Origin of the sequence: Sulfurimonas sp. (assembly GCF_028714975.1) — a bacterium.
Classification (GTDB): domain Bacteria; phylum Campylobacterota; class Campylobacteria; order Campylobacterales; family Sulfurimonadaceae; genus Sulfurimonas.
Window position 1 is genome coordinate 1 of the sequence record NZ_JAQTLH010000010.1, and the last position, 57,671, is coordinate 57,671.

The 57,671-nt window shown below is 36.3% G+C and carries 54 protein-coding genes (1 of these 54 running past the window's edge); 24 read left to right on the forward strand and 30 right to left on the reverse strand.

Annotated features, from left to right (window positions below; translation table 11 throughout):
• Window positions 1-1,649: RNA polymerase sigma factor RpoD (gene rpoD / locus PHQ93_RS08960; RefSeq protein ID WP_299943306.1), on the forward strand; the 1,649-nt coding region annotated here is incomplete at its 5' end.
• Window positions 1,650-1,659: 10 nt separating this feature from the next.
• Window positions 1,660-2,343, forward strand: coding sequence for a hypothetical protein (locus tag PHQ93_RS08965; RefSeq protein WP_299943309.1), 684 nt, complete (start codon window positions 1,660-1,662; stop codon window positions 2,341-2,343).
• A gap of 31 nt (window positions 2,344-2,374) precedes the next feature.
• Here PHQ93_RS08965 and PHQ93_RS08970 read toward each other — a convergent pair whose 3' ends face one another.
• From PHQ93_RS08970 to hemL, 3 genes are read right to left on the reverse strand one after another with little or no spacing between them, the layout of a single operon-like run.
• Window positions 2,375-2,938 carry a hypothetical protein gene (locus PHQ93_RS08970; protein WP_299943312.1) on the reverse strand — a complete coding sequence of 188 codons (564 nt, stop codon included), beginning with the start codon at window positions 2,936-2,938 and terminating at the stop codon, window positions 2,375-2,377.
• On the reverse strand, window positions 2,874-3,203 hold the full coding sequence (locus tag PHQ93_RS08975) for an AtpZ/AtpI family protein (RefSeq protein ID WP_299943315.1): 330 nt from the start codon (window positions 3,201-3,203) through the stop codon (window positions 2,874-2,876). The genes PHQ93_RS08970 and PHQ93_RS08975 overlap by 65 nt, the downstream gene beginning before the upstream one ends.
• Window positions 3,193-4,488 (reverse strand): glutamate-1-semialdehyde 2,1-aminomutase, encoded by a 1,296-nt coding sequence (gene hemL, locus PHQ93_RS08980; RefSeq protein WP_299943318.1) that lies wholly within the window; start codon window positions 4,486-4,488, stop codon window positions 3,193-3,195. The genes PHQ93_RS08975 and hemL overlap by 11 nt, the downstream gene beginning before the upstream one ends.
• 94 nt (window positions 4,489-4,582) lie before the next feature.
• Between hemL and PHQ93_RS08985 the strand changes: the two genes are divergently transcribed.
• Complete coding sequence (locus PHQ93_RS08985) at window positions 4,583-5,467, forward strand: energy transducer TonB (protein WP_299943321.1); 885 nt, start codon at window positions 4,583-4,585, stop codon at window positions 5,465-5,467.
• Here the strand turns inward: PHQ93_RS08985 and PHQ93_RS08990 are convergent.
• Both PHQ93_RS08990 and PHQ93_RS08995 read right to left on the reverse strand, forming a co-directional pair.
• Window positions 5,457-6,392 carry an aldolase/citrate lyase family protein gene (locus tag PHQ93_RS08990; RefSeq protein ID WP_299943324.1) on the reverse strand — a complete coding sequence of 312 codons (936 nt, stop codon included), beginning with the start codon at window positions 6,390-6,392 and terminating at the stop codon, window positions 5,457-5,459. The genes PHQ93_RS08985 and PHQ93_RS08990 overlap by 11 nt on opposite strands.
• Window positions 6,382-6,732 (reverse strand): c-type cytochrome, encoded by a 351-nt coding sequence (locus tag PHQ93_RS08995; RefSeq protein ID WP_299943328.1) that lies wholly within the window; start codon window positions 6,730-6,732, stop codon window positions 6,382-6,384. Before PHQ93_RS08995 ends, PHQ93_RS08990 begins: the two co-directional genes overlap by 11 nt.
• 59 nt (window positions 6,733-6,791) lie before the next feature.
• On the opposite strand from PHQ93_RS08995, the gene folD reads away from it, so the two are divergent.
• From folD to PHQ93_RS09065, 14 genes are all read left to right on the forward strand, one after another.
• Window positions 6,792-7,649 (forward strand): bifunctional methylenetetrahydrofolate dehydrogenase/methenyltetrahydrofolate cyclohydrolase FolD, encoded by an 858-nt coding sequence (gene folD, locus PHQ93_RS09000; protein ID WP_299943331.1) that lies wholly within the window; start codon window positions 6,792-6,794, stop codon window positions 7,647-7,649.
• Window positions 7,650-8,459: a signal peptidase I gene (gene lepB / locus PHQ93_RS09005; RefSeq protein ID WP_299943334.1), complete on the forward strand. Its 810-nt coding sequence runs from the start codon at window positions 7,650-7,652 to the stop codon at window positions 8,457-8,459. It abuts the gene before it with no gap.
• Window positions 8,446-9,123: a site-2 protease family protein gene (locus PHQ93_RS09010; RefSeq protein WP_299943337.1), complete on the forward strand. Its 678-nt coding sequence runs from the start codon at window positions 8,446-8,448 to the stop codon at window positions 9,121-9,123. The genes lepB and PHQ93_RS09010 overlap by 14 nt, the downstream gene beginning before the upstream one ends.
• A 13-nt stretch (window positions 9,124-9,136) precedes the next feature.
• Window positions 9,137-9,574, forward strand: a complete 438-nt coding sequence (gene rpiB / locus PHQ93_RS09015) for a ribose 5-phosphate isomerase B (RefSeq protein ID WP_299943340.1) — start codon at window positions 9,137-9,139, stop codon at window positions 9,572-9,574.
• A gap of 19 nt (window positions 9,575-9,593) precedes the next feature.
• A complete protein-coding gene (locus PHQ93_RS09020) occupies window positions 9,594-9,926 on the forward strand; it encodes a hypothetical protein (protein WP_299943343.1) in 333 nt (110 codons plus the stop codon).
• Window positions 9,927-9,936: 10 nt separating this feature from the next.
• A complete protein-coding gene (locus PHQ93_RS09025) occupies window positions 9,937-10,485 on the forward strand; it encodes an adenine phosphoribosyltransferase (RefSeq protein WP_299943346.1) in 549 nt (182 codons plus the stop codon).
• Window positions 10,485-11,684 (forward strand): tryptophan synthase subunit beta, encoded by a 1,200-nt coding sequence (gene trpB, locus PHQ93_RS09030; RefSeq protein WP_299943349.1) that lies wholly within the window; start codon window positions 10,485-10,487, stop codon window positions 11,682-11,684. Before PHQ93_RS09025 ends, trpB begins: the two co-directional genes overlap by 1 nt.
• Before the next feature lie 184 nt (window positions 11,685-11,868).
• On the forward strand, window positions 11,869-12,156 hold the full coding sequence (locus PHQ93_RS09035) for a hypothetical protein (protein WP_299943352.1): 288 nt from the start codon (window positions 11,869-11,871) through the stop codon (window positions 12,154-12,156).
• A complete protein-coding gene (locus PHQ93_RS09040; RefSeq protein WP_299943354.1) occupies window positions 12,149-12,571 on the forward strand; it encodes a PIN domain-containing protein in 423 nt (140 codons plus the stop codon). Before PHQ93_RS09035 ends, PHQ93_RS09040 begins: the two co-directional genes overlap by 8 nt.
• A 71-nt stretch (window positions 12,572-12,642) precedes the next feature.
• On the forward strand, window positions 12,643-14,055 hold the full coding sequence (locus PHQ93_RS09045; RefSeq protein WP_299943357.1) for a leucyl aminopeptidase: 1,413 nt from the start codon (window positions 12,643-12,645) through the stop codon (window positions 14,053-14,055).
• A 197-nt stretch (window positions 14,056-14,252) separates the two neighbouring features.
• Complete coding sequence (locus PHQ93_RS09050) at window positions 14,253-14,822, forward strand: GNAT family N-acyltransferase (RefSeq protein WP_299943360.1); 570 nt, start codon at window positions 14,253-14,255, stop codon at window positions 14,820-14,822.
• Between the two features lie 13 nt (window positions 14,823-14,835).
• Window positions 14,836-16,902, forward strand: a complete 2,067-nt coding sequence (locus PHQ93_RS09055) for a TonB-dependent siderophore receptor (RefSeq protein ID WP_299943366.1) — start codon at window positions 14,836-14,838, stop codon at window positions 16,900-16,902.
• Window positions 16,903-17,466, forward strand: a complete 564-nt coding sequence (locus PHQ93_RS09060) for a hypothetical protein (RefSeq protein ID WP_299943369.1) — start codon at window positions 16,903-16,905, stop codon at window positions 17,464-17,466.
• Between the two features lie 44 nt (window positions 17,467-17,510).
• The gene (locus tag PHQ93_RS09065) at window positions 17,511-19,451 is read left to right on the forward strand and encodes a GGDEF domain-containing phosphodiesterase (protein WP_299943372.1); all 1,941 of its coding nucleotides are present in this window, start codon (window positions 17,511-17,513) and stop codon (window positions 19,449-19,451) included.
• A gap of 17 nt (window positions 19,452-19,468) precedes the next feature.
• Here PHQ93_RS09065 and PHQ93_RS09070 read toward each other — a convergent pair whose 3' ends face one another.
• The 18 genes from PHQ93_RS09070 to gap form a co-directional block, all read right to left on the reverse strand.
• The gene (locus PHQ93_RS09070; RefSeq protein WP_299943375.1) at window positions 19,469-19,711 is read right to left on the reverse strand and encodes a CopG family antitoxin; all 243 of its coding nucleotides are present in this window, start codon (window positions 19,709-19,711) and stop codon (window positions 19,469-19,471) included.
• 148 nt (window positions 19,712-19,859) lie between these two features.
• Entirely contained in the window at window positions 19,860-20,222 is a 363-nt protein-coding gene (locus PHQ93_RS09075; protein ID WP_299943378.1) for an EamA family transporter, read from the reverse strand.
• A gap of 2 nt (window positions 20,223-20,224) precedes the next feature.
• Window positions 20,225-21,358: a dTDP-4-amino-4,6-dideoxygalactose transaminase gene (gene rffA, locus PHQ93_RS09080; protein WP_299943380.1), complete on the reverse strand. Its 1,134-nt coding sequence runs from the start codon at window positions 21,356-21,358 to the stop codon at window positions 20,225-20,227.
• A complete protein-coding gene (locus PHQ93_RS09085; RefSeq protein WP_299943382.1) occupies window positions 21,355-22,056 on the reverse strand; it encodes a WbqC family protein in 702 nt (233 codons plus the stop codon). The genes rffA and PHQ93_RS09085 overlap by 4 nt, the downstream gene beginning before the upstream one ends.
• Window positions 22,057-22,099: 43 nt before the next feature.
• On the reverse strand, window positions 22,100-23,017 hold the full coding sequence (locus PHQ93_RS09090) for a glycosyltransferase (RefSeq protein ID WP_299943384.1): 918 nt from the start codon (window positions 23,015-23,017) through the stop codon (window positions 22,100-22,102).
• Window positions 23,018-23,034: 17 nt separating this feature from the next.
• A complete protein-coding gene (locus PHQ93_RS09095; RefSeq protein ID WP_299943386.1) occupies window positions 23,035-24,594 on the reverse strand; it encodes a hypothetical protein in 1,560 nt (519 codons plus the stop codon).
• Window positions 24,595-24,710: 116 nt separating this feature from the next.
• Window positions 24,711-26,621: a 1,4-alpha-glucan branching protein GlgB gene (glgB, locus tag PHQ93_RS09100; protein ID WP_299943389.1), complete on the reverse strand. Its 1,911-nt coding sequence runs from the start codon at window positions 26,619-26,621 to the stop codon at window positions 24,711-24,713.
• Window positions 26,622-26,738: 117 nt separating this feature from the next.
• Window positions 26,739-28,223 (reverse strand): glycogen synthase, encoded by a 1,485-nt coding sequence (locus tag PHQ93_RS09105; RefSeq protein ID WP_299943392.1) that lies wholly within the window; start codon window positions 28,221-28,223, stop codon window positions 26,739-26,741.
• A complete protein-coding gene (locus PHQ93_RS09110; protein WP_299943395.1) occupies window positions 28,216-29,049 on the reverse strand; it encodes an ROK family protein in 834 nt (277 codons plus the stop codon). The genes PHQ93_RS09105 and PHQ93_RS09110 overlap by 8 nt, the downstream gene beginning before the upstream one ends.
• The gene (locus PHQ93_RS09115) at window positions 29,046-30,443 is read right to left on the reverse strand and encodes a glycogen synthase (protein ID WP_299943398.1); all 1,398 of its coding nucleotides are present in this window, start codon (window positions 30,441-30,443) and stop codon (window positions 29,046-29,048) included. Before PHQ93_RS09115 ends, PHQ93_RS09110 begins: the two co-directional genes overlap by 4 nt.
• A 72-nt stretch (window positions 30,444-30,515) precedes the next feature.
• Complete coding sequence (locus PHQ93_RS09120; protein WP_299943403.1) at window positions 30,516-31,763, reverse strand: ATP-binding protein; 1,248 nt, start codon at window positions 31,761-31,763, stop codon at window positions 30,516-30,518.
• 63 nt (window positions 31,764-31,826) lie between these two features.
• On the reverse strand, window positions 31,827-32,849 hold the full coding sequence (locus PHQ93_RS09125) for a UTP--glucose-1-phosphate uridylyltransferase (protein WP_299943406.1): 1,023 nt from the start codon (window positions 32,847-32,849) through the stop codon (window positions 31,827-31,829).
• On the reverse strand, window positions 32,842-34,875 hold the full coding sequence (locus tag PHQ93_RS09130) for an alpha-amylase/4-alpha-glucanotransferase domain-containing protein (RefSeq protein ID WP_299943409.1): 2,034 nt from the start codon (window positions 34,873-34,875) through the stop codon (window positions 32,842-32,844). Before PHQ93_RS09130 ends, PHQ93_RS09125 begins: the two co-directional genes overlap by 8 nt.
• A gap of 1 nt (window position 34,876) precedes the next feature.
• On the reverse strand, window positions 34,877-36,907 hold the full coding sequence (locus tag PHQ93_RS09135; protein WP_299943412.1) for a glycoside hydrolase family 57 protein: 2,031 nt from the start codon (window positions 36,905-36,907) through the stop codon (window positions 34,877-34,879).
• On the reverse strand, window positions 36,904-39,411 hold the full coding sequence (locus PHQ93_RS09140; RefSeq protein WP_299943415.1) for a sugar phosphate nucleotidyltransferase: 2,508 nt from the start codon (window positions 39,409-39,411) through the stop codon (window positions 36,904-36,906). The genes PHQ93_RS09135 and PHQ93_RS09140 overlap by 4 nt, the downstream gene beginning before the upstream one ends.
• Before the next feature lie 77 nt (window positions 39,412-39,488).
• Window positions 39,489-40,448, reverse strand: coding sequence for a 6-phosphofructokinase (locus PHQ93_RS09145; RefSeq protein WP_299943418.1), 960 nt, complete (start codon window positions 40,446-40,448; stop codon window positions 39,489-39,491).
• 50 nt (window positions 40,449-40,498) lie between these two features.
• Window positions 40,499-42,142 (reverse strand): alpha-glucan family phosphorylase, encoded by a 1,644-nt coding sequence (glgP, locus tag PHQ93_RS09150; protein WP_299943421.1) that lies wholly within the window; start codon window positions 42,140-42,142, stop codon window positions 40,499-40,501.
• A gap of 148 nt (window positions 42,143-42,290) precedes the next feature.
• Window positions 42,291-43,286: a type I glyceraldehyde-3-phosphate dehydrogenase gene (gene gap, locus PHQ93_RS09155; protein ID WP_299943424.1), complete on the reverse strand. Its 996-nt coding sequence runs from the start codon at window positions 43,284-43,286 to the stop codon at window positions 42,291-42,293.
• 184 nt (window positions 43,287-43,470) lie between these two features.
• Between gap and PHQ93_RS09160 the strand changes: the two genes are divergently transcribed.
• From PHQ93_RS09160 to PHQ93_RS09180, 5 genes are all read left to right on the forward strand, one after another.
• On the forward strand, window positions 43,471-43,965 hold the full coding sequence (locus tag PHQ93_RS09160; protein WP_299943427.1) for a ribonuclease HI: 495 nt from the start codon (window positions 43,471-43,473) through the stop codon (window positions 43,963-43,965).
• Between the two features lie 144 nt (window positions 43,966-44,109).
• Window positions 44,110-44,883 carry a flagellar motor stator protein MotA gene (gene motA / locus PHQ93_RS09165; RefSeq protein WP_299943430.1) on the forward strand — a complete coding sequence of 258 codons (774 nt, stop codon included), beginning with the start codon at window positions 44,110-44,112 and terminating at the stop codon, window positions 44,881-44,883.
• Between the two features lie 10 nt (window positions 44,884-44,893).
• Window positions 44,894-45,745 (forward strand): flagellar motor protein MotB, encoded by an 852-nt coding sequence (motB, locus tag PHQ93_RS09170; protein ID WP_299943433.1) that lies wholly within the window; start codon window positions 44,894-44,896, stop codon window positions 45,743-45,745.
• 65 nt (window positions 45,746-45,810) lie between these two features.
• Window positions 45,811-46,911: a redox-regulated ATPase YchF gene (ychF, locus tag PHQ93_RS09175; RefSeq protein ID WP_299943436.1), complete on the forward strand. Its 1,101-nt coding sequence runs from the start codon at window positions 45,811-45,813 to the stop codon at window positions 46,909-46,911.
• A 34-nt stretch (window positions 46,912-46,945) separates the two neighbouring features.
• Entirely contained in the window at window positions 46,946-47,545 is a 600-nt protein-coding gene (locus PHQ93_RS09180; RefSeq protein WP_299943439.1) for a hypothetical protein, read from the forward strand.
• Between the two features lie 25 nt (window positions 47,546-47,570).
• Here the strand turns inward: PHQ93_RS09180 and PHQ93_RS09185 are convergent, their stop codons facing one another.
• The 7 genes from PHQ93_RS09185 to PHQ93_RS09215 all read right to left on the reverse strand — a co-directional run bounded on the left by PHQ93_RS09185 (window position 47,571) and on the right by PHQ93_RS09215 (window position 55,342).
• Entirely contained in the window at window positions 47,571-48,854 is a 1,284-nt protein-coding gene (locus PHQ93_RS09185; protein ID WP_299943442.1) for a diguanylate cyclase, read from the reverse strand.
• Entirely contained in the window at window positions 48,851-49,465 is a 615-nt protein-coding gene (locus tag PHQ93_RS09190) for a chemotaxis protein CheC (RefSeq protein ID WP_299943445.1), read from the reverse strand. The genes PHQ93_RS09185 and PHQ93_RS09190 overlap by 4 nt, the downstream gene beginning before the upstream one ends.
• Window positions 49,466-49,477: 12 nt before the next feature.
• A complete protein-coding gene (locus tag PHQ93_RS09195; protein ID WP_299943448.1) occupies window positions 49,478-49,840 on the reverse strand; it encodes a response regulator in 363 nt (120 codons plus the stop codon).
• A gap of 72 nt (window positions 49,841-49,912) precedes the next feature.
• Entirely contained in the window at window positions 49,913-52,570 is a 2,658-nt protein-coding gene (locus tag PHQ93_RS09200) for a cation-transporting P-type ATPase (RefSeq protein ID WP_299943451.1), read from the reverse strand.
• 50 nt (window positions 52,571-52,620) lie between these two features.
• Window positions 52,621-53,439 carry a phosphatidylserine decarboxylase gene (locus PHQ93_RS09205; RefSeq protein ID WP_299943454.1) on the reverse strand — a complete coding sequence of 273 codons (819 nt, stop codon included), beginning with the start codon at window positions 53,437-53,439 and terminating at the stop codon, window positions 52,621-52,623.
• Complete coding sequence (truD, locus tag PHQ93_RS09210) at window positions 53,432-54,508, reverse strand: tRNA pseudouridine(13) synthase TruD (protein WP_299943457.1); 1,077 nt, start codon at window positions 54,506-54,508, stop codon at window positions 53,432-53,434. The genes PHQ93_RS09205 and truD overlap by 8 nt, the downstream gene beginning before the upstream one ends.
• A 15-nt stretch (window positions 54,509-54,523) precedes the next feature.
• Window positions 54,524-55,342: a thiamine-phosphate kinase gene (locus tag PHQ93_RS09215; protein ID WP_299943460.1), complete on the reverse strand. Its 819-nt coding sequence runs from the start codon at window positions 55,340-55,342 to the stop codon at window positions 54,524-54,526.
• Between the two features lie 88 nt (window positions 55,343-55,430).
• Between PHQ93_RS09215 and PHQ93_RS09220 the strand changes: the two genes are divergently transcribed.
• Window positions 55,431-56,636, forward strand: coding sequence for a GGDEF domain-containing protein (locus PHQ93_RS09220; RefSeq protein WP_299943463.1), 1,206 nt, complete (start codon window positions 55,431-55,433; stop codon window positions 56,634-56,636).
• A 154-nt stretch (window positions 56,637-56,790) separates the two neighbouring features.
• Window positions 56,791-57,671 carry the 5' portion of a succinate dehydrogenase flavoprotein subunit gene (gene sdhA / locus PHQ93_RS09225; RefSeq protein WP_299943466.1) on the forward strand. It continues 832 nt past the right edge of the window, so only the first 881 of its 1,713 coding nucleotides appear in the window; its start codon is at window positions 56,791-56,793; the stop codon falls past the right edge of the window.

The following is a 57,671-nucleotide window of genomic DNA, read 5'->3' on the forward strand; positions in this document are numbered from 1 at the left end:
GCGCTCAAAGAAAGATGATAGAAAATAACGAAACTGATAATTTTGATATATTAAAAGAGCATGAACTCCTAGAGTGGTCTAGATCTGATTCTCCTGTTCGTATGTATCTTCGTGAAATGGGACAAATCCCGCTTCTAACAAAAGAAGAGGAGATAGAGATCTCTAAAAAGATTGAAAACGGAGAGAGCATAATTATAGATGCTATATGTTCCGTTCCATATTTGATCGATTTTATTTTAGACTATAAAGAACCTCTTATTAACCGTGAGAGAAGAGTTAAAGAGTTATTTAAAAGTTTTGAAGATGAAAAAGAGGATAGCGACGATCTAGATGTAAATGAAGACGAAGAGAATGAAGATGAAGAAGGTGTTGAAGTTGAAAAAACATTAACCGCAAAAGATAAAACAAGAGTTGAAAAAGTAACGGTTAGTTTTAAAGCACTGGAAAAAGCAAAAAAAGAGTGGGTAAAGCTTGTTGAAAAAGTACCAGAAGATGTAAACGAGGAACCCAATCTTGATACTGTTTTATATTTTCTAACATTAACATATAAAAAGAAAATCCTAAAAGAGAGTTTATTGGATCTGGGACCAACCTCAAAACTAATCAACGAACTTGTAAAAGCGATGGAAACCGCACTTAAAAGTGATGAAGGGTATGATAAAGAGTTAAAAAGATTGGAGTATAAACTTCCGCTCTTTAATGCAACGCTAAAAGCAAATCACAAAGTTTTAGTCGATAAAATTTGTGTTTTAACTAAAGAAGATATTGCGAGTATGGTTCCTGAAGCTACTATGGTTAGTACATATATGGAAATTAAAAAACTTGTTCAAACAAAAGAGGCTTCAAAAAATAGTTTTAGCATGGAACCCGAAAAGCTAGCAGATATTTTAGAACAAATTAAACGCGGAAAAAATATATCTGAAGTTTCAAAAACAAGAATGGCAAAATCAAATCTAAGACTTGTCGTCTCAATCGCAAAAAGATATACAAACAGAGGACTTCCTTTCCTTGATCTTATTCAAGAGGGCAACATCGGTCTTATGAAAGCGGTTGATAAGTTTGAATACCAAAAAGGTTATAAATTTTCAACATATGCTACATGGTGGATTCGCCAAGCTATATCTCGTGCCATAGCCGACCAAGCAAGAACGATTCGTATACCGATTCACATGATAGAAACTATTAATCGTATAAATAAAATTATGCGTAAACATTTACAAGAACACGGTAAAGAGCCTGATGTTGAAGTTATCGCACTAGAGGTCGGTTTATCGGTTGAAAAAGTTAAAAATGTTATCAAAATCACTAAAGAGCCTATAAGCCTTGAAGCTCCGATAGGTAGTGAAGATGATGGAAGATTCGGTGATTTTATCGAAGATAAAACGTCGCTTTCACCGTCTGACGCTATATTAAAAGATGATTTAAGAGTTCAAATAGAAAGCGTTTTAGAACAGTTAAACGAGAGAGAAAAAGCGGTTATTAAACTTCGTTTTGGAATTATGGACGATGAGAGCGATAGAACGCTTGAAGAGATAGGAAAAGAGCTTAATGTTACGCGTGAGAGAGTTCGTCAAATAGAATCTAGCGCTATTAAAAAGCTAAAACACCCTAAAGTTGGAAGAAAACTTAAAAATTACATAGAAGAGTAAGCAGCAAAAAATGACTTTTGAGCAACAGTGGATAGAATATGATTATAACCCTTTTGTGTTATTTAGTTCAAGTGGAAAAATTATATCACTCAACTCAGAAGCACAATTTTTGCTCGGCTCAGTTACCATGGAAGAGCTTTTTAATCTTGCGACTACCTATGCAAATGTATCATTTGGTTTTAAAACAACATTTTTGGAATTAAATTTCGGACGATACAGATTTTTTGCGATTACGGTAGGCTACGAAAATGATGAAGCTATCGGAATCAAGCTCTACCAAGCCCCCTCTTTTAAACTTACCAAGCCAAAACTAATCGGCGAATTAACAAATATTTATACGCTGGTTGATTTATGTATTTCAACTTATTCAATAAACTCAAAAATTATCTTTGAAAAAGATTTTGACCCGACAATTCCTGAAATTATGATAGATTCAAATAATTTCATAAAAGCACTAAATAAAATGTACGCATGTTATGAAAATAATGAAAAAATAGTGACTAAAATATTTTATAGAGTCGGTGAACATATAAAATTTGAGGAGAAAAAATATAGTATCTTTTCTATTGAAGTTAGTTCGCAAAATGTCAATGAAGAAAAAGTTAATGAGTTGAAAGTATTTGCTGCCGATAAGAATTTCTATATAGATTTTCAAAAAAAGATAACCATGAATATTCCTATGATTACCTCTTGAGTTTATTATTTAAGCCAAATACTCTCTATGTTTAATCAGAATCTTCAACTAAATCTTTTGAAATTATATAACCTATTATTATGCCGATAAGAAGAGACGGAAAATAGATAGGTATATCCAGAAGTTCATTGTTTTTAAGTGCAATAAAACCCAAAATCAAAAATAGATACGGGATGAGCCTAAATAGTGAAACACCTGCCTTGGCGCTTTTTTTAACATCCCCAAAATTAAAAATTTTTATCTTTTTCTTCTCTTCATTAACTATTGTCTTTAAATCAAGCTCCTCTGCAGGAGTTTCATTTATAGGAGTTTCATCATAAAGTTCATGCGGGTCTTCTAGCTCATCGTAAAAATCTCTTTTTTCATCTATATTTTGTGTATTAATCTCACTTTTAACCATTCTTTGATAAGCGTACATCGAACCTAGTATTATAATAAAACTACTTAAAAATGCTATTTGTAGATTTATAAAAAATTTAAAAGAGATGAGATATGTGAGCAGAATAAAAATTTCTGCTACAACTATAAGTTTAATAGTTTTTTTTGTTATCGTCATCATCATCTTCATCATCTTGAAGTTGTTTTTTAATCGCATAACGAGGCTCTTTTGCCAACTCTTCATAATCTTTATACTGTTTTGCATAAGCTTTGTAAACATTGAGTATGGCTGCTGCAACACCTATAAAAACTCCTATCCATAGTGTCCAAGGAGTTTCTGTAATATTTTTTATCAATAAACCGATTCCCACACCCATAAGAACTGCTACGACTATAGAAATTCCTAACGATAGGCTGTCCGCCGCTTCAATGATAGGCTTTATTCTTGGAGCTTTTTGCTCCTGCTGTTCTTTATTTTGCATCTGTTATAGCTTTAAAAACTCTGGCACTTGCAGTTATTGTATCTTCAATCATCTCATCCGTAACGGCAGTTGAAATAAAGCCAGTTTCATAAAGTGAACAGGCAAAGTAAAAGCCCTCTTTTAACATCATAGAGTGAAATTTTGCAAACAGCTCCGCGTCCGAGTTGCAGGCATCGGCAAAGTTTTTAACCGGTTTGTCGTTAAAGAAAAAGCCAAACATACTTCCTCTTGTATCTATCTGCATAGTTATCCCGCAAGCAGATGCCTCTTTTTGCATCCCCTCGACCAATCTTTTAGCGCGCCCGTTTAAAACCGATATAACTTGTGCATTTTTCTTTAGTTTAGATATTGCCGCGAGTCCTGCTGCCATAGCGACTGGGTTACCGCTTAGCGTGCCCGCTTGATATACCGGACCTTCAGGCGAGAGTTTTGCCATAATGTCCGCTCTTGCACCAAAAGCACCAACAGGCATTCCGCCGCCGATAACTTTTCCAAGCGTTACGATGTCCGGTTTGACTCCCGTAATTGATTCTGCACCGTGAACGGTTGCACGAAAACCGCTCATAACTTCATCAAAGATGAGCAGTGCACCGTTTGCATCGCATAGCTCTCTTAACTCATGCAAAAACTCTTTATCAGCCGGAACAAGCCCCATATTGCCTGCAATAGGCTCTATAATGACACATGCAATGTTTTTAGAGTCTGCAAAACACTTCTTTACGCTCTCGATGTTATTATACTCTGCCAAAAGAGTGTGTTTTGTAAAGTCGGCAGGAACACCTGGCGAGCTTGGATTTCCAAAAGTTGCGGCTCCGCTTCCTGCTTGAACCAAAAGCGAATCGCTATGCCCGTGATAACACCCCGTAAATTTTACGATGTCATCACGGTTTGTATATCCGCGAGCAAGACGGATTGCGCTCATTACAGCTTCCGTTCCGCTGCTTACAAATCTTATTTTATCAATTGAGTCAAACATAGAGATAACAAGTTCGGCTAAATCACTCTCGGCTTGCGTCGGTGCACCGAAACTTAGACCGTGTTTTACGGCTTCTATTACTGCACTCTCAATCGATTCGTCTCTGTGTCCAAAAAGCAGCGGACCCCAACTTTGTACATAGTCTACATATTTGTTGCCGTCGATGTCCGTTAAATATGCTCCGTTGCCCTCTGCAATGAATATAGGCGTTCCGCCTACGCTTTTAAATGCTCTAACCGGAGAGTTTACTCCTCCCGGGATTAAATTTTGCGCTTGCTTAAAAGCTTTTAATGAATTATCTATGCTCATAAAATGACCTTAATTTTTTTATGTGATTATAGCAAAGTAGTATTAATCTACATTGGTTATAATTCCCCAAAATTTTATAAGTAAACGGAATCGCTTGAATCGCTCATATTTTGCTCTATTTGTTGCACTTTTAATCCATCTTTTATTTTTACTCCTATTTTGGTTTCTCGGAACCGTTATGCCGGAGTTTAAAAAACCTGAAAAACCTAAAGAGAATAAAATCAAAGTTTCACTTAAAGAGATGCCTAAAAAAGTTAAAGATATTAATGAAAAAGAGGAACTTATAGAAAAACCTCAAGAGATGGCACCTCTTATGCCAAAAGGAAATCAACTTACAAAGATTGTAGAACCTATAAAAAGAGCACCGGTAAAATATGAGCCTAAAAAAATCCAAGAGGAAAAAAGTGTTAAAAAAGAGCAAGATAAGCTTGAAAAATCTCAAATAATACCTCAGGAGACGACATCTAAACCTAAGATTGAGTCTATCCCGCCGAGTGAGCCGTATGTAAAGTTACCGCCCAAAGAGAAAAAGAGCAAAAGCGATACTCTTGACTGGATGTATGAAGATAAATCGGAACAAGAAGCTAAAAAAGAGAATAGCAAAAAAATCAGCGGAAGCAGCGTAAATTCAGATTTAAAAGAGCTTTACGGAGATGAGTTTGGCAAGCTGACACCGGGGCAACAAAAATATTTGATTGACAATCAAGAAATTATGAGAAGAATTACTCAAGAGGTCTTAAACAGGGTTGCAAGCGTAAATCTTACAAGAGATCTTAATGTAAACAGGGTAAATATCGTAGAGTTTTATCTTCATCCAAACGGAGATATGACGGACTTCAAATTTCTTAAAAATAGCGGATATTATGTACTTGACGATACAACAAAAGAGACTATAGAGTACGCTTACAGCAGATACCCGCGACCTAGTGAAAAGATACTAGTAAGATATAATGTCTTTTATAATTTGGCTAGACATTAGATTTAGTGAGCATAGTTAGTGCTCCTTTATAAATCGGCTCGTCAATAAAACCAAACTCGTCATCCTCAAAACCTGTAATGCCCTGCTCTTTGTAGAGTTCAAAGAGCTTGATTATATTTTTTGCTCTTTCTATTTCTTTTGCTTCATCGACAAATTTTTTATTTACAAGCACGGCTTGCGCTGGGGAGATGCACCCTTTTGCATCATATCCCATAGCTTTTTCTAAAGATATCCACTTTTCAAACATATCTAAATTCTTAAACTCCTGATATACAAAAGAGACGGGTTTTACACCGATAGTTTTGCATGCAACCAAAAAGTGTGACAAGATATATGTAACGGCCGGATTTTCTATAGCAATCAGGCTTTGCGGGAGTTTCATATCTGCAAAAAGATCTAAAATACCAAGATAAAATGTAGTAACTCTTTTGTTAATTTTAAGTGACGCCAAATTGCTCCAAGCGTCGTTTGTTTCTATCGATAGATGCAGTTCTGTTTTTTCATCTAAGAGCTCATAAACTGATTCTATCTCCTTTGCATTTCTAATTTTTGGAATTCTGATTGCATCGGGCATAAATTGATTTAGGTAGGTAATCTCTTCATATCCGCCCTCATCAAGTGCATTTACGCGAACTACCAGTTTTTTATCGCATTTTTTATGATATGACAAAAATATAGCACATAAAACAAGTCCAAACGGCTTATCTTCTTTGCTTACTCCATCTTCAAGATTTAAAATAATGCAATCAGCCTCTACTTTATCTATTTTTGTCAAATGGTCTAAATTGTTGCATGAAAGCATTAAAGCTGAACGAAAATCTTTTCTAGGATTTACCATTCTGTATGTCGGATTTGCCAATGCATCAAGTGCAGCTAAATCTCTATTTTCATAGGCACTTTTTATTTGTTCTAAATTACTTAGCATTTGGAGTATTCTCCTTCTTTTTTTCTTGTACATAGAAGTATAGCGCTTGAATCTCTTTTTGTGTTAAGAAGTATCTAGGCATACCATTTTTTCTGACATTGAGTGCTGTAAAAAAATCATTAAAGTTCATACTGTTTATCTCGGGACCGCTAAAACTTTTTTTTTCATTTTTATGTTCGTATCTGGCTACGACTCTACCCTCTCCAAAAACGCCGTGACAATTTTGACACCCTATTCCTCTTGGATTTTTATAAAGTGATGAAGCATACTCCATCGGAGTGATAAAACTAGCTTGGGCAAAGAGAGAAATAGGCAACAACAATAGTAATACATCTCTCATAAAGCCATCCTTTAATATATAAGTGTATAATAACAAAAAAATAATATTATGAGGTTTAAATGCAACTTCTTGATGGTAAAGCACTCTCTGCAAAAATAGAAGCGAATGTAGCAAATGAAGTAAAAAATCTAAAAAATAAAACAGGTTTAGTTCCGGGATTGGCAGTAGTTTTGGTCGGTCAAGATCCGGCAAGTGCCGCTTATGTAAATATGAAGAAAAAAGCGTGTGACAGAGTCGGGTTTTACTCCGTAACACATGAAATGCCGGAAGATATCTCTCAAGAAGCGATAGAAAATACTATTAAGATGATGAACAATAACCCAAATATTGACGGTATTTTGATTCAACTGCCGCTTCCTTCTCAAATAGATACGACAAAGATACTCGAACTTGTAGACCCGAGCAAAGATGTAGACGGCTTTCATCCGTACAATGTAGGAAGACTTGCAACCGGACTTGACGGTTTTGTTCCATGTACTCCGCTTGGCGTTATGGAACTTTTAAAAGAGTACGATATTGATGTAAAAGGCAAAAACTGCGTAGTCGTAGGAGCATCAAACATAGTCGGAAAACCGATGGCGGCTCTGCTTTTAAATGCTAATGCTACTGTTGAAATTTGTCATATTTTTACGGATAATCTGAAAAAACACACTTTAGATGCGGATATGATTTTTGTCGGAGCGGGTGTTATAAACCTAATCAAAGAAGATATGGTTAAAGAGGGTGTTATAATCGTTGATATCGGTATAAACCGTGCTGATAACGGCAAATTGGTCGGTGATGTAGACTTTGATAGAGTTAGTAAAAAATGCTCATACATAACCCCTGTTCCCGGCGGTGTCGGTCCTATGACTATTTCTATGCTATTAAGCAATACTTTAAAAGCAACAAAAGCTCATGCGGACGAAAGAGATTAGATGAAAGAGATTTTACACAAAACTTATAAGTTTTCAAACTCATGGACGGGAACTATCATCATAGTTCTTTTTGTTATATTTTTTATTGCTCAGGCTTTTAGAATACCCAGCGGTTCGATGAAAGACTCTCTGCTTATCGGAGATCATCTTTTTGCTAAAAAATTTGCATACGGTATCCCTATGCCGCACCTTCCGTTTTTAGAAACTTCCATTATGCCGTGGAGCGATAAACTTCGCTTGATGGATGGGGACAGACCTAAAAGAGGCGATATTATAATATTTAGATATCCGCAAAACACGAAACAACACTTTGTTAAAAGATGCGTAGCGCTTCCGGGTGATGAACTTTTTCTTCTTAACAAAGATCTTTATCTACACCATAACGAGGGTGACGAATATATAAAAAATAATTTTAAAGAGTATGAAATTATCACATTTGCCGGTAAGCTATGGGTAAAAAATCCTTATGAAAAAGAGCATCACGGTATTCATCATGATGATAAAATTGTAGATAACGGTCAATTTCCTATGCCGATTTTTAATTTTGCTCCGATTAAAGTTGATAAAGACAACTACTTTATGATGGGTGACAATCGCGACCATTCAAACGACAGCCGTTTTTGGGGAGCCGTTCCTTATGAAAATATTGAGGGAACTCCTTGGTTTATCTATTTTAGCATAGATGATAACTGGGAAATCAGATGGGATAGAGTCGGCAAAACACCGACTGATCTAGAAGGCTCTTCTTATTTGAAAAAAGCCATAGCAGAGAGAATAAAAACAGATAAAGATGATCATGGAATCTATTGATTTACTCAAACTCTTAGCTGCCGTTCTTGCTTTGGCGATAGCTATCATCGGGCATGAAATTATGCATGGATGGGTTGCTTATATGTACGGCGATACAACTGCTAAAAATGCAGGCAGACTTACTATAAATCCCATCTCGCATGTAGATTTGGTCGGTACTATTATCGTTCCTGCTGCTACTTATTTTTTGCCGATGCTGCTAGGAGCCGATAGCGGATTTTTATTCGGATGGGCTAAACCTGTGCCGATTAACATGGCGACCGTAGCAAGAAATGCAGGTTATAACGGAGCAATGCAGGTTGACCTAGCTGGAGTAGTTTATAACTTTACTTTAGCCGTGTTTGCTTCAATTGCTATAGTTTACATGAGTCAACCGAATACGACTGATAGTTTGTTCTATGTTTTTACCTATCTTCTTCTGTTTCAAATGCTTATCATAAATGTTGTTTTAGGTGTTTTTAACTTACTTCCGATTCCTCAGTTTGACGGTGCGCATTTTCTTATACACCTATCGCTTAAGTATAAAATCAACTCCATTGCCGAGTTCTTTTATAAAAATGAAAAATATGGAATAATTATAGTTGTAATAATTTTAATGACGCCGTTAAAAAATTATATATTACTTATGCCGGTGCAGATGATTCTAAACCTGCTTATATCATAAAAAAAGGGGAAAAATGAAATTTTATATCGCAACAGATCACGCCGGAATAGATCTTAAAGACTATACGGTTGAATTATTAAAAGAAAAAGGTCATGAAGTTATAGATTTAGGACCGTTTTCAAAAGATAGAGTTGATTATCCCGATTATGCTATAAAGGTTTGCGAGGCAGTTTTAGCAGATAAAAGTTCGCAAGGTATCCTTATATGCGGCTCCGGTATAGGTATGAGTATGGCTGCAAATCGTCACTCAGGGATTCGTGCGGCACTTTGCCATGATGCCTATACTGCAACTGTTGCACGCGGACATAACGATGCAAATGTATTATGTTTTGGTGAGAGAGTTGTAGGAAAAGGCGTAGCAGAATCTATCTTGGATGCTTGGATAGAAGGTAGTTTTGACGGCGGTCGTCACACCGGGCGAGTAGCAAAAATCGAAAAAATCAACTCTTGATTTCGTTAAAGGAAAAGTTATGTTTTGGGAATGGTCACTTTTAACAACACTATCTATCGTATCTATCTATTTATTTGTTAAGATGTTCTACTTTAAAAGCATTACAAACAAAGAACAAAGAAGCAATGACTTGATGAAATTAACTCTTCAAGAAGCAGAGATACTTATCAGAAAGTATCAAATTCAACTTCAAAGAGCGCTTGGAAATGTTGATATCTTAAGCGATGAGTTAACAAAATTAAGAAATGAGCTTAAGGCATTAAAACAGAGAAATACTAAACATAGACAAGAGACGGATCGTCTTAATAATAAAATCAAAGCACTAGAGGGTCGTATAGACGCTCTAATATAAGGATAATAATATGACACTTAGTAATACTGAAAGAAAAATTATAGAGAACTCCATAAGAGATGTAAAAGATTTTCCAAAACCGGGAATCGTATTTAAAGATATCACGACTCTTCTTAACGATGCAGAAGCGTACGGCGTGCTTATGAACCACCTTTATCAAAGATATAAAGGGTATAACTTAAATTATATTGCGGGTATTGATGCCAGAGGGTTTATTTTCGGTGCCGCACTTGCTCAAATGCTGGGAATCGGATTTGTGCCTATTCGCAAAAAAGGGAAGCTACCGTACACGACAATCAGTGAAAAATATTCGCTTGAGTACGGCATAGATGAAGTAGAGATTCATATCGATGCTTTTAGCAAAATTCAAAATGCGAGAGTGCTTCTTATAGATGACTTAATCGCTACGGGCGGAACTGCAAATGCGGCTGCAAGGCTTATAAAACAAGCGGGTGCTTCGTGTGTAGAGGCTTGTTTTGTTGTAGCTCTTAACTTTTTAGACGGACAAAAAAATTTAAAAGAGACGACAAATGTCTACTCTTTGATAGAGGTAAACTAATGTATATCCCTTCTGCTTCAAAATTTGACCCGAATGAAAACGGTCATTTTGGAATTTTTGGCGGCAGATATGTTCCTGAAACATTGATGCCGGCACTTTTAAAACTTGAAGAGGAGTATAAAAGTATCCGCTTTGATAAAGATTTTTGGGCGGAAGTCGACTACTATCTGAAAGATTATGTAGGTCGCCCTTCCCCGCTCTACTATGCTAAAAATATCTCTGATGAACTAGGTGCGAAAATTTACCTAAAAAGAGAAGATTTAAACCATACGGGCGCACACAAAGTAAACAATGTTATAGCCCAAGGGCTTATGGCAAAGCGACTCGGATACAAAAAAATTATCGCTGAAACTGGTGCAGGACAGCATGGTGTTGCAACTGCTACGATTTGTGCGTTGTTAGGTCTTGAATGCGAAATATTTATGGGTGCAAAAGATGTAGCCCGTCAAGAGTTAAATGTTTTTCGTATGAAGCTCCTCGGTGCAAAAGTAAACTCTGTTCAAAGCGGAAGCAAAACACTAAAAGATGCAATGAATGATGCAATTCGCCACTGGGTTACAAATGCAAGAGATACATTTTACATTATCGGAACCGTTGCGGGTCCTCATCCATACCCGATGATGGTAAGAGATTTTCAAGCTATTATCGGTTACGAAGCAAGAGCTCAGATACTTGAAAAAGAGGTTCGTTTGCCGGATCATGTTATAGCGTGTATCGGCGGCGGAAGCAATGCGATAGGAATGTTTCAACACTTTTTAGAAGATAAAGAGGTTGAGTGTATCGGCATAGAGGCAGGCGGAAAAGGCATAAGCTCCGGCGAACACGGCTGTTCTCTAAATCAAGGTCGCCCCGGCGTACTGCACGGTCAGATGAGCTACCTGCTTCAAGACGAAGACGGTCAGATACTAGAAGCTCACTCTATCTCTGCAGGGCTTGACTATCCCGGAATAGGACCTGAACATGCCTTTCATCACGACAACAAATCCGTAAGTTATGACCATGCAACAGACCAAGAAGCGCTGGATGCATTTGTATGGCTGTCACGAAAAGAGGGAATTATTCCAGCATTTGAGAGCGCACATGCGGTAGCGTACCTTAAAAAAATGCCAAATATAAAAGATAAACTAATCATAGTAAACATCTCCGGCAGAGGCGATAAAGATATGATACAGGCAAAAGAGATTTTAAAATTTGACTAACAAAAGTCATAATTAAATTTTCTTTTTATACTATATTATTGCTAAGTGAATAAGTTTTATGCTTATTCACTTAGTGATTTAAACTCTTCTAAACTCATTTTTTTTATAATCATAATTCACTATTTTTTTTGACAACAATTTTATTTTGTAGTATAATGACTTAAAAGACAACAAAGGGTTTATGATGACTATGACTGTTGGTATGAGAGAACTTGCAAGAAATTCCAAGATACTAGATCAGTACGATTATGTAGATGTTGAAGATAAAAAAACACATGAATATAAAGGGCTTTTTATATCGCCTAAGTATGCAGAGGAGTTTAAAAAACTTTTAGAAAAAAAAATAGCAAATGAAAAACAGCAAGAGTTAGATGAACTTATGCAGTTTGTAGGCATGTGCCACGGTGATACAAAAGATATGACATCCAAAGAGATTAAAGCAAGCAAAAGAGCTAAATACTATCATGAATAAAATATTTTTAGATATAAATATCGTGCTAGATATGATAGATAGCAACAGAAAAAATAACTCAAAAATACCTTTACTGCTAAAGAAAATTGTACTAAATGATATAGATATTGTTATAAGTGAGGATATGCTTAGCACTCTGTTTTATATACAAAAAGATAAAAAATTAGTATTGAAATTTTTAAATACAATTCAGAATAAATGGATAATTTCACCTTACGGTAAAGATGTGATTTCAAAAGCTATAGAGATATCACTCCAAAACAATCTAGACCTTGAAGATATACTTCAGTGTCTTTGTGCAAAGAAAAATAGTTGTATGGCACTTGTAACAAGTGATAGCAGGTTTTATGATTGTGGTATTAAGATATACACGATAGATGAAGCTATAGAAGCATTTGAAAATAAAATATTTTAGTTAATTAAAATCTATATAAAAAATTTAGAGTTATTGGATAAACTTACAATAAAAAATCAGAGAGTAAAAAAATGAACATTAAACTAATAAACAAAGAAGTATACGAGGTTTCATCAGATGTAACGGTCGTTTTTCTAAAAAAAGATGAACTTACAGAGTGTGAGTATACGGATATTTTACAAAAAGCCGGATTTAAAGCAGAGCAAGACACTACATGTTTTTTATATGAAAAAGGGTTGCTTTTTTGTGGGGTTGAGAGTAAAAAAAGTGATGATTTAAGAAGTGCGTGCGCATGTGCAATAAAAACTCTAAAGACATCAAATTTCACATCGGCAAAAATGGAAGTAATCTCTAAATCAACGATTGGTGCGTTGGTTGAGGGAATCGTTCTTGGCGGATATGAGTTTAATGAGTATAAATCAGAGCCGAAAAAGAGTGAATTTAAAGAGGTTCTTTTAACATCAAACGATATTGATTTCGGCAATTTAGAGTCTATCTTTAATGAAGCGCTAGTTGTAGCCCATGCTACAAATTTTACTCGCGACATTGTAAACAGAGCACCGCAAGAGATCAATCCGCAAACACTTTCGCATGTAGCTCAAAAGTTGGCATATGAGAACTCTTTAGAGTGCAACATACTTCAAGAAGATGATTTGGCAAAAGAAAATATGGGTGCGATGCTTGCAGTCGGTCGCGCTTCCGTTCACGGAAGTACGCTGATTCATCTAAGCTACAAACCTGCAAATCCTAAAAAAGTGGTTACGCTTGTCGGAAAAGGTCTCACTTACGATAGCGGCGGATTAAGCCTAAAAGCCGCAACTTCGATGGTTACTATGAAGATGGATAAAGCCGGTGCATGTGCAGTGCTTGGAATCATAAAAGCGGTAAGCGAGTTAAAACTTGATATTGAAGTTCACGCATTTATCGGTGCGGTTGAAAATATGGTCGGCGGAAATGCCTATAAACCTGATGATATTTTGGTCTCAAGAAGTAAAACCACTATAGAAATAAGAAACACAGATGCTGAGGGTCGTTTAGTTTTAGCCGATGTTCTTGACTATGCGCAAGACAAAGTTAAAGCGGACTATATCTTTGATTTTGCGACGCTTACGGGCGCATGTATGATTGCTCTTGGGCAGTACACGACAGGTTTGATGGGACACTCTCATAAGCTTAAACATGACATAGGAAGAGCAGGAAGCGACTCTGGAGAGATGATAAGCTCACTGCCGTTTAACAGACACCTTAAAAAACTTCTAAAGAGTGAAATCGCAGATATAAGCAACACGGCTTCAAAACCTTACGGCGGAGCGATTACGGCGGGTCTGTTTTTGGATAAGTTTATAAAAGATGAAAACAAAAACAAGTGGATGCACTTTGATATAGCAGGAACCGCTTACACTGAAACTCCGTGGGATTGTAATGTTTACGGTGCAACGGGTGCAGGTGTGCGTCTGATGAGTAATTATTTAAAAAACCTCTAAAAATAAAAAATCAGCTCTTTAAAGCAAAAAGCTTTATATTTAAGAGTTGATTTTACACTGCATTTGTATGTTAATTTCAGTTTCTATTAATTATTATTTTAATATCATTAACTTATTTTCAAACCTTATATAATACATATATTGAGGTTATGTCTTCTTAGTTATTTCGGTATAAATATTTTTTAAAAAGATGCAGCATGAACTTTACATTTTTAGAAGTTAACGGTAGTGACATGTTGGAAAAGGTGTTTGCATTTCGCTACAAAATACTTTTAGAAATATATCCCGAATATCTTGAAAAATCCGGTTTTTCAGATGAGAAAGAGTATGATAAATATGACCCTTATTCTGTACATTTTGTTGCGTTAGACGCTGATAGTAACATTTGTGCAACGGTGAGGCTTATACATAACTCACCGCTTGGTTATCCGACAGAAAACAGTATGATATTTGATAACAGTATGTTTGATAGAGCTAATCTCGGGGAGATGTCAAGAATATTTGTAGATGCTAAATATAGAAATATTATGACGACAAAGATTATCATACAAGAAGTTAAAAAATTTATGTATGCCAAGATGGTAAAACTCGGTATACTATACACTTACGGTTCCCTAGAAGCAAGCTTTTTGAGATTACTAAGAATCTATAAGATGAACTATCATCCTATAGGCGAGAAGCAAAAACACGAATATTTCGGTTTGCGCTATCCGTCCATTTTATACACGCAACAATTGGGTGATGATAACCCGGAAATTGTTGAATAAACGGAAAGACGATATGAGACATAAAACTTTAAGCAGACAAAAAAGCCTCGCTCTTATTTTACTTCTTTTAACAAGCTTGACAAATTTGGATGCAAAAACAGATGAGTTATTGAAATCCATCTCTAACGAACTGGCATACTTTAATGAAGTTGCGACCGCTACAAAACAAAACGAGCATTATCAGCCATATATTATCTCGGTATTTCAAGGTAAAGAGCTAGAAAAACTCGGTATATCAAATCTTAAAGAAGCATTAGGATTGGTTCCCGGTGTTGATATGGCAACTGATAATTTCAACAATCAAACGCCGATTTTCAGAGGTTCAAATCCTATTGCATACGGACAATCAAAACTTTTTATAGACGGTGTAGCAGTTAACAATCTTTTTTTTGATGCCTACTCCGAATATCTATCTTTTCCGATAGAAATGATTAAGAGAATCGAAGTAGTCAGAGGTCCAGGAAGTACGATAGACGGAATCAATGCATACGCAGGATCCATAAATATTACGACTTATGCAGAAGACTTTGAAGGATTTGAGTCTAGCGATAAGTTGGTATTTAAGCGCGGCTCATACGATTATAACATGGGCGGATTTATTAAAAGTTATAAAACAGATAATTTAAAAGTTTTTATAGATTTTTTCTATCAAGAAGATAATAAAAAATTACCATCAGGTCCTGACGGTCTCTCTCAAGGAATATTTGGTGCCAGCAATATAGCACTATCTAGGTCGGGTGATGCTCCGCTGTGGATAAAGGAGCACTCTCTTGGTCTTAATCTTGAGTATAAAGATTTTACGATTAAAGCACGGACCCTTAGTCACACCGGCGGAAGTGCCTACGGTATCAATCTTGCACTGCCGCAAGAAAGTGACAGAGTAAAACTGCCAAGTCACTATATTGAGTTAGGTTACGACAAAAAAATAGCCGATTATAAAGTTGATATAAAAGCAGGCGTTAAATACGATACATTTGACTCTAAATCTAAATTGGCTCCCGATGATTTAAAGCTTGGCAGTGTTGTTTTTGAAGACGGAATATACGGAGAACATTATGCCGCGCAGCGAAAGCTCTATCAATCCTCTTATCTTAAATATAGCGGAATCAATCAACATACGATTACTACCGGTTATCGCTTTATAAAAGAAGAGACTATAGATATGACATCAAAGCTTTCAAACAGAGCGACAGGTGATGCGGGATTGGTTGACTATACCGAGACTTTGCCATTTTTTGATAAAAATGCCAAACGCGATACTCTTATCTTCTCACTTCAGGATGAGTTTCTGCTTAACAGTGCCATTAGCTTTATTTACGGTTTAAACTACGAACAAACTTCATATGAGAATGCAGGTTTTGAACCTAGAGTATCAATGGTTTATCAACTTAATAGTGAAAATATTTTTAAAACTATGTATAGCCGTGCTCACCGAAATGCCTCATGGCAAGAGATGTTTACGATGAATAATCGCGCCAGAGTAGGAAGTACAAATTTAGAGCCCGAGCAAGTAGATGCTTTTGAAGCTGCATATATCAAAAAATTCTCAAGCGATACACATATTTCAACCAACCTCTTTTATCTGCTTAATAAAAATCAAATACATAACTCATCTACTAGCCCAAGATATAGAAATATTGTAGATACGGATATTTACGGTTTTGAACTTGAATACAAAGGATATATCTCATCTTTTGATCAGTTATATCTAAACTACTCTTATCTAACAGGCAAATCACAGGATGAGAGTAAAAGCGAATCGCTCCCAAATGTTGCGCATCATTTAGCCAAAGGGTACTATATCTACAATTTAAGCAACGCGTTATCGCTCAGCGGTGTTGCTAAATATGTCGGTTCAAAAGATAGAGTGTCAACAGATACGCGTGAAAAAGTAAAAGCCTATTCAACCATGGACACTTCACTGAGTTACAAAGATAAACAATATGACTATACTTTAACTTTTAGTATCAAAAATATATTTAATGCCGATGTCACTTTCCCGTCTCCGCAAAATACCTATATAGAAGATTATGCGCAAGAACGCAGAACCTTTCTAGTGGCATTTAAGAAGGAGTTTTAAATGAAAAAAATAATTCTCCTTTGTTTTATTTTTGTAAATTTTGTTTATGGCTTTAGCTACAACGATATTTTACTAAAAGCACAAGCTTCTATCTTTCCTAAAATTATACTGCTTGATAAAAAAGTAGGCAATAAGCTTATTGACGGTAAGATAATTTATACTATTGTTTATGAAAAAGATGATTACAACACGGCGTTAGAGATAAGTAAATATATAGATACCTCCTATAAAGGACACTTTAACGGGTATGCTTATAAAATAAATTTGGTAGAGTTTTCAGATTTGTCAAATGAGACACAGGCATCTGCAATCTATACATTAAACTCGGATAAATATATTAAAAAAGTAGCAGAAGTTGCTAAACAAAAGGGAGTTATAACATTTGCTTACGATATAAATAATTTAAAAAACGGATTATTATTCTCTTTGATGTTAGAAAAGTCGAGTGTACTTTATCTAAATAAAGAGAACCTGTACAATCAAGCCATAAGTTTTGTCGACTCACTCTATCTGATTGTTAAGTTTATTGACAGAAGCAGCAGTGATGAGCCAAAAACTATATGATATAATGGCAATATAATTTATAGTTTATTTATAAGGTGTTGTATATGAAAAAAGGGGACTACAGATCTCTTTCTACAAAAATAGTATCCGCTATTGCCCTTATATCGCTCTTTATTACTATAATTATTTTTACTGCTTTTGAAAAAATAAACAGAGAGGCTTTTTATCAAATCGAGATAGAAAAAGCCAATATAATCGCAAAAACGATAGAACCGTTAATAGCACTTAATATCTATCTTGATATGCAAGATAGCGTAAACCAAATCGCACTTCAGCTTCTAGAAAATCCAAATATACTATCCGTAAAAATTGAAGTAGAAGATAAAATAGTCAATGAAGTAAAATCCGATAAGTATAAAAATAATATCAATGACTCATTTGTAGTCCAAAACAGTATCTTCCAGCCTAATTCCAAAAAAAAGATAGGTACGCTTACTCTTGTTTACTCAAATAAAGGCTACAAAGAGTTAGTAAACAAACATACCGTCTTAAGCCTTGTTCTACTTTTAGCTCTTTGCGTGTTGTTTGTATTTTTCGGTTTATATGTAAAATATCTCCTATCGCCTCTTCGACAAATTTCCAAGTCATTAAAGGATTACTCTCCCGACAATAAGGTAGAGATTCCGTTTGTATCACATAACAATGAAATCGGATTGATCTCAAATACGCTAAATAATATGCAGCAAAAAATTTTAGAGTACTCAAAAAAACAGAAAAATATCAAAAATTATCTTGAAGAGAAAATAAATGAAAAAACACAAGAGCTTCGAGAACAGCTCTACATAGACTCTTTAACCGGATTGCCGAATAGGCTTAGTCTGCTCAGTACTCTCTCCAATGCCGAGGATGGAGCGCTGCTTATTATAAATATAGATGATTTTAGAGAGATAAACGACTTTTTTGGACATATTGCAGGCGATAAGATACTAAAAGAGTTTTCGAAAAATCTTAAAAGCATGTTTGAAGAGAATGAGTATATCAAACTAAAGCGCCTCTCCGGCGATGAGTTTGCATTGCTCTTTACTCAAAAGCTGCCGATGGAAAATTTTATACAGATTATTCACAAGTTGATTTTAGATATAGAAAGAATGATTTTTTTACATGATAATAATGAAATCAGTATAAGGGTTACCGTAGGGGTGGCGTATCAAATAGACAAAGCGTTGGAAAAAGCAGATATAGCTCTAAAATCGGCAAGAAAACAACAAAAGCCGTTTTTACTCTATGATGAAGAACTGCATATAGAAGAGCAGTATAAAGAGAATATGGAGTGGGTGAAAAAGCTTAAAAAAGCGATTAAACAAGATATGCTCGTTCCATTTTTTCAACCTATATTTGACAATATTTCGGGTGAAGTCATCAGTTATGAGTGCTTGATTCGCTTAATTGATGATAACAGCAATGTTGTCAGCCCATATCAATTTTTGACCGTCGCTAAAAAAAGCAGATTATATAGCACGCTGACTAAAATTATGATTGAAAAGAGCTGCCGTTATTTTGAATATATCAACAGTGATTTTTCAATCAATTTATCCGTTGATGATATATTAAATAAAGATATAGTAGATTATATTAAACAAAAAATCAAAAAATATAATGTTGCAAACAGAGTTGTTTTTGAAATCCTAGAATCTGAAGGGATAGAAAACTATGAAGAAATAGCGATATTTACAAAAGAGATGAAAGAATTTGGCTGTAGAATAGCTATAGATGATTTTGGAAGCGGATATTCAAATTTTGAGCATCTTCTTAAACTAAATATCGACTACATTAAAATAGACGGCACACTGATAAAAAATCTTGATAAAGATGCAAATGCTCAAATGATTGTCGGAACAATCGTGGATTTTGCAAAAAGATTAAATATAATAACCATAGCGGAGTTTGTTCACAGCAGGGAAGTTTTTGAAAAAGTAAAAGAGCTTCATGTAGACCGCACGCAAGGATTTTTCCTTGCCGAGCCGCAACAGCATATAGCTCTTTAAGTTAGATAGAGTTGTTGTTAACTTGCATTTAAGTGGTTACCCTCCGCTTTTAGTCTTTCAGCTATCCAAACTTTGATAATTGACTGTCTTGTGACGCCGATTTTTTTTGCTTCTTGATCAAGTGAATTTATAATCCACTCCGGAAAATCAACATTTACTTTTTTTGTTTGTGTCTGATTTTTTACCAATGTAGACATATCTAAATGCTCAGTAATATCTTCACCGCTATCAAACAGTTTATCTAACTCTTTAGCTTTCATCATAAATCCTTTGTTCGTTTTCTCTGGCTCTTCTTACAGATATTAACCTAATTAAACTCTCTGAATAACTATGTTTTTAGATTGCCGCGCTTCTAAAGAAGCTCGCAATGACCGTCATGTGCCAAGGAGCTTGCGACGAAGCAATTTACTATCCTCTTGATGTTAAAATAATTCCTAAAATAATAAAACAAAGACCCAGCAGTTTGTAGAGATTAAAGCTCTCTCCCATAAAAAATATGGAAAAGAGAAATACCAAGACAAATGTAAGTCCCATAAACGGATAAGCATAGCTAAGTTCAAATTTTGTCATTGCCGCCATCCAGCACATAGATGCCAAAAATGCGCTGATAAATCCGCTAAAGATAAGCGGGTCTAAAAAAAGTTTCATTATAAAAATAAGCTTTTCAAGAGATTCACTCGGCAGAGAACCGTAATTACCGATTCTCATTTTTATGATAAGTTGTCCATAAACAGTGAAAAAGATAGTTCCGAAAATATATACATATCCCATAATTATTTACCGTAGAATTTTTTTATAACATTGCAAACTGTATCTATCTCATCGTTACTCAAACCGTAATACATCGGAAGTCGTACAAGTCTCTCGCTCTCTTTTGTAGTAAACTCATCAACTCCGCTAAATCTGCCGTATTTTACTCCTGCAGGTGCAGAGTGCAGCGGAACATAGTGAAAAACTGCCCAAATATTTTCTTTTTTAAACTCATCTAAAAGAGCTGTTCTCTCATCTAAATCTTTAACTTTTAAATAAAACATATGGGCATTTTGGACACAGCCATCAGGTATGGTCGGTAGTTCAATCATACCATCATTTTCGAGCTCTTGAAGTTTATCATAGTATTTTTGCCAGCTACTTAGTCTGTTGTCGTTTATCTCATCAGCCTTCTCAAGTCCTCCCCAGAGGTAAGCGGCACTTACATCGTTTGGCAGATAACTGCTTCCGATGTCAACCCAAGAGTATTTATCTACCATTCCGCGGAAAAAGAGGCTTCTGTTTGTACCTTTTTCTCTTATGATTTCAGCTCTTTGGATAAATTTTTCATCATTAATGATAAGAAGCCCGCCCTCGCCTGCACTTGTATAGTTTTTTGTCTCATGAAAACTAAAAGCTCCAAAATGCCCGATAGTTCCGAGTGCTTTGCCTTTATAACTGCTCATCATTCCTTGTGCTGCATCTTCAACTACAAACAAATTATGTCTTGAAGCGATGTCCATAATCGTATCCATCTCGCAACCGACACCCGCATAATGAACAGGTACTATAGCTCTTGTTTTTGTCGTTATGGCTTCTTCTATTTTTGTCTCATCTATGTTTAGAGTATCAGGACGAATATCTACAAATACTATTTTTGCGCCTCTTAGCACAAAAGCATTTGCGGTGCTTACAAAAGTATATGAGGGCATAATTACTTCATCGCCCTCTTGTATGTCAAGAAGTATCGCAGCCATTTCAAGAGCATGAGTACAACTTGTAGTCAAAAGCGCTTTTTTACATCCGAGTCTCTCTTCAAACCATTTATGACATCTTTTTGTAAATTCGCCATCTCCGGAGATTTTTGAGCTCTTTATAGAGCTTAATATGTATTGTTCTTCATTACCTGTAAATGGCGGTTTGTTAAATGGTATCATTTTGCTTCCTTAAAACTTTTCATAAATTTTACAGCATTGCTGCCTTCGTTAAATATCAAATCTATTATGCTTACACCGTGAACAAATGGCGGATACATCTGTTCATATTCACTATAACCGCTATAATCCATCCACTCTACCTTGATATCTTCATCTTCAAACAAGCTCTCGTCAAGATAATCTTTAGCAGCGGGACCACTTAGATAGTGAGTTGCACCTGCATCTTTGCAAAGTTGTACAAGTCTTGAAGTTTGCCCCTCTATGAGATTGAAATCTTCACATTTTGAAATTTTTGTCTTTATCCCTAAAATCTCATTTATAGCAGTAATAAACTTATAGTTTATAACACTTAGCATCTCTTCTTCTGCTACCTCTTTGTAAAGTTTTTCAAAAACAGGTGCATACTCTTTGAAGTGCTTTGCTTTTGAGTAGTTTTGAACAATGGTTTTAAAATGTTTGCTTGCCCATAATTTATCTGTTACTTTTGTCTCATTTATCTTTTGGCTCATTGATTCAAAGCGACATGGGATTGTAAGCCAAGCAATGCCGCTAGGTGTTTTGATCTGGTTTCTATTTCGCCAGTCATTTTTTGTATACTGAACACAATCATAAATAACAAACTCATCAACCATATTTATAATATCAAAATACCCTTTCCAAGGTATGTAGTTTGATTGTAAAATAGCTACTTTTTTCATTAATTGAGCCTTGTTTTGGTCGTTCTATATTTAATCAGCGCATTCAATTTATTATCTCATCTACTATATAAAGAGGTCTATTTTTTACCTGATCAAAGATTTTGCCTATATATAACCCAATCGTTCCTATGATGCCAAATAGTATCCCAAATAGAAAAAACATAGAAACCATTAAGCTTGTCCATCCCTCAACGCTGAAACCGTATGTATAATGCGCGACCGTTAAGCCTACTGCAACGAAAAAAGAGAGTACAGAGACGAGTAGCCCGAGTTGAATAATGAGTTTTAAGGGTTTGTTTGAGTGAGATATTATCGAATCTATTGCCAGATTTATCATTTTTGAGAGTGTGTATGATGATTCGCCGTAAGCTCTTGCATCATGTTCTACATCAATTTCAGTTTTTTTAAATCCCACTATTTTGACAAGCAGTAAAAAATCTCTACTCTTTTCTTTTAACCCTTTTATGGCTTCTATAACTTTTTTTGAGTATACCCCGAAGTTCCCGATTGTATAATCATGCTCCGTATCGGTAAAATACTCTAAAGTTTTGTAAAATAGCTTAGATGAAAAAGATTTAAAAAAACTATCTTGCCTTTGGGCTCTTCTGCCGTGAACTATATCATAACCCTCTAACGCTTTTTTATAGAGTTTTTCTATCTCTTGGGGTTTATCTTGCAAGTCGCAATCCATAACAACTACATAATTACCGCTACAGTGGTCAATTCCGGCAGTTATTGCATAATGTTGTCCAAAATTTCTTGATAATTTGATAGCTTTTACATTTTTATCATTTTTTGCAATCTGTGACACTACTTCCCAAGAGTTTTGAGGGCAGTTGTCGTTTACAAATATGATTTCATAACTGCTGCAAATTTTTTGCAAAGTAAAAGTCACTTTTTCATAAAGTTCTTGTATAGACTCTCTACATCCGTAAATAGGCGAGATTACACTAATTTCCATAAATTTTTAACCTTTAATCATTTATTAATAGGGTTTTGATCATATATATATACATTGTATCTATTAAGTTCAATTTTTTTTGTTGCCTCTGTTGAATTGTACTCTTTTGAAGCTTTTTCAAACTCTTTTATTTTTTCTTTCGGGATAAGAATAAAAGAATTTTTATCTATATATGTTTTATCGTACCAATTATTGCTTGTGAGCCATTTACCGGCTTCTCTTTTATTGTTTTCATCTTCAAGAGGTCTTATCTCTATTTTGTTATTACTTAAAACAGTAAAAAAATGTGAATGCCAATAAGGTGCATACCCTTTTGTCAACCCGTTTTGCAGTAAAGCTTGTATCACTTCTTCTCTATTTTCAATCTCTTTTTGAGATATCTCCCTCTGCAATGTATTTGAGATAGAGATATATGATAAAAGTATTGAAAAAATTAATAAAAATTTAACTCTTCTTGAGAAAAACTTCCAAACAATACCGTTTGCTATTGAAATCATCAATACAAATGGAATTATATATCTAATATTTTCTTTTGCGGCATATAAACCGTTAAAATGTAAAGATGTAATGCAATAAATTCCAAAAACTATAAAAAAAGCTATATATCCGATGCCAATAGTATATATCTCAAATGGATTTAGTGACTCTCTTCTCTTTATGGCATAAAAAAGAGGAGCAAAAAATGCAACGGGAAAGAGCAGTGATTTTAGCATATAAGCTATACCGTTAAATGATGCAAAAGCGGTTCTCTCCCCCCAGTCGCCCCCGTAAAGATTTACAAGTCCTATAAAAGATCTCCAGATATGAGTCGGCAGTTCGTCGTATGATATTAAAAATGTCTTCTCTACCCCTATTTGCATCTGAATATGCCCGAGTATTGAGTATCTATATGCTATGCCTAAGAGTATGCCCAGCGTAAAATAGAGAGCGATTTTTTTATATTTTATATTGATATATTGATAAAGTAAAAAAAGAGGTACAAAGAGGGCGGCTATAAAATATATAGCAAATCGGCTTGGATTTTCAGCAAAAAGACCGATAGTTAAAATAATGACAAAAAAGCCTGCAATCCAAATCTTTTTCTCTTTTTCTTCTTCTTGGCTTAAGATGTAAAAAAAATACAAATATGAAATTATTGCCGTGTAATACCAAATATAGGCACTCTCTCCAAAAACTTCCCTAGCATACATCGGCGAATAGAGAGTCGATATACCGATAAATGCTATGAGTATCCCTTTAATATCGGTGCCGATTTTTTTTAGGTATAGGTATGTTACAAAAAGTGAAAAAGCAAAAAAGCTGATAACTACGATAGTATGAACATCATATGCCTCAAATCCGAGTAAATTTAAGGGAATAGCTAAAGTATGTTTAAAAACAGTCCAAATATCACCGTTAACATACCACCAGCTATTTGGATAGTAAGAGCCTTGATTGATTATCTCTTGCGCCAATATATTTGCGATAGCCGCATCGGAGCTAAAAAAAGCTTTATATATAAAAGATTGATAGTAAAATATAAAGAAAAGATTAGTAATTAAAATTACGCTAAAAAATATCTTGGGTTTTAAATTCATATTTGTAACTCTTTTGATTTGTAATTTTTATAAAATTATCTAATAATAATGACACTATGCATAAAATCAGCTAAATTTTGATGATAGATAGGTTAAAATTTTTGATTTGAGTGTGTCTAAATCCTCTTTAAAAAAATAACGCCTAGAGCAGGAAGTGTGAGAAGGAGTCTGTTTTTTCTTCCATGCTGCTCTTTTGCTATAGTTTTTAACGGCTCCGTATTTGTTGCACCCCATCCCTCAAACTCTTTTGATTGGGAGTTGAAAATCTCTTTATATGTACCTTTTTTGGAAATACCTATGGGATAATTCTCTCTTTGGCAGTCAGAAAAATTGCAGATAACTATGATTGGTTCATCTCTATCATCTCCTTTTCGTATAAAAGTTATAACATTTGACTCATAGTCCTTCTCATCTATCCACTCAAAACCATGTACATCGGTATCAAATCTATGAAGTGAAGGCTCCTCTTTGTATAACCTATTTAGCTCTTTTATGAGTTTTTGTACTCCTTGATGCATAGGAAACTCTAAAACATTCCAATCAAGGCTTTTTTCATAGTTCCACTCGGAAAATTGCGCTATCTCACAGCCCATAAAGAGAAGTTTTTTACCCGGATGGGCTATCATAAAGCTGTATAACGCTCTTAGATTTGCAAACTTTTGGTTGTAATCTCCCGCCATTTTATTGATAAGAGAGCCTTTCATATGTACGACTTCATCGTGACTAAGCGGTAGTATGTAGTTTTCGTTATACATGTAGACAAAACTAAATGTAAGTTCATGGTGATGATGTTTTCGTGCTACGGGGTCATTTTTCATATACTTTAGAGTATCGTGCATCCAGCCCATATTCCACTTAAACCCAAATCCAAGTCCGCCTACATCTACCGGGGCACTCACCAGCGGGTATGCCGTAGACTCCTCTGCAAACATCATAATATCATCAAAAGCGCCGTAAAGAGAAGTGTTAAGATCCCTTAAAAATTGGATAGCTCCGAGGTTTTCATTCCCGCCAAATTTGTTTGGTATCCATTCACCCTCTTCTCTTGCGTAGTTTAGATATAGCATAGAAGATACGGCATCAACGCGTATGCCGTCAAGATGATACTTCTCTAACCAAAACATTGCAGAACTTATGAGAAATGATCTTACTTCATCTCTATCGTAGTTAAATATGGCGCTTCCCCACTCCGGATGGTACCCCTGTCTTGGGTCTTTATGCTCATATAGGCAGCTTCCGTCAAAATTCATAAGAGCGTGTCCGTCCATTACAAAATGAGATGGCACCCAATCCAAAATAACGCCGATACCTGCTTGATGCATAATGTCTACAAACTCCATAAACTCATCGGGATTTCCGTATCTGGCAGTCGGAGCAAAATAACCGCTTACCTGATAACCCCAAGAGCCCTCAAACGGGTACTCGGTTATGGGGAGCAGCTCCACATGCGTAAAGTTCATCTCAATTAGGTACTTTGAGAGTTCATGCGCGGCTTTTGTGTATGTCAAAAATCTATTCTCTTCTTCAGCCCTTCTCCAAGAGCCTAAATGAACCTCATATATGGAAATCGGCGATGTGTGAGAGTTATGCTTTTTTCGCTCATGCATCCAAGATTTATCTTGCCACTTATAAGAGTTTAGTGAGTAAATCTTTGATGCGGAAGCGGGAGCCACTTCGGCGTAAAATGCAAAAGGATCTGCTTTGTCGGGATTTGCATTATGTTCGCTTGTATGAATATGATATTTGTAGGTCATTCCGACATCAATACCCTCGATAAACCCCTCCCAGATTCCCGACTCATCATCTCTCTTTTTTAGGTGATGTGAGTTTATATCGTAACTGTTAAAATCCCCTCTTACCGACACATGAGTTGCATTTGGAGCCCAAAGCGCAAAATATACGCCGTGTTTGCCCTCTCTATGCATCAAGTGAGCGCCAAAGTGGTTATAAAGCTTTGTATGCTTCCCCTCTCTAAAGAGATAAACATCATATTCGCTAAATCTGCTTACATCATAAAAAACACTCATTTGGTTTTCCTCTTATTCGTATTAAATCTCGAAAAGCAAGCTTTTCGTAGCTTTAGGGGATTGCAAAGGACTTTAGTCCTTGCCTCTAAATGGGCTTTGCTCATTTAGAGTATAACACTAATATTGAAGCCTTGAGACTCTTTTTTTATATATCGCATATCTGTAAACATCGTCGTATGATTTTGCCGCATCATCCCATCCAAAGTGCATACTCATGGCTCTTTTTTGCATCTTTTTAAATGCTTTTGGACTATTGTAGTAGGTTTGGACTGCCCACATTATAGTATTGTAAAGCGCGTGAGGTGAGGCGTGTTCAAACTTAAAACCGACTCCGCTCTCTGCCGCCTCGTCAAAATTCTCTATAGTATCGTCAAGCCCTCCTGTTTTACGAACAATCGGAAGAGTACCGTAAGCAAGCGAGTATATCTGGTTAAGTCCGCAAGGTTCAAATAGTGATGGCATCAAAAAGAGATCGGATCCCGCTTCTATCTTATGCGCCAAATCATCGCTATACCCGACATGAATGGCAAATTTTGAGCCGTTACGAGAGGCTATGTGGCTAAAATAGCTCTCAGCCCATTTCTCTCCCGTTCCAAGCATAACTATCTGCACATCGTGACCGAGCACCCACTCGATAATCTCGGCTATCAGCTCTATCCCTTTTTGTTTTGCAAATCTACCCACAAAACCGATAAGTACGACATCGTCTCTTTGTTCAAGGTTGAAATGTTTTTGAATATCTCTTTTGCAAAGGAGTTTTCCTTTCATATCTTTAGCACTGTATTTTGAAGCGATTTTATCATCATACTTTGGACTCCACTCGCTGTAATCAACACCGTTTAAAATCCCAAATAGTTTATACGAATGAGCTCTTATATGATTTTCCAACCCAAATCCAAACTCGCTTGTTTTTATCTCGTTTGCATATTTTTTGGAGACCGTAGTTACCGCATCGGCGTATGCAATGCCCCCTTTTAGCATATTTATATATCCAACGCTTTCATACGCTTCGGGATTAAAATGTTCCCATCCACACTCTAAAATATCCATCGCACCTTTAAAAACAGTTCCTTGATGCTCTAAGTTGTGAAGCGTTAAAACGGTAGCGACATCACCGAAATCGTGCGCAAATCTGCTCTTTGCCAAAAGCGGAACCGCTGCCGTGTGCCAATCGTTCGCATGGATGATGTCGGGTTTAAAATTTATCATTTTGCAAAGCGAGAAAACAGATTTACAAAAGAAGATAAAGCGGTTATCGTTATCCGTGTAGGCTTCGCCGTAATGGTCGTACAATCCGCCTCTTCCGAAAAACTCCTCGTAATCTATAAAGTAGATTAAAACATCGCTGTTTGGAAGTTTTGAGCTATAAACTCCCGCCCAAAGTTCTCCCATATAGCCCATCGGCACGCCTAAAGAACCCTCTATATGCGTTAGTTTTGCCTTGTCTATCGCATAGTATCTCGGCATCACGACTATGACATTGTGTCCCATCTCCCTAAGAGCCTTTGGAAGCGAGAGAGCAACATCGGCTAAACCGCCTGTTTTTGCAAAAGGTGCGACCTCTGAGGCTACAAATAAGATATTTAAACTCTTTTTAATCATCAAAATCCTTTAGTAGAAGTGCGCCGCCAAGTGAGGCGTTTTGCAGTCTGCTTTTGCAAATCTTTACACCTTCAAGACTATTTGAGAGAGCATAATCTTTGATATTTTTTAATATAAACTCTTCCAGATAAGGATTTGCTTCTATTATTCCGCCTCCTAAAACCAAAACTTGCGGATTAAAAAGCGTGAGTGTTGTTCCTGCGGCAACTAAGAGTGCTTCTTGAAACAGTTCTACTATTTCTATCTCGCCTGCACGCTCAAGCTCTTTTAATGTAGTGCCGCATGACACTCTTTTATGCTCTATCTGTTTTGCAATGCCAGAACCTGAGGCGTAAAGCTCTAAGCAGTTGTCTCGGGAGCATCCGCATTTAAGGGGAGTTTTTTTGTAAGGAATATGTCCTATCTCGGTTGCGACATTTTTAAAACCCTTTATAACTCTTCCGCCATCCATAGCTCCAAGACCAAGCCCCGTTCCGACATATAGCGCACAGATATTTTGAACTCCAAACTCTTTTGCCTCAGCCAAAACGGCACAATTGAGATCATTTTCTATTTTAAGCGTCACACCGTATTTTGACTCGACTCTCTCTCTTATATTATGCTCATCTACTAAGATATTTGGTGCCGAGATGATTCTGCCGTCCTCTACCTGCCCCGCAAAAGAGATACCGATAGTTTTTATCTCTCTATATTTAGCCAATAAAGTCTCTATCCACGAATAAAGCCCAATACTGCCGCTTTTTGCCTCTGTGGCGGCAATAAAATTGTCATTATGCCAAATTTGCGCTCTTAGATTTGTTCCGCCGGCATCTATCGCGAGATTCAAGAGAGTACCTTTTTATAAAGTGCATAGTAAGTAGCGGCACTCTTTTCAAAGGAGAAATCACACTTCATATTAAAAGATATAAATTCATTAAATCTTTTTTCATCTTTTTTAAGTTTTAACGCTCTTTTTACAGCTAAAAGAAGTGCTTTTTTAGTCGGCTGCGAAAAGACGATACCTCTTGCGCACTTCGTCTTTTTCTCATGTACGCTGTCTTTTAGACCGCCGACTCCATGGACGATAGGGATAGTTCCGTATCTTGCGGCTATCATCTGATTTAGCCCGCAAGGCTCAAAGAGTGAGGGCATAAGTAAAAAGTCACCTGATGCGTAGATGCGGTGAGAGAGAGCCTCGTCATAACCCGATAAAAGCTTAAAATTTTTATATTTTTGCGCATAAGGCTCCAAAGCCTGCTTGTATCCGTCTGCCCCATTGGCAAGAAGTAAAAAATTTATATCCTCTTTTAAAAAATCATCAAGCGACTCTATGAGGATATCAAACCCTTTTTGATGCACTAGACGACTAACCATTATAAAAAGCGGTTTTTTAACATCTTTTAAACCAACCTCTTTTTGAAGCTCTTTTTTGTTTTCATACTTTTTTTGGAGTGTTTCGTAACTGTAAGCGTGATAGAGTGCAGCATCGTTTTGAGGATTAAAAACAGTTTCGTCTATACCGTTTAGGATACCCTTAAGTTTTCCTTTGTATGCTTCTAAAAGTCCCTCTAAACCGCAGCCGAACTCTTTTGTTAATATCTCTTTGGCATAGGTTGGACTCACCGTAGTTACAGCGTCACCGTAGATAATCCCCGCTTTTAGAAAGTTTATATTTCCATAAAACTCCAAAGCATCCATATGAAAATATTTATCTTCCAGCCCGAGTCTGCCGAGTGAGCTTTTGTCAAAAATTCCCTGATATGCCAAGTTGTGAATAGTAAAGAGTGTTTTTATATTTGATTTTGCTCTTTTTACAAAAAGCGGCACTAACGCACTATGCCAATCATTTGCGTGAATAATATCTACTTTAAGGATTGCGGCTAACTCTACGACTGATACACAAAAGATACCGAAGCGGATGTCGTTGTTTGTATATTCGCCTCTCTCATCACCGTACATAAATTTTGTAGAGCTTAAAATCGAAGAGTTTATAAAGTATGTTTTTACACTCTGTGTCGTTGCTTCGTATATATCTATTTTATACTCTATGCCGCCTAAAGTAACGCTAAACTTTATACTTGATTTTTGATAAGATTTTTTATCCATAAAAGCGTAAAGCGGCATAACGCTAAACACCTCTGTATGCTTGCTTAAAGCTTGTGCGAGAGAGTGTCCGACATCAGCCAGCCCTCCGCTTTTTGCATATCCGTAAATCTCACTCGCACAAAAAAGCACTCTCATTTTTTATCCTTTACGCAGTAGATTTTAGCAGTTTTTTTGACTTTTTTATGAAAAGCATTAAATATAAACAAATCAAGCAAAAAAATATTCCCAAAACGGCACAATATCGATAGTTTCAATTCTGTTTTTTTGATTGTATGTTATGAGAATTTTTTCATCTACTTGAAAGGGGAGTTTATTTAGTCCGTTTATCTCTCTTTTTCGGTTTTGATCGTTTAATTCATAGCAAACTTGAATTGCTAAAGTTTTATCCTCTTTTTTTGCTATAAAATCACACTCCGTATCTTTGTTGTAAAAATAGAGTTCATAGCCTCTTTTTTGAAGCTCGCAAAATACTAGATTTTCTAAGAGTTTACCAAAATTTGAAGAGAAACTAAATCCCAGATGTATAAAGCCGTTATCGCTTAGATAGAGCTTTTTTTTGTTATTTTGCTGCTCTTTGAGTGAATAAGAGTAGAGTTTAAGTTCACTAAAAAGGTAACAATTTTCAAGATACGAGATATACTCTTTGGCAGATTTATCATTGATGCCTATTGCTTTTGATACTGAAGAGTGCGAGTAGAGTGAAGTGAGGTTTGTAATAGCGTAAAAACTAAGCTCTTTAAAACTTTTTATATCTCTGATGGAGTTGTTTGCCACACAATCTTTAAGCAATATAGTTTCGTAGTATGTCTTTAGAAGTTCTCTTTTAAACTCATCTTCTGCTTGTGATACTTCGACAAATGAACCAAATTGCATCATATTGTCTATGATATTTAAAACTTTTGGAAGTTCTTTATGAAGTTCTATGAGGTTTCGGATATGATTTATTTGTAACATCTCTTTAAAACTAAGCGGATATACTTTTAAAGTTATGTATCTTCCGCTCAAAAGAGTTGCCAAATCACCGCTAAGAAGCGAAGAGTTTGAACCTGTTATAAATATTTTTGTAAACTCCTCACTGTCATAGACACTTTTTACATATCGCTCCCAGCCTTTTATGGCTTGTACTTCATCCAAAAAAAGATATTTTATAGGCTTTGCGGTCAGCTTTTTGGCTGTTTGGATTATTTCGTAAAAACTTGCAGCATCGTTACTATATTTGATAAAAAACGGATCATCAAGGTTAAGATAGAGTATCTCTTGAGGGTCGGTAATGGTTGAGAGATGGTTTATGAGAAGTTTAAAAAGTGTTGACTTTCCGCTTCTTCTGATACCTTGTAAAACCTGAATATGTTTCGTTTTTAGGTTTGATAAAAGCTTTTCAAAAACATCTCTGTCGTAAAGATTTGCATAAGGCTTATCCCAATGTTTGTTCTGAGATATAATAACTTTTTCCATATTAAAATCCTAAATATATCTAAATATCTCGTATTATACTACTTATTAATAAAATCTTCATCATCATTTCACAACAGAGTTAAGCAGTGCCGCGCACTCTTCCGGTGCTACGGGATTTATCGTCATATTTGTAGATATCTCAAATCCGCCTAAGTGGTAGATTCTAGGGATTATACGGATACTAAAACGATAGTTTTTATGAAGATATGGGATGTAACTCTCATTTTCAAAGTTTGTGTTTATCGGTGGAAGAGAAAAGTAGATATTGTAGTCAAAATCGCCGAGTTGAGCGCTCAACTTTTCAAATACATCTTTTATGCATTGGCTAAGCGAGACTATGTCGTCCCTTGAACATTTTTCAAGGCTTACGATGTTTTTTTTAGGCGCAATCATAACTTCAAACGGATAGCCGCTGGCATAAGGACAAAAAGCGGCAAAGTTTCCTTCGTTATAGATGACTCTTTCTTGTGCTTCAATCTCGTTATAAACTATATCTTCAATTTTTCCTCTGCCGTGACGATGATAGTATCGCATATTTTGTTCTAAAAAATTTTGTTCGCTCTGCGGCGTTATGGGAAGAGCTAGTATCTGCGTATGCGGATGATCTTGTGTAGCTCCTGCATTTGCCCCGCTGTTTTTAAAAATACTAAGATAGATAAGTCTTCTATCTTTTTTAAGGTCATCAATCCTTATAATCATACTTCTTAGCCAATTTTCGATGTCAGATACTTCAAGATTTTCTATTTTACAATCATGACATGGATAGTCAATTAAAATCTCATGCGCACCGACTCCGGGAATATACTCAAAAAGCCCGTTTCTTAGAGAGATATCTTCAAGTTCAACTTGTACGGCTTTGTATAGATTAGGAACCACTCTGGTTTTCCAACCGCTGCTATTTGGCTCATTATCTCTTATAGCATAAAGCTCTTTTGGCGTGAGAGACTCGTTTCCATCGCAAAACGGACATTTTGTCTTGGAGCCTTTTTGTTTTTGACATTTGGTATGCAAATCCGGTCTATGAAGCCTCTCCGGAGCGATTAAGACATACTCGTTATGGATACGATCCCTTCTTATCTCAGACATCGCAAACCTCCAGTGATATGGTTAAATCCAGTGAACTCAAAAACGGTATAGAAAAAAGCAGAGATATCTGTTGCGCAGTCAGTTCAAAGCCGCTCTCATTTTGTGAAAGCGTATTTAAGATATAAGCGTACACGGTGCATTTTTTATTCAAAGAGATTTTTAGAGATTTTTGCGTGTAATCATCTTTTAAAACTATACTCTCTATATCCGTTAAAACGACCCCGTTGCCTAGTGCTTGAGAGTTTATAAGCACTTTATGAGGGTGTGCAAAGTGAAAATTAAACTCCATACCATAGTGAAGTTTATGAGTAAAATCACTCACCGTACTTAAATCTAGCGATATACTGCTTTTGCCAAATCCATACTTTTTAGTAAGAGAGGTATCATATTTTTTATCCAAATATACTCCGCCCTCTCTTCTAAATGTCATCTTCTCTTCATCAAACTCAAATGGTTGATTTGCAAAATCGCCGACTTCATTAAAGCTCGCTCTCTTAAAACTATCAAAAGAGAACTCATCACTGCAGATATGGTCTATAAATGAGTATTTCGGATGCCAATCATAAATAAGCTCATCTTTGAAGTTTTCATTAATGGCAACCTCATCATTATGAATGGTGGCTATCTCATCTTCGCCGCTATTCTCTTTATAGATTTTTGGCGTCGGATGTAAAATCTTCTCATGATAGGCTTCATGGCGGCGCATCAGCGTATTTTGCCAATTAAAGAGCTTTTCTAATGAGCCGAACTCTATAAGCTGCGCGCCGTATTTTGATGAAAAAACGAGACTTAAGTTTTTGGTTAAAACTTTTAGCTCCTCATACCCGTCTTTGTCTATATCAAAAAATGAAAAAGCAGGCTTCTCTTTAGCAAGCGATGCTTCTATCTCCAAAAGATAGCTATATGCGTTATCTCGTAGATTCGGAAGATACAATCCTCCAAAAACGCCGTGCCATAAAACATCATTGGTTTGGAGTTTGTAAAGACTCTCAAGAGCATCTTTTTTAAGCCTCTCTTGATGCAAAGAGTGATGCATCATTCTTTTGTGGATATGGTTGCTCTCACGATATTTAATAAAAAAGTTTTTCCAGATACCGCCTTTTATGAGTGCTACACCCTCTTTTTTAAAGTACTCATCCCCCACGCTCTTTTTTAAAGACTCTAACGCTAGATTTTGATGACTTTTTAGGCTCCACTCTCCCATCTCAAAGTATGATGTATTGTTTAGATATGCCAAACCTTTTGAGCGGTTGGTATGAAGATACTCTTTGTAGTGCATTGTAGTAATTCTCTCATCAGCCAAAACTGCTTCAACAAATCTCTCAAGCCACTTTTTCTCATAAACCCACTCATGTGTTTTTGGCCAAAGTCCAAATTTCTCCATATCGTCAAATATAATAGCGGCACTGTTATCACTCTTTGCGCAATTTAAAATTGCTTCTATTGAGCGCTCTACGCTAAAAAACGGGAGTGCGTATCTAAGAGCTGCAGAGATAGGAAATAGAGCTATTTTTTCTCCGCCCTCCTCACTCTCATAGTATCCATCCATCGCGCTGTTATCAAAACCGCTGCTTAAGAAGTGATAATCATCAACCACTACATATTCTAAGCCGCATGCCGCTAAATCAGGTACAATTGAGCTTTCCCAAACTCTCTCTGTAAGCCATGCACCTCTCGGAGCTGATTTTAGATTTTTTTTAAGATATGAGCTAAGTTTATTCATCTGCGCTCTTCTGTCTTTTGAGCTGATGGCACTTAGTACCGGTTCATAGTACCCTGCCCCTACCCACTCTATGGAGCCTTTTTTTGTTAGATACTCCATATCTTGAAATATTTTTGGATGTTTTGTTTTTATCTCGTTTAAGAGCCATCCGCTTGAGTGTACTGCAAACTTAAAATCGGGATAGTTTCTCATTGTCGCAAAAAAAGGAGCATAGCACAACTCTATTGCCTTATCAACCGCATCGCCGAAATTATCAACGGGTTGATGCATATGTACGCCAAAGAGTAATTTTACTTTTTTCATATTATATAAACCATCTATCGCTAAAATCGCTATCCATATCTATCTCAAGTACTCCAAAACCAGGCAGTGTCTGTATAACGGCATCGCCGCTTGAGAGTTCAAAACGAAAATCCAACTTTTGTTCTTTTATAAAACTTTTATCTATCCTAATCTCAATCCAATCTTCATACGCAACTTCATAAACAATATTAGCACTGCTGCCAAAGTAGTGTTTTTTATCGCCTATATTTATCTCTTCGTTAAAACCAATCGGGTCTATGATAAGACGAAGCATATTGCAGTTCTTTATCATCTCTAAATCAGCATCAAAAGCAAAGTATATATTTTCATCATCCTGCCCGTAAAATATCTTCTCAACGGGACTCTTTGGCATATCCATAGTTGATGAGGTTCTGTTTTCGTGTACTACTCCACTGCCTATCCACTCAAAAAATGAGCCGTGTTTCCCGTTTATTTGCGGAGATATATATGATTGCGGTTTTAGTAAAAAATTTACGGAACTTCTGTTTTGTATAATCGGTTCAAAGAGATCCAACGGCGGAGCTATTTTCATAAGATTGTATATAGAGATAAGATGAGCTCTAAAAAGAGCATCAAACTCTAAACCAAACTCCGTAAAGTGATCATCCCCGTACCACCAAAACCAATCGGAACACTCGGAGGCTAAAAAATGCTCCGTAATCTTGGCTTTCGTATCATCGTCAAGCGAATCTTTATGATGTTCATAATCTCTTTTGGTTATAAATATCAGCTCCCAGCCGCGACTCTTCTCTTTATGCCCTACCCAGGTATTGAACTCGCCGTGTATCCAGCTTCCTGCAGAGAGTTTGCTTAATTTTTTTCTAGGAAGCCCATAAACATCTTGCATATGGAGAGTTTTTAGCCAAGAAGCAGCACTTAGGGTTTTGTAAAGTTCGTCAAAAAAGTCAAACGCATTATTATCATAAAACTCCCAAGCATTCTCACCGTCAAGGATTATAAAAACGGTAGCGTCTTCGTTTTGGTCATTTATGGATGATAAATAAGACATAAAATCTTTGACAGCTCTTTGTGGTTCCCAAAATTTATATGTAAAGCCTATAAGATCGCTTAAGTGATGGTCTCTAAAAGCTATGCACATATCATGATATTCATATGGAGCGTAAAGAGCCGCTCTATCTCTTAAATTTATGGAGCGAAAAAGTATCTCTTCATCAGTCGCTATCCATTTAACTCCACATTCACTAAGCAGGGCTACGCTATTTGCGTCAACTGCACCCTCGGCAGGCCAAAAACCATCGGGAAGAAAACCAAAAGTATTCATAAACAGCTCTTTGGCTCTTGTGATTTGCAATAGAGCATCATCTTTTAGGCTTAAATGGTATTTAGGGATATTTGTGCTCTTGTTTGCGATTTTTGCGCTATTCATATCAAGCAGAAGCGGCAGAATCGGGTGATTTAGCGGGGTTGTAGAGATAGATATAACACCATTGTTTTTTAACTCTGCATAATAATCAAAAATCCCTTTTACAAAGTTAGTTAGCTCACGCAATAAAGAGAGTTTATCCTCATAGACAAAACCGTTTTTCCTTTGTAACATCTCTTTTACGACCGTGTTATTTGCTCTAAGATAAACTCCACACCAAGAGAGCAGAAATAAAATCTCCAAATCAAAAAACTCTTGATTAGTGTAACTCTCTTTTTTGTACAGCTCGTCATAATAGGCTATCTTAGATACCATAGTTTCATAAGGAGTGCTTTTGCATATTTTTATCATCCATCGATACTCGGTTCTGTTTAGGGAGCTTATATCTCTTAGCCAAAGGTTTAAAAATTTATCGTTATTTTGCGGATTTTCATAGTAGAGTTCTAACTGCCGTATAAGAGGCGGAGTTATGTTAAAAGTAGCCTTAAGTCCGCTGTATCTCGTTAACATCCACGGCATATCGTAGTAATCTTTTATAGCATGTAAAAATACCCACGGCATCTGCATAACGCCAAATTCATCTCGATAATCAGGTTGATGCATATGCCATATAAAACTTAGATTCACGCTATATCTTTTGCATAGTTTTGAATTTTTTGCGTATAACTCTCTAGTAAAGCCACACCGTTCTCCTCGCTGCTTGCTTGTATGTATAGATTTAGGTGATCATTGTATTGATCAGGAATCATCAATATCCAATCCGTCTCATTTTCCCAAATCTTTACGCCGTCTTGGTTGGATGATTTTTTGCCCTTCGCATCTTTTAGAAATTTTCTCATTATTTTGCCTTTTAAAGCCTGCGTGCAATCAATCTTCTCTTGTGCATAGTAAAAACTCTCAATCATTTTTGATATCTCTGAGAGTTTTAGGTGGCTGCAGCTAAGCATCTCCATAATCTTTAAACTTGCATAAATAGCATCTCTTGAGACGCCAAACTCCGTAAAAGCAAAGTTACCGTCAACCGTTGCGACCAAAGAGTACTCTCTCATTTGTGCAGCTTTAAAATTGGCATACTTTCCTCTTTGAATGTCAAGATTTTCAAAACGGATAATATCAGGCGCCCAAGTAGGTAAAAAGACTCTTTTTTTCTCATCATTTGAGTACATATTAAGCAGATGTAAAACTACCAATAAGCCCTTTACCATATCTAAAACTTCGCCCTCATCGGTTACAAAACATATACTCTGCGCATTAGGGTATATCATCAATCCCATATTGTAGTTTAGGCTTGATACGATTTTTGAGATATTATCATCTGAGCGTTTTTTTAAAGCGATAAAATTTGATAGTTTATGCTCATCATAGTAAGCATTTAGCACGATATTTTCGACACCGATATCATTTAAAATATTTGGAAAAATATCTCCGGTTGAGCCGTGCATCAAATCAACCGCAACTTTAAATGTACCGCACTTTATAATATTTTGATTTATTTTGCTCTCTATCGCAGATTTGTAGTTATTGCACTCTTTAAAGTGCATAGTCTCTTTAATCTCTCCGATTTGTGAAAAATCAACCCTTCTAAATTTTTCCGTAAAAAATGCTTTTTCGATGTTTTTGGCACTGCTTGAGTCGATACGGATAGATTCTTCGTTAAAAAGAGTAATTTCGGAGTTTGCGGGATTGAAAATATCCTGTTTAAAGTGCGCACCGCCGGCTAATTTAGGATTATTTGCAAGCGTGTATCGCAAAACGGACGGCGGCGTGCTTTTTAAATCCAAAACATCAATTCCTGCAGATAAAAGACCTCCTAAAAAAGCTCTTTTTAACATTCTTGAGCTTTTGTTATAATCCCTTCCTACTACTATTTTCACTCCAATGGGAAGCTGCGCAGCAAAAGCTTCGGCTAATTTTGTAGCCATTTCGCATGAGAGTTCGACATTGCTTTTGCCGGATACTGTCCCGTTTTCAAAGATGGAGTTTTTATATCTGCTTCCCCAGACAAGATTGTGGCTGACGATTGAAGCTGCTTCTATCTTTTTGTCAGGCCAAATAGTTACATCCTGCTCAAAAGAGGCAAGTTCCCCCACTTCGCAACCCTCGGCAAGAATTAGTCCTGCTTTTGCGGTTACATTTTTATCGATTATATTGTTGCTGCATATAACGGCATTGTCAAGTTTTACACTGCTTTTTATTTTTACATTTTCCCAAATAACGCTATTTGAGATACAGCAGCCGCTGCCTATGGTTACATCATCCCCGATTACCACATTGTTTAGTTTAACGCCGTCTTTTATTTTTACATTTTTGCCAAGTACGACGGTTCCCAAAATTTTGATAGTAGAGCTTAGATTATACTCCTCATCGCTGTACAAAGTGCCGTCTGCATAATTTTTTATTATGCCCTCAAGCTTAAAATTTACTCTTGAGTTTAAAATATCATCATATACTTCGCGGTAACTCTCGGGATTTCCGACATCTCTCCAATACCCCTCCAAGTTATATCCCATCAAATCAACACCTCTGCTCATCAGCAAAGGAAAGAGATTTTTGGCAAAATCGAAATTCTCCCCTTTTGGAATATAGTTTAATATTTCAGGCTCGATTATATATATACCGGTGTTGATGGTATCGCTAAAAACCTCCCCCCAGCTCGGTTTTTCTAAAAATTTCTCTATGATATTATCTTCATTGGCTATCACTACGCCAAATTGAAGCGGATTTTCGACGGATGTTAGACCGATAGAGAGTTTTGCACCTTTTTGCTTATGAAACTCAAATATTTTTTCAAAATCAAAATCAGTAACTAAGTCACCGCTTATAACTATAAAATTTTCATCTCTGATATACTCGGCAGCAAGTTTTACGGCTCCGGCAGTTCCGTAATCGTCATCAGGAACAACATAAGTTATTTTTATGCCTAAATCGCTGCCGTCACCGAAATAATTTTGAATAATCTCAGGTTTAAAATAGAGTAAAACTATAAACTCAGAGATACCCAAATCTCTTAACATCATCATCGTATGTTGCATCATAGGTCTGTTTACTATCGGTAACATAGGTTTTGGTCTTGAATGTGTCAAAGGTTGGATTCTTGTCCCAAATCCGCCCGCCATAACTACAGCTTTCATAACTACCTCTTATAGAAATTTTTCTAATCGCGCGTTAATTCTAGTATTATATCGTTAAATTAATGTTAAAAGTGCTGTTAATCAAGTAAATTTAGGGCATCAAGATAGTGCTTTGGAAGTTGATATTTATTTGAGACGACATCTTCTATCTCCATCAAACCGAATTCGCCTTTTTTGTAAACCGCAATTTTATTTGAATTGTTATTGACAAGCAGGTGATCCACTGCGATAATCGTAAAATCAAATGCCATAAGTCTATCATATACCGTCGGGTTTCCGCCTCTTTGGATATGCCCGAGTATGCTTACCCTTGTTTCCATGCCTATATCATCTTGAAGCCAATTAAAAACTTCGGTTGTTTTCTTGCTACCCTCGGCAACAATGGCTAAGATGTAGTTTCTGCCGTTTTTCACTTCATCTTTCAATCTTTTGGTTAGTTCTTTTGGCTCAAAGGCAACTTCAGGCACGACGCAAACTTCCGCACCGCTTATCATAGAAGATACGATAGCCAAATATCCGCAATCCCTACCCATTACTTCAACCAAAAAAGCACGGCTAAATGAGGATGCCGTATCTCGAATCTTATCAAGCGCATCTCGTATAACATTAAGAGCGGTATCCACGCCTAAGCAATAATCCGTTCCATAAATATCATTATCTATAGTTGAGGGAATTCCGACAAAATTAAGTTCAAACTCGGAGCTAAATATTTGCATCGCCCTAAAAGAGCCGTCCCCTCCAAGCACGACAAGCTTTGTTATGCCAAACTCTTTGAGATTATAGTATGCCTGCATCCTGTAGCTATGTTCAAAAAATCTCTTGGACCTAGAAGAACGGATAATAGTTCCTCCATCATGAAGTATCCCTGACACATCCGAATGAGTCGCTTTTTTTATTTTTTTATCTATCAAACCCTCTAATCCATCATAAATCAGATAAGGAGTAGAGCCTTTTTTATAAACATAATCTACAAACTTTTTTATAGCCGGATTCATACCTGGTGCATCGCCGCCTGAACACATAATTGCAAATGACATAACCTAACTCCTTTTGGTGTAATACTATTTAATACAAACTAAGTAATTTCCTAACGGTTAAACATTCTCTCATAATACTCCATCGCCAAGCGACCTGAATCAAACTCAACCTCTACATCGTTCATAGCGCTCTTCATAATAGCTACCCACTCTTTTGGTTTGTCGTAATAGGTAGGAATAATGGTATTTTCCAAAATATCCATCATATTTTTATTATCAATCCTATCTTGTTCTGCAGTAGGCAATCTATAATCAAGCGGAGGAATGGTAAAAGCATTTTTACCGTTTTTTGCAAATTCAGGATTCCAGCCGTCATCTATGGAAAAATGGATTGAGCCGTTCATACTTGCAGTCATTCCGCTTGTTCCGCTTGCTTCGCGAGTAATTCTAGGAGTATTTAGCCAAACATCGCTTCCCTGTTTTAGAAGTTTTGAGAGAGTGAGTTCATATCCTATAAGAACTGCTATATTTTTAAATCTATGACTTAACTGTATCAGTTCATTAAACATCTCGATGGCTCCGTAATCTGCAGGATACGGTTTTCCCGCCCATATAACCTGAACCGGTTTTTGAGTATCGGTTATTAGTTTTACAAATCTATCATAGTCATATTTAAGCAGACCGGGTCTTTTGTACTCCGCAAATCTTCTTGCCCAAACGATTGTTAAAACTTCAGGATCAAACATCTTTCCCGTTTGATTTGCAACAACATGAAAAAGTATCTTCTTTAGGTGCTTTTTTCTTGACAAAAGTTCATAATCCTCATGCTCGTCAAGTGCGCGAATAAGAGTTTTATCCGTCCAATACTTCTTGTTTTGAGCATTTGTAATAGAGATGATTTCGCACCTGCCTTCAACACCCGCCCACATCTCGTTTGCAATCATTCCATGTATTTTTGATACTGCATTTGCTATTTTTGCACTTCTTAGGGCACCTACCGTAAGGCTGAAATTATCACTGTTTTCATAGCCGCTTATAGCTCTTGCTTGTGTCAAATCCAAACTGCCGAAAAATCCCATCTCATGCAAAAAATTTATATTGTGTATCTCATTTCCTGCGGCTTCGGGTGTATGCGTCGTAAAGACGACATGTTTTTTTACTTCATTCATATCTTTAAATCTATCGTAAAGTTCATAAACAAGAGGAAGTGCATGTCCTTCATTCATGTGGTAGATATCTATTTTATGATTGATGGCTTGGAGCATCTTCGCTCCGCCGATGCCTAAGACTATCTCTTGAGCTACCCTTGTTCTTTCGTTTGAGTCATAGAGTTTATGCGTAATTGTTCGAGAGAGGTAGTCATTCTCATCAGTATCGGTCGAGAGCAAAATCATCGGAGCAGTGCCAAAAATATCGCTGCGAATTAAAAAGCCTTTTACCACTACATTTACATTATTGATTTTCACCGTAACTTTTATATCTAGTTCTTCTAAAAAGTAATAGACTTTTCTTGTGTAGTGCGGTTTTAGCGTTCTATCTTCGTTGCGTGATTGGTCATAATAGCCAAAACTCCATAAAAGCCCGACTCCGATCACATTTTGTTTGAGATCATATACGCTTCTCATATGTGAACCGGCTAAAAAACCGAGTCCTCCCGAGTATATTTTAAGCGACTGATCTATTGCAAACTCCATCGAAAAGTAGGCAACACTTTTTGTAAATTTCTCACTTATATCGTACGAAAACAGATTCATCTTTTTCCTTATACTTATTTTTATAGATTGCTACAAAGTTATTCTGCATAACCCTATTTTTAGATTGCTTCGTCGTTCCTCCTCGCAATGACGATCTGACAGTTATTGCGAGCAAAGCGAAGTAATCTAGGTTATACAAAAAACTCTACTACCTATTACCTACAAATACGCACATATCAACCAAGCGGCTGCTGTATCCCCACTCGTTATCATACCATGCCAAAACTTTTACGCATCGCTTATCTACAACGCTTGTCATATCAGGGATGTAAGTTGAACTGTAAGTAGAGCCTATAAAATCGCTTGAAACTCTCTTCTCGTTATCTACCTCTAAAAGCCCTTTAAATGATCCTTTGGAAGCTTTTGTAAACGCCTCGTTAATCTCATCTTTTGTTACATCTCTGTTTAAGTTTAGAGTCAAATCCACAACCGAAACATCAGGAGTCGGAACACGCATCGCATAACCGTTGAGCTTGCCTTGAAGTTGCGGCATAACTAAACCTATGGCTTTTGCCGCACCGGTCGTAGTAGGAATCATATTTATTGCTGCTGCGCGCGCACGACGCATATCGGAGCTATGTTTTACATCTAAAATATTTTGGTCGTTCGTATAAGAGTGGATAGTCGTCATAAGACCGTTTTGGATTCCAAATGCATCGTCTAAAACTTTACAAAGTGGCGCAAGAGCGTTTGTCGTACAGCTTGCATTTGAGATAATCACCTCACCTTTGTAGCTGTCCGTGTTGATATTTAAAACATAAGTAGGAGTGTCATCTTTTGCAGGTGCGCTCATGACAACTTTTTTTACGCCGTTTTTGAGATATTTTTGCGCCTTTTGCGTTGTTAAAAATGCACCAGTACACTCAATGACAAGCTCTGCACCGACGGAACCGAAATCCAACTCATCAAGAGAACGGGTAGCAAAAAGTGCTACTTTTTTACCGCCGATTTCTATAGTTTTATCATCTATTATCTTTGCATCTATGCCTTTATGCACGCTGTCAAATTTAAAAAGATACTCAAGCATCTCCGGAGTCGCCGTCGTGTTAATCGCCACCAGCTCGATATCGTCTCTTGAAGCGATTATCTTCGCTACTATCATACCTATTCTACCCGTCCCGTTTATCGCCGCTTTTACTGCCATTGATTACTCCTTTTTTCTTAACTTCATTATGAGTGCATAATAACATAATGTAGCAAAATTTTATTTCAAAATATCATAAAAGAGAACCTTTAAAGTCAAAAATAAAAAATTTGGTATAATCACCGCATACATAGAGTTGCTATGGCGATGCTAGTCTGAAAATCAAAGGAAAAAACACCTTAATATGTATGTCGATATAAAAAAACCTACGCTCTTTTTATTTACGGATGCAAGCGTAAATCCGCAGACAAATATCGGTTACGGGGCTTATCTGCTCTTAGGCGAGTATGAGTTGGAAGCACCTCTTTCTAAGCATAAGATTAAAGTCAAAAGATTTGAAAATACAAACTCGTCCAAACTAGAGCTTGAAGCTTTTTTGTGGGCGCTAAGTATGGTACCGACAAAAAATTCTAAAATCGTAGTTTATACTGATTGCCAAAACATAATGACTTTAAAAGATAGGCAAGCGCGAATAAAAGAGAACAACTATATGACTAAAAAAAACGCTCTTATAAGAAATTATGAACTATATAAAAAATTTTATGAGATGACGGATCTTTATGATTGTGATTTTATCAAGGTAAAGGGTCATAAAAAAACCGAAGATAAAGATATAGTAGACATTTTTTTTACTCTTGTCGACAAAGCATCAAGAGAGGCTTTAAGAGAAAATAAATAACCTTAAAATATAGCTTTAGTTTGTTCGATGTGCGAATTTTTAAGAAGTATAAAAAAATTAAATCTTTGTTTTAGTAAAATAGTGTACAATTAGTCAAGCAAATACTATAAAAATAGTAAAATTACAAAAAAAGAAGAGGGCTCCGTGGATTTAACAGTTGTTTTAGGAATACTAGGAGCGATAGCCTCTATTTCTATCGGTGACTTAATGGAGGGCGGAAACCCCGTTCATGTCGTCCATATTACCTCACTAATCATTATTATGCCGACTACTCTCTTAGCATCAATGGTAAGTACCGATCCTGAGTATATCAGCGGCGCATTTAAAAGTGTCGGTATGATTTTTAAAAAATCTCCCGTTGATCTTCACGCCCGAATCAAACAAATTGTAGAACTATCTTCGCTAGCCAGAAAAAATGGCATACTCTCGCTTGAGAAGGAAATTTCACAATTAGACAGCCCATTTTTAAAGCAGGGCTTAAGCATGGCAGTTGACGGGAACGAGATAGATGCTATTGTTGAGAGTTTAGAGTTAACGATTGAAGAGACGGAACATTACTATCACGGATGCGCGCACTACTGGATTTTAGCAGGGGAAACATCTCCCGTTCTCGGTCTTGTCGGAGCGGTTTTGGGGCTTATTTTGGCACTTCAAAAACTTGACAATCCAGCAGAAATGGCAAAAGGTATTGCAGGGGCATTTACGGCTACCGTTACCGGAATTTTTAGTGCGTATGTTTTATTTGGTCCTATGGGAGCAAAGCTAAAAGCAAAAGCTCATCACATAGTAAAAGAGCAAAAACTGATGTTAGAGGGGATAATCGGAATTGCTAACGGCGACAATCCTCGTTCCCTTGAAGCTAAGCTGCTTAATTTCCTCTCTCCTGCGGAAGACAAGCATAGTCAATTTAGCAAATGAGTAGATAAAAATGGGCAAAAAGCATAAATGTAAAAAAGTAGAATGTCCGCCGAGTGAAAAATGGGCGGTTCCGACAGCCGACTTTTTCAGCTTGCTCCTTGCACTTTTTATCGCACTTTACGCTATTGCATCTACAAATAAAGAAAAAATGAAAGCGGTAAAAGAGGAGTTTGTAAAAATCTATGATTTTGCCCCTGTTCCGGAAACTATGACTCCGGTTGTAAATATGGTAACTGAAAGCAAACCGACGCCTGAGTCAACAGCCAATCCGGCGGGGGCAGTTCCGGTTCAAGACGGAGGTTCACTTTTAGTTGATTCACCGCCGAGTGCAACAACTGCCAAAACAGTATCGGAAGTTGTTGAAAAAATTCAAAAAGAGTTAAAGAGTGCCTCATTAAATAACGGTCCGCTTGAACAGGCTATTGACGGAGTACTGCTTAAACTTCCGGCCTTTGTTCCTTTTAACGGTGCAAGCGCAAATATCAACAATCAAGAAATAGAGCTTTTTATCAGGCGCATTGCTGACATCATAAACATACTTCCGCCGAATGTTGATATCTCTATAAGAGGTTATACTGATAATCAACCTTTACCAAAAGGTTCAGTATTTAAAGATAACATTGAACTCTCTTACTATAGAGCTGATGCCGTGATGCGAGAATTGATTAAAGACGGTGTTTCTCCCGATAGGCTCTCTATTGCGGGATTTGGTGCCGCAAAACCTCTTGTTCAAAACGATACGGAAGAAAACCGCGCTAAAAATAGAAGAGTAGAATTTTTTATGTTTGTATCCAGCGGTACTCCTTTGGATAAAGCAAAACAAAAAAATATACTTGATGCTCTTAATGAGTTAAAAAAATAAAATATCGAGATACTAAGCAACCATTTGATATCATTTTACAATTTATATAAATAAAAAGGTCAATTATGGGTTTAAGCATAGGTCTTGTAGGACTTCCAAACGTAGGTAAATCAACAACTTTCAACGCACTCACAAAAGCACAAAATGCAGAAGCGGCAAATTACCCGTTTTGTACAATCGAGCCAAACAAAGCAATAGTTCCTGTTCCCGATATAAGATTAACAGAACTTGCTAAGATAGTAAATCCTGAACGAATTCAATACTCAACGCTTGATTTTGTGGACATTGCAGGCTTGGTTAAAGGTGCAAGCAAAGGTGAGGGTTTAGGAAATAAATTCTTATCAAATATCCGTGAAACTGAAGTTATTTTACATATAGTTAGATGTTTTGAAGATGACAACATCGTACATACAGAGGCAAGCATAGATCCGCTTAGAGATGTTGAGATAATTGAGGGTGAGCTTATTTTGGCCGACATCGAGGTTTTACAAAACAGAGCAGACAGACTTAAAAAACAGGCAAAAACCGACAAAAATGCAGCTGCGCTTTTAGCTTTGGCAGAAGAACTTTTAGAGTTTTTGGCTGATGGTAATTTAGCTAGAAACTTTCCTAAAGCAGATACTGATGAGTACAAACAGCTCAATCATGAAGTTAGACTTTTAACGGGTAAAGAGATTATGTACGGTGCCAATGTCGATGAAGACGGTCTGCTTGAGGATAGCGAGTTTGTTATAAAACTCAAAGAGCATGCTGCTAAAAATAACTGTGAACTTATAAAACTTTGTGCAAAAATCGAAGAGGAGCTAATCGGTCTTGAAGATGAAGAGGCTGCTGAATTTTTAAGCTCTCTTGGAGTACAAGAGTCGGGACTAAATCAAATCATACAAAAAGGATTTGACAAACTAGGTCTTATGAGCTATTTTACGGCAGGAGTGAAAGAGGTTCGTGCGTGGACTATTCGCAAAAATACGACGGCACCAAAAGCTGCAGCGGTAATTCATAACGACTTTGAGAAAGGTTTTATTCGTGCGGAAGTTATCGCTTATGACGACTATATTGCATGCGGCGGTGAGAATAAAGCAAAAGAAGCAGGAAAAATGAGATTAGAGGGGAAAGAGTATATTGTTGCAGATGGTGATATAATGCACTTTAGATTTAATGTTTAAATAATGTGTAACATCAGTTAAAAAAGGATTTTATATGAGTTTAAAATACGCAGGTCCAAAACCTATCATATCACATACGGGTATAGAGTTTGACAATAACAAAGAGGATAAGTATGTTTACATAAATATCGCAACCCAAATTTTAAAATCCATTAACCATGAGTATGTAAATAATGAAGTTTATAGTTACAATATAAAAACATCCAGATTTTCTGGTGATGATCTGCTTCAAGAGTTAAAAAACATCTGTCCAAACATTGATGAAGTAATGAAACTTCAAAATCATAATGTCGAAGATGAGATAAATCATAACATTAAAAGAGTGCATGAAAATATGGTTCTTAGCGAAGCTGATAAGATTATCTTAGAGAATAATATAAAACTTATGCACGACTATATGATTCAAAGATCCATAAACAAAAAAGTTTACTACTGCGTAATAGACAGACTATCGGATATGGTGCATAAAACAAAGATTAGTTATATCATAGTTCCGATGTTTCAAACTTTTCTTCATACTCTTCATTCGTTGCAGGGAAGTTTGAGAGAAAGAAAACAACCGATCGAGAGTGATATAGAGATATACAAAGAAAATGGTCAGCTTTTTATAAAATTAAAAATTAAACATCTTTAAAAATTAATAGAGTTCTTACAAAACTCTATTTTATAACTACTCTATTACGACCGCTATTTTTTGCTTCGTAAAGGGCATCGTCTACTCTTTTAAAAGTTTTTTTGGTATCTTCCCCGATGATATACTTTGTAAGACCAAAAGAGGCGGTGATGCTTATAGTATCGTTTATTTTAATTTTTTGCACACTCTCTCTTACTTTTTCCATAATCATCTTTGCTTCATCTAAAGTTACATTTTTAAGCATTATTACAAACTCTTCGCCGCCCCATCTAGCTACTAAATCATCTTCTCTTAATGAGTTTTTCAGGCTGTTTGCAACAGATACTAAAGCCTCGTCTCCGACTTGATGACCGTATGTATCGTTAATAGATTTAAAGTAATCGACGTCGGCAATTACTAAAATAAAATCAGTATCCGCTTTTCTTTGATGCTTTACGATAAAATTTATAACTTCGTCAAAACGGGCGCGATTGTAAAGTTTTGTGAGTGGATCTGTAATGTAGAGCTGGGCAAGAAGTTTCTCATTTGTTATATCATGATAAACGGCACTAAACTCGGATAGCTCACCGTTTTCATCCATGATAGGCGTCACCCTTGTTTGAACCCATTTTTCTACTCCGCTAGAAGTTTTATTTTTTAACTCACCACTCCAAGATTTTTTATTTTTTACACTCCACCACAGCTCTTTATAGGTAGCTTCGGGAATATCCGGCGACTTAAATATTGATATATTTTTTCCCAAAAGAAAATCTTTTTCAAATTCGAAAAACTGGCAAAAAAGTGTGCTTACATCTATTATTATTCCGTCGAACGATGTTTTTACCATCATAATATTTTTATCGATTATCTCTTTTTCGGCTTCTAATTTATCATTAAGTCTGCTTACTTTTACTATCTCTTTTTTAATCAAAAGTTTTGCCTCAAAGAGTTCGCTTATATCGTATATTGAGACCATTACTTTGTTCTCATGAAGTATATACGGAGAAATTGTAACTTGCTGCTGCATAAGTTTTAGCGACGAAGTAGTAACTTTGTTTCTATTCATAGAAATAAATTTAGTACTGCTGTTTGTGTCGTAAAAAGTCGGGGTACCGATTACTAATGCGGTTCTTATTTTTCTGTAGAAAACTTTATAGTTTATTTCAGGATAAAATTCCTTCAAACTTTTGCCGATTATCTCCCCTTTTGGGATTTGAGTGTTTATTGATAGCCATCTATTCCAGTAGCTAACTATAAACTTATCGTCAATTATCATATGACCGTTTTCAAGTGAATCTAGCAATATATCAGGATATTTTAACGCTATCATCCGTAAATCTCTTCTATTCTTTTATCTATCAATACCCTTAAACTCTCTATTGCTTCATCTTTTGTGAGTATATAAATATTGCCGTTTATTTTTTGATCTTTAAAATCCAAAATCGTACTGATTATAATGATTTTAGAGTAGTCGGAAACATCCTCGCAATGAACGATAGAGTTTGCATCTATAAATTGTGATGACGGTACAAAAAACTGTACCTGAGTGTTTAGTTCCTGCGTCAATCTGCTGACAATAGTCGATGTCAATATATTTGTAAGTTCTATGACCGCATCGTTTATATCATCTCTTGAAGGGGTCGTTACATTATAGAGGTGTCTGCCCAAGTTTTTTGCGGAATCTTCGCTTATAATAAACATACACTCTCCGCCGAACCTACCCGTAAAGAGCTGCTTTGTAGCGTAGTACATTGATTTTAGATCTATAGTCGATTCAATTTTTTGAGCCAACTCATTACTATTGCATATATCAATCTTAGGTATATGCATAGTTCCAAACGCATCCAAAAGGTTTGCCAAACTTGCCGTAGCTGCACCCATAGATATATTTATAAACTCTTTTAGTGTATCAATCTGATCTTCATTAAATTCTAAATTCAATATTTTTGCCTTTTATAACGATAAATCTTGTTCGAAAATTTGTACCATATTTTCATCATTGATAGGCTTTGGATACATATTTTTTGCTCCGGCAGCTAAAACTCTTAGTTTTGCCTCATTTTGAATATCCGCACTTATGATTATGACCTGAGCATTTTTATCTACTTCCATTATCCGTTTTAGCGCTTCATATCCATCCATTACAGGCATCGTTAAATCTAAAAAAACGGCATCGGGACGCTCTTGTCTAAAAAGCTCTAATGCCTCAAGCCCGTTTACTGCTTGAAATATCTCAGCATCCGGTTTGATGACCTCAAGACTTTTTATAACACTCATACGACCTATTTTTGAGTCATCAACCACTAAAATTTTCAACTGACACCCCTCTTTATCTTATAAGTTATTTTAATATATTTTTTATTAAGCAGTTCTTTGAACAGTATACTATTAAGGCATTATATTTGCAACTCTTTTTTTCCACTTATAAAACTCATGACTACTAAAAAGTATAATCGGAAACGGTAATAATATCCAAAGGTCGCTTAGCGGTATATCAGCCGTATGAAAAATTTTTTGAACAGGCTCATATCCAAGCAGCATCCAAACCCAAAAAAACTCTAATGCCATTGCTCCAATAAGCAGTTTATTGCCGTCCCACCTGATGCTCCATGCCGAAAATTCCCAACTACGCATGGTCCAAGCATTAACTAACTGACAACTGATAGCGCCTAAAAGTGTCATAGTCATAGCCTGAGAGTGTAAAACAGGGTCTATATTAACAGTGCCGTATTCCCATCCATGAACCAATAAAAAACTTATAAAAGCTACCATCGCAGCCGTTGCTTCAATAAGACCTATAAAAAAGTAACCGCGCTTAAATACTTCCCAGTCTAATATTTTCTCATTTACTCCGACGGGAGGTCGATTCATAATATTTTTTTCCGGTTTTTCGCTTCCGAGTGCCAATCCCGGTAACATATCGGAACCTAAGTCAATGGAGAGTATCTGAATAACTGAAAGAGGCAATGGGATTTTAAAGAAAAAATGAAGTATATACGGCACTATCTCCGGTACATTTGAAGATAGAATATATGTAACAAACTTTTTAATATTAAAATAGACCGTCCTACCCTCTTCTATCGCAGAGACAATCGATTTAAAATTATCATCAAGCAAAATCATATCGGCAGCTTCTTTTGCTACAGCCGTACCCGTCAAACCCATGGCAATTCCGATATCGGCACGCTTTAGTGCGGGAGCATCATTTACGCCGTCACCTGTCATTGCGACAATCTCGCCGCAGTTTTGAAGAGCAGTAGCAATTTTTAACTTTTGACTGCTTGCCATTCGAGCAAATAGTATTGTCTCATTTTTAAGACGATTCTCCAACTCTTTATCACTTAAGAGTTCAACCTCTTCTCCCGTTAAAACCCCGTCATAATCTAAACCGATTCTTCTAGCTATAGCCTGTGCAGTTTTATGATTATCTCCGGTAATCATCATAGTACGAATACCGGCTCTCCTGCACTGTTCTATAGCCTCTTTAACTTCCGGTCTCGGTAAATCCATAATGGCCACAAGACCTAAAAGCGTTAATCCCTCTTCTTTAATATCTAAATTTTTTCCGATAGCCAAAACGCGGTAAGCTTCATTTTCAAAAGCTTCGGCACTGCTTTGCATTCGTTTTTTAGCCTCTTCGTCAAAAGGCAGTACATCTCCTTTGCTATCTATATAGGTAGAAGATTTATCAAATATTACCTCTGCCGCTCCTTTGGCATAAAGTATCTTTTCATCGCCTTTCTCATAAATAGACGACATCATTTTTCTATCGCCGGTAAAAGGAATTTCATCTATTTTTTTGTAAGAATCGGTATCTATAAGACGTCTATTTGATGCACTGACAATGGCAAGTTCCGTCGGGTCTCCAAAAAGTTTTTCATCTTCAATAGTCGCACGACAATTAAGTACCCCTGCAAGAAGAAGTTCATCAAGACGCTCTTTGCTAAACTCTACATCGCTGATATCCCCTTCTTTATTTAGAGTTATATTTTCACCGCCTGCTAATGTAATCTCTTTTAGCGTCATCTCGTTACGAGTAAGTGTTCCCGTCTTATCCGTGCATATAACCGTCACACTTCCTAAAGTTTGTACCGAATCAAGATTTTTAATAAGCGCATTACGCTGTGCCATACGCTGACTGGCAAGTGAGAGCGAGAGTGTTATAGTAGGTAAAAGTCCCTCAGGAACATTTGCTACTATTAGAGAAAGAGCAAAAATAGCAGCCGTCAAAAGAGTTTGATCTGAAAATATACCCAGTATAAAAAATATGACACCCATTGCCAAAGCAATTACGGTAAGGATATGAACAATACGAGTTACCTCTTTTTGCATCGGGGTAAGAGTTTTTTCTATATTTCTAGTTAAAGTTGCGATTTTTCCAAATTCTGTCGTGTAAGCAGTAGCAATAACTACTGCTACTGCGCTTCCTGAGATGACAGAGGTTCCTGCATAAACAATATTTTTAGCATCCAATTTTCTAGTTATGCTATTATCGCACTCCGATTCGCGCCTAGATGGTATTGACTCTCCGTTTAAGGCTGATGTATTTATATAAAGAGCGTTGTTTTGGATTAAAACGGCATCGGCAGCAATTTTATCTCCCTCTTCAAGGATAATAATATCTCCTAAAACCAACTCTTTGGCATCGATTGTCTCTACATTGGAGTCACGCAAAACCTTAACCATTGTAGGCATTAATCGCAGAAGTGCTTCCATGGCTTTGTCAGCTTTATACTCCTGCCAAAAAGCAAAAGTAGCATTTATAAAAACAGCTACAATAATTGCATAAGCCAAGATATCATAACTTTCATTTGGCATATAGACATCAGCTATAAAAGCCAAAAAAGCCGCTACTTCAAGCAGAATTGCAAAAAATTGTATGTACTGCTTTAAATACTCTTTTATATAATTTTTCTTGTTAGTATCTCGAATCTCGTTTAAACCGAATTTTGCAAGTCTGGCATTAGCTTCTTTAGTGCTTAATCCATTTTCGCCGGTACTGAACTTTTCAAAAAGCTGCGATTTGCTTAGCTTAAATGTCTGCATTACCAATCCTAATTTGTAAAGAATTTAAACTTGTACATACTTAAAAAAATTTAACTGATTTTTGCTATTGTTTGTCCGTATTTAACATTTTCGCCGCTTTTTACATCAAGTTCAAGCATATTTTTTTCGGCTAATATAACTATGGTTGAACCCATCTCGAAACAGCCGAAATCATCACCTTTATTAAGGTAAAGATTGTCATAGCTATAAGCACTGCTTTGGAGTATATCGGCATTCGTCTTTATTTTCGGTTCAAATGCAACCTGCATTACGCCGACATTTAAAGCACTTACAAGCACCATGTAAAATCTCTTTTTAGATGCAGTCTCACATAACAAAACAACTCTCTCATTCTCGATAAAAAGATTTAATCTTTTTTTGAGCGACGGCATATTTACGGGATAAAATCTACCGGGGATATGAACAGCCTTTAACACTTTTAAGTTTGTAGGGATATGGTAACGGTGATAATCTTTCGGAGATAGATAAAAGTTTATAAATGTACCGTTATTTACTATCTCTTTTTCCTCTTTTGTAAAATGCTCACCCAGCAAATCGTAACTTCTATATCTCATTCCTTTGATTTGAAGCGAAACCTCATTGTTTAAAGCTCCGCATTCGGAGATCAAAGAGTCGCAAGGTGATATAAAATCATTTGCATCAAGCGAATAAACTCTATCCTCTCTTAACTTTCTGGTAAAAAGCGCATTTAAACTGTGATATGTCTGAGGAGTATGAAACTCTTGCATATCTAAACCCATAATATTTACATAAGAGCTGTTTATAAAATCTTGAATCGGTTTAGGAAACTCTTTGTTTGCAAATTTTCCAAAAATTTGTGAAATTGCCGAAGTTATATGTCTACTCATTTATTTTCCTTTTCGCTAATTCTTCTATTAAAACTGTTGCATAAGAGCCTTTTGGAAGGTAAAAATTCAGTTCGTACTGCGCCTCTTCGCTTCTGTATCTTCCGTCTATATCTTTTGGAAAAACCCAAGCGTATCTTCTTGAGCCGTCTTCATCTATGGTATCATCAAAATCTTTCTCAATCTCTCTTGCGATGCCTGAAGCCAATCTTGTTTTTTTGCCGCATAAAAGCCCCGTAACAGAGATATCTCTTTCGTTAAATCTGACAAAATCATTCTCTTCCCCACAAAATTCAAAGAGTCTTCCGTGCGGATAGTGCTCCATAATATCGCCACTGATTAACTTAAATGGATGTTTTTGCGCTTTCATCTTTAGAAGTTCGTCTTTTGGCATATTTAAAAGCGGTTCGAGCTCTTTTACCTCGAAGTTTTGAATAAGAGTGTTTATCTCTAATCTTCTGCTTAACCATAAGTTGAAAAGATGACTCTGATATGCGCTGATTAGAAGTTGTTTTACTTTTGGGTTACGCTCTTTTTTTTCGCCTTTAGCTATTTTTTCTCCGTCAATATGGTTGTTGCCATCGGTTCCGAATCTTTGATAACCAAAGTAGTTGGGCATCCCGTAAGCAGCTATATTTTTCAACGCCTCATCTATCTTTCTGCCGGCGGTCGGGTTTACTTTTTTTAGTTTTATGTAAAACTTATTACCGCTTAAATGCCCTATTCTAATCTTATTGTTATGATAAGTTTTCGATAAAATTTTAACATCTTCATGTTCAAACTCATCCATTTTTGCTTCATACTTTTTGTGAAGTGATATATACTGTTTCGTCATAGCATGCTTGTCTTTTAAGCCTGCGTAACCTATCTCTTTGTTTTTTATACCCAAATATTTGGCAATCATCGAAACAAGTTCAAGAGTAGAGATTCCTTTTTTTCTAATACACAAAACAAGGTGTTCACCCTCGCCGCAAAACTCATAAAGAGGTACCTCTTCGACTACGAAATCTCTTGGAGTCTGTTTAAAATGAAAATCTATACTTGAGTGAGAGAGCGAATAAAATCTATCCATGTGAATCCTGTTTGTTTAAAAGTGGTGTGCTTTGCACATATTTTTGTAATTTTTTCTTACGCATTCTCCGATAATATTTATCGGTGTTCTGCTTAATTTAGCTCGTTGTAAAAGAGCTTTTTTGTATCTTTTGTCAAAACCAAAGAGCATTTCATACTCTTCGCCGCTGCAGCCGATACTCTTTGGAATCTTTTTGTAAAATTTAAAGCCGACTCTATTTATAGATGAGAGTTTACCCAAATCGCTAAAAAGACCGTCGGATATATCCATACCACAACTTAAAAAACGAGCGCTATTTGAGATAAATTTATCTCTTAACTTTATGTCTACAAACTTGGATTTTTTATGAATCTTGCCCAAGTTCATCAACTTTTTTAGATCTTTGGCACTTCTTCCAAGCTCTCCGCTGTAAGCAATCAAATGCCCTTTTTTTAAACCTTTTCTTCTTAGAGGTTTAGTCGTTTTTGAGATAATCGTTACGGTAATGTCAAGCTTTACATTGGCAATGGTATCCCCGCCGATTATCTCAACACCGTATGTTGAAGCACTATCTTTAAATCCGTTTGCCAGTTCTCTTGCCTGAGATTTTGTAATACTACTTGGCATAGCAACACTTAAAAGCGCGTATCTGGGTTTGGCGTTCATAGCAACCGCATCCGAGATATTTACCGCCATCGCTTTTGCTGCTATTTGATAATAACTCATCCACGCAGTTTTAAAATGAATATCCTCAAAAAATGCATCTTTTGAATAGACTGTGTCGTTTATCAATGCGCCGTCATCACCGATATGGCTATTTTTAAACTGCGATATAAAATAATTTTCTAAATTCAAATAAACTTCTTATAATGCCTTAAGTTATAATTAAAGCTAATATATATAAAATAGATGGTTATTATATCATCTATATAGGAAACTTTTGATGAAGCACTCAATAAAAAAAATTTTTAGAAATCTCTCTTTTTTTCTTTTAGCAGTTAGCATATTTGCTGGGCTTGCCATTTTGGCGACGATTGATCATTTGAATTCTTATAAAAAAATTGACAATTTAAATAATCAAAAAGAGATTATCTCCTCTCTAACAAATTTACCAAAAGATAATTTAGAATTAATGTTTATTGAGCTAAACGGCAAAAGCAAACAGCTTCATATTGAAATTGATAAACTTCGCACTCTTTATGATTATAACTTTGCGGAAAAATATATACTTTTAAATTCAAAAGAGTATCTATCCGACTTAGATAAACTAAACTCTCTTACAACCGCATTTAATAAAGAAGCTTATGTCCATTACTACTATGAAAAAGAGAGTAAAAGTGAAACGACAACAAAAGAGGAGTTAGAAAAAAAAGCATCCTCTCTTGTGAAGCAGATTGACTCTATAATATTTAAGGACATAACATACAGCCAGAGGAAGTTTAATATACATAAAAATGCAACATTTTTAGTGTTTATTATAACTTTGTTGGGTTTTATTTGGTACAAAAAAAGACTCGATATGATATATAAAGATTTACAATTTCTATTTCATGTAAATCATAAAAAGCACACCATTTTTTCCCAAGAAGTCGGTGCTATTTCAGTTAGAATGAACAGGAAATCTATGGCTGTGGACAATCCGATACTGCTTGATCCCGTAACCGGTATAAATAATATAAAAGGGCTTATGAGTGCTTATAGTGAAAAAAAAGGGATGAAAGAGGATAACTTCACATCCGTAAGCGTACTGGAAATTGATAATTTTTCAAAAACAAACAGAGTATATTCTCAAGAGCTCACACAAGCCATACTTAAAAAAATTGCATTTACGATGTCTTTGCATGAGCAGGTTGCCGATGTTATCTCAAGAACAGACTATAACCAATTTACTATTATTCTATCAAGACCAAAAAAAGAGGACTCCTTTAAAGAGATAGAAAATATCCGCAAGAGTATCTCTGAATTAAAACTAAGCTCGGCGGAATTGGGAGAAATCAACATTACGGTAAGCGGAGGGTATGTTATAAAACCAAATAATGTTTCATTGGAAGAGTCAATCAGACAAGCTAAAAAAGTTCTGCTTCATGCTCAAAAGAGCGGTAAAAATAAAATCTCTCAAATCAAAGATTTAGCTCAATCAGAACTATAAATTTTAGCGATATGTGTAAATTCTACACTGCCAATTATCTGCAAATGAGTGAATACGGAACACTCTTTATATTTATAACAACTTTTTATCATTCACAAAGGCTAAAAATTGTAAAATCCACCATATTTTATTCTTAAAAACAAAAGGAAAGCTAATGGGTATTCCTATTTATACTTACGATGCCATTGTTGTCGGTGCCGGTTTAGCCGGTTGTGCCGCTGCAAGAGAGTTACAAATTGCAGGGAAAAAAGTTGCGGTTATTACGAAACTTCATCCGCTTAGAAGTCACTCAGGAGCTGCACAAGGCGGCGTGAATGCTGCTTTTAGCGACAAAGACAGCGTAGAGCTACATGAGTTTGATACGGTAAAAGGAAGTGACTATTTAGCTGATCAGGATGCTGTTGAGTTTATGTGCAAAAATGCACCTGAGACTATTCGCTGGGCTGAGAGAATGGGTGCTGCATTTAGCAGAACGGCTGATGGCAAAATCGCTCAAAGACCTTTTGGCGGGCAATCATCTCCTCGTGCATGTTATGCAAAAGACAGAACGGGTTTAACGCTTCTTCAAACTATATATGAGCAAGCTTTTCGCGTAGGTGTAAAATTTTGGGATGAGTGGTATGTTGCGGATCTTATCTACAAAGAGGGTAAAGTTTCAGGCGTAGTTGCATTTAATATCAGAGATATGCAAGTTGCGATTTTCAATGCAAAATCGGTAATGTTTGCAACCGGCGGATATGCAAGAAGCTACAAAATCAACTCAAATGCTCACGCAAACACGGGGGATGGTCTCTCAATCGTTGCAAGACACGGTCTTCCACTTGAAGATATGGAGTTTGTTCAGTTTCACCCCTCAGGTCTTTCAGGAAACGGTGTTTTAATCTCTGAAGCGGCTCGCGGAGAAGGTGGACGCCTTTTTAACTCTCTTGGCGAAAGATTTATGGAGAAATACGCTCCAAATGCAATGGAACTAGCTTCAAGAGATGTCGTAAGCCGTGCAATTTTAAATGAAATCAGAGAGGGTCGCGGTGTCGG

Coding starts and splice junctions, on each gene's coding strand:
- PHQ93_RS08965 (WP_299943309.1), top strand. CDS start 1,660: ATGACTTTTGAGCAACAGTGGATAGAATATGATTATAACCCTTTTGTG.
- PHQ93_RS08970 (WP_299943312.1), bottom strand. CDS start 2,938: ATGCGATTAAAAAACAACTTCAAGATGATGAAGATGATGATGACGATA.
- PHQ93_RS08975 (WP_299943315.1), bottom strand. CDS start 3,203: ATGCAAAATAAAGAACAGCAGGAGCAAAAAGCTCCAAGAATAAAGCCT.
- hemL (WP_299943318.1), bottom strand. CDS start 4,488: ATGAGCATAGATAATTCATTAAAAGCTTTTAAGCAAGCGCAAAATTTA.
- PHQ93_RS08990 (WP_299943324.1), bottom strand. CDS start 6,392: ATGCTAAGTAATTTAGAACAAATAAAAAGTGCCTATGAAAATAGAGAT.
- PHQ93_RS08995 (WP_299943328.1), bottom strand. CDS start 6,732: ATGAGAGATGTATTACTATTGTTGTTGCCTATTTCTCTCTTTGCCCAA.
- folD (WP_299943331.1), top strand. CDS start 6,792: ATGCAACTTCTTGATGGTAAAGCACTCTCTGCAAAAATAGAAGCGAAT.
- lepB (WP_299943334.1), top strand. CDS start 7,650: ATGAAAGAGATTTTACACAAAACTTATAAGTTTTCAAACTCATGGACG.
- PHQ93_RS09010 (WP_299943337.1), top strand. CDS start 8,446: ATGGAATCTATTGATTTACTCAAACTCTTAGCTGCCGTTCTTGCTTTG.
- rpiB (WP_299943340.1), top strand. CDS start 9,137: ATGAAATTTTATATCGCAACAGATCACGCCGGAATAGATCTTAAAGAC.
- PHQ93_RS09020 (WP_299943343.1), top strand. CDS start 9,594: ATGTTTTGGGAATGGTCACTTTTAACAACACTATCTATCGTATCTATC.
- PHQ93_RS09025 (WP_299943346.1), top strand. CDS start 9,937: ATGACACTTAGTAATACTGAAAGAAAAATTATAGAGAACTCCATAAGA.
- trpB (WP_299943349.1), top strand. CDS start 10,485: ATGTATATCCCTTCTGCTTCAAAATTTGACCCGAATGAAAACGGTCAT.
- PHQ93_RS09035 (WP_299943352.1), top strand. CDS start 11,869: ATGACTATGACTGTTGGTATGAGAGAACTTGCAAGAAATTCCAAGATA.
- PHQ93_RS09040 (WP_299943354.1), top strand. CDS start 12,149: ATGAATAAAATATTTTTAGATATAAATATCGTGCTAGATATGATAGAT.
- PHQ93_RS09045 (WP_299943357.1), top strand. CDS start 12,643: ATGAACATTAAACTAATAAACAAAGAAGTATACGAGGTTTCATCAGAT.
- PHQ93_RS09050 (WP_299943360.1), top strand. CDS start 14,253: ATGAACTTTACATTTTTAGAAGTTAACGGTAGTGACATGTTGGAAAAG.
- PHQ93_RS09055 (WP_299943366.1), top strand. CDS start 14,836: ATGAGACATAAAACTTTAAGCAGACAAAAAAGCCTCGCTCTTATTTTA.
- PHQ93_RS09060 (WP_299943369.1), top strand. CDS start 16,903: ATGAAAAAAATAATTCTCCTTTGTTTTATTTTTGTAAATTTTGTTTAT.
- PHQ93_RS09065 (WP_299943372.1), top strand. CDS start 17,511: ATGAAAAAAGGGGACTACAGATCTCTTTCTACAAAAATAGTATCCGCT.
- PHQ93_RS09070 (WP_299943375.1), bottom strand. CDS start 19,711: ATGAAAGCTAAAGAGTTAGATAAACTGTTTGATAGCGGTGAAGATATT.
- PHQ93_RS09075 (WP_299943378.1), bottom strand. CDS start 20,222: ATGGGATATGTATATATTTTCGGAACTATCTTTTTCACTGTTTATGGA.
- rffA (WP_299943380.1), bottom strand. CDS start 21,358: ATGATACCATTTAACAAACCGCCATTTACAGGTAATGAAGAACAATAC.
- PHQ93_RS09085 (WP_299943382.1), bottom strand. CDS start 22,056: ATGAAAAAAGTAGCTATTTTACAATCAAACTACATACCTTGGAAAGGG.
- PHQ93_RS09090 (WP_299943384.1), bottom strand. CDS start 23,017: ATGGAAATTAGTGTAATCTCGCCTATTTACGGATGTAGAGAGTCTATA.
- PHQ93_RS09095 (WP_299943386.1), bottom strand. CDS start 24,594: ATGAATTTAAAACCCAAGATATTTTTTAGCGTAATTTTAATTACTAAT.
- glgB (WP_299943389.1), bottom strand. CDS start 26,621: ATGAGTGTTTTTTATGATGTAAGCAGATTTAGCGAATATGATGTTTAT.
- PHQ93_RS09105 (WP_299943392.1), bottom strand. CDS start 28,223: ATGATTAAAAAGAGTTTAAATATCTTATTTGTAGCCTCAGAGGTCGCA.
- PHQ93_RS09115 (WP_299943398.1), bottom strand. CDS start 30,443: ATGAGAGTGCTTTTTTGTGCGAGTGAGATTTACGGATATGCAAAAAGC.
- PHQ93_RS09120 (WP_299943403.1), bottom strand. CDS start 31,763: ATGGAAAAAGTTATTATATCTCAGAACAAACATTGGGATAAGCCTTAT.
- PHQ93_RS09125 (WP_299943406.1), bottom strand. CDS start 32,849: ATGTCTGAGATAAGAAGGGATCGTATCCATAACGAGTATGTCTTAATC.
- PHQ93_RS09130 (WP_299943409.1), bottom strand. CDS start 34,875: ATGAAAAAAGTAAAATTACTCTTTGGCGTACATATGCATCAACCCGTT.
- PHQ93_RS09140 (WP_299943415.1), bottom strand. CDS start 39,411: ATGAAAGCTGTAGTTATGGCGGGCGGATTTGGGACAAGAATCCAACCT.
- PHQ93_RS09145 (WP_299943418.1), bottom strand. CDS start 40,448: ATGTCATTTGCAATTATGTGTTCAGGCGGCGATGCACCAGGTATGAAT.
- glgP (WP_299943421.1), bottom strand. CDS start 42,142: ATGAATCTGTTTTCGTACGATATAAGTGAGAAATTTACAAAAAGTGTT.
- gap (WP_299943424.1), bottom strand. CDS start 43,286: ATGGCAGTAAAAGCGGCGATAAACGGGACGGGTAGAATAGGTATGATA.
- PHQ93_RS09160 (WP_299943427.1), top strand. CDS start 43,471: ATGTATGTCGATATAAAAAAACCTACGCTCTTTTTATTTACGGATGCA.
- motB (WP_299943433.1), top strand. CDS start 44,894: ATGGGCAAAAAGCATAAATGTAAAAAAGTAGAATGTCCGCCGAGTGAA.
- ychF (WP_299943436.1), top strand. CDS start 45,811: ATGGGTTTAAGCATAGGTCTTGTAGGACTTCCAAACGTAGGTAAATCA.
- PHQ93_RS09180 (WP_299943439.1), top strand. CDS start 46,946: ATGAGTTTAAAATACGCAGGTCCAAAACCTATCATATCACATACGGGT.
- PHQ93_RS09185 (WP_299943442.1), bottom strand. CDS start 48,854: ATGATAGCGTTAAAATATCCTGATATATTGCTAGATTCACTTGAAAAC.
- PHQ93_RS09200 (WP_299943451.1), bottom strand. CDS start 52,570: ATGCAGACATTTAAGCTAAGCAAATCGCAGCTTTTTGAAAAGTTCAGT.
- PHQ93_RS09205 (WP_299943454.1), bottom strand. CDS start 53,439: ATGAGTAGACATATAACTTCGGCAATTTCACAAATTTTTGGAAAATTT.
- truD (WP_299943457.1), bottom strand. CDS start 54,508: ATGGATAGATTTTATTCGCTCTCTCACTCAAGTATAGATTTTCATTTT.
- PHQ93_RS09220 (WP_299943463.1), top strand. CDS start 55,431: ATGAAGCACTCAATAAAAAAAATTTTTAGAAATCTCTCTTTTTTTCTT.